This is a genomic window from Pseudomonas sp. HY2-MNA-CIBAN-0224 (assembly GCF_040310285.1).
Classification (GTDB): Bacteria; Pseudomonadota; Gammaproteobacteria; order Pseudomonadales; family Pseudomonadaceae; genus Aquipseudomonas; species Aquipseudomonas helleri.
Genome location: NZ_JBEOPQ010000005.1, coordinates 57,312 through 114,982, shown reverse-complemented (window position 1 = coordinate 114,982; position 57,671 = coordinate 57,312). Strand labels below are relative to the sequence as shown.

47 protein-coding genes, 2 tRNA genes, 1 other RNA gene and 1 pseudogene (2 of these 51 cut by a window edge) are annotated in these 57,671 nt (G+C 57.1%); 22 read left to right on the top strand and 29 right to left on the bottom strand.

What is annotated here, in order from left to right:
• The 8 genes from AAEZ03_RS05165 to AAEZ03_RS05130 form a co-directional block, all read left to right on the top strand.
• A protein-coding gene (locus AAEZ03_RS05165; RefSeq protein WP_048385644.1) for a polynucleotide adenylyltransferase PcnB crosses the window boundary here: on the top strand, positions 1–177 show its end. The gene continues 1,215 nt to the left of window position 1, outside the view; the window shows 177 of its 1,392 coding nt (coding positions 1,216–1,392); the start codon falls outside the window, past its left edge; its stop codon occupies positions 175–177.
• Positions 178–180: 3 nt separating this feature from the next.
• Positions 181–681: a 2-amino-4-hydroxy-6-hydroxymethyldihydropteridine diphosphokinase gene (folK, locus tag AAEZ03_RS05160; protein WP_350576676.1), complete on the top strand. Its 501-nt coding sequence runs from the start codon at positions 181–183 to the stop codon at positions 679–681.
• A gap of 206 nt (positions 682–887) precedes the next feature.
• Positions 888–1,688: a 3-methyl-2-oxobutanoate hydroxymethyltransferase gene (gene panB, locus AAEZ03_RS05155; protein WP_350576673.1), complete on the top strand. Its 801-nt coding sequence runs from the start codon at positions 888–890 to the stop codon at positions 1,686–1,688.
• Positions 1,685–2,545, top strand: a complete 861-nt coding sequence (gene panC / locus AAEZ03_RS05150; RefSeq protein WP_123751741.1) for a pantoate--beta-alanine ligase — start codon at positions 1,685–1,687, stop codon at positions 2,543–2,545. Before panB ends, panC begins: the two co-directional genes overlap by 4 nt.
• A 267-nt stretch (positions 2,546–2,812) precedes the next feature.
• A complete protein-coding gene (gene pgi / locus AAEZ03_RS05145) occupies positions 2,813–4,477 on the top strand; it encodes a glucose-6-phosphate isomerase (protein WP_123751742.1) in 1,665 nt (554 codons plus the stop codon).
• Positions 4,478–4,524: 47 nt separating this feature from the next.
• A complete protein-coding gene (locus AAEZ03_RS05140; RefSeq protein ID WP_278940821.1) occupies positions 4,525–5,394 on the top strand; it encodes an oxygenase MpaB family protein in 870 nt (289 codons plus the stop codon).
• Between the two features lie 74 nt (positions 5,395–5,468).
• On the top strand, positions 5,469–6,482 hold the full coding sequence (locus tag AAEZ03_RS05135; protein WP_153334000.1) for a class I SAM-dependent rRNA methyltransferase: 1,014 nt from the start codon (positions 5,469–5,471) through the stop codon (positions 6,480–6,482).
• A 108-nt stretch (positions 6,483–6,590) separates the two neighbouring features.
• The gene (locus AAEZ03_RS05130) at positions 6,591–9,515 is read left to right on the top strand and encodes a DUF748 domain-containing protein (RefSeq protein ID WP_350576668.1); all 2,925 of its coding nucleotides are present in this window, start codon (positions 6,591–6,593) and stop codon (positions 9,513–9,515) included.
• 417 nt (positions 9,516–9,932) lie between these two features.
• Here AAEZ03_RS05130 and AAEZ03_RS05125 read toward each other — a convergent pair whose 3' ends face one another.
• From AAEZ03_RS05125 to rlmE, 16 genes are all read right to left on the bottom strand, one after another.
• Positions 9,933–10,286 carry a BON domain-containing protein gene (locus AAEZ03_RS05125; protein WP_350576665.1) on the bottom strand — a complete coding sequence of 118 codons (354 nt, stop codon included), beginning with the start codon at positions 10,284–10,286 and terminating at the stop codon, positions 9,933–9,935.
• A gap of 278 nt (positions 10,287–10,564) precedes the next feature.
• Complete coding sequence (pnp, locus tag AAEZ03_RS05120; protein WP_178110033.1) at positions 10,565–12,670, bottom strand: polyribonucleotide nucleotidyltransferase; 2,106 nt, start codon at positions 12,668–12,670, stop codon at positions 10,565–10,567.
• 225 nt (positions 12,671–12,895) lie between these two features.
• Positions 12,896–13,165, bottom strand: coding sequence for a 30S ribosomal protein S15 (gene rpsO / locus AAEZ03_RS05115; RefSeq protein ID WP_048373279.1), 270 nt, complete (start codon positions 13,163–13,165; stop codon positions 12,896–12,898).
• 162 nt (positions 13,166–13,327) lie between these two features.
• The gene (gene truB, locus AAEZ03_RS05110) at positions 13,328–14,245 is read right to left on the bottom strand and encodes a tRNA pseudouridine(55) synthase TruB (RefSeq protein ID WP_048385660.1); all 918 of its coding nucleotides are present in this window, start codon (positions 14,243–14,245) and stop codon (positions 13,328–13,330) included.
• 3 nt (positions 14,246–14,248) lie between these two features.
• On the bottom strand, positions 14,249–14,647 hold the full coding sequence (rbfA, locus tag AAEZ03_RS05105) for a 30S ribosome-binding factor RbfA (RefSeq protein WP_048373275.1): 399 nt from the start codon (positions 14,645–14,647) through the stop codon (positions 14,249–14,251).
• Between the two features lie 158 nt (positions 14,648–14,805).
• Positions 14,806–17,319: a translation initiation factor IF-2 gene (gene infB / locus AAEZ03_RS05100; RefSeq protein ID WP_048385662.1), complete on the bottom strand. Its 2,514-nt coding sequence runs from the start codon at positions 17,317–17,319 to the stop codon at positions 14,806–14,808.
• Between the two features lie 27 nt (positions 17,320–17,346).
• Positions 17,347–18,828: a transcription termination factor NusA gene (gene nusA / locus AAEZ03_RS05095; protein ID WP_153334004.1), complete on the bottom strand. Its 1,482-nt coding sequence runs from the start codon at positions 18,826–18,828 to the stop codon at positions 17,347–17,349.
• Between the two features lie 47 nt (positions 18,829–18,875).
• The gene (gene rimP, locus AAEZ03_RS05090; protein WP_048385666.1) at positions 18,876–19,334 is read right to left on the bottom strand and encodes a ribosome maturation factor RimP; all 459 of its coding nucleotides are present in this window, start codon (positions 19,332–19,334) and stop codon (positions 18,876–18,878) included.
• Between the two features lie 142 nt (positions 19,335–19,476).
• Positions 19,477–19,553 (bottom strand) — tRNA-Met (locus AAEZ03_RS05085).
• Positions 19,554–19,650: 97 nt separating this feature from the next.
• Positions 19,651–19,736: transfer RNA gene (locus AAEZ03_RS05080), tRNA-Leu, on the bottom strand.
• Positions 19,737–19,765: 29 nt separating this feature from the next.
• Positions 19,766–20,149, bottom strand: a complete 384-nt coding sequence (gene secG / locus AAEZ03_RS05075; RefSeq protein WP_048373267.1) for a preprotein translocase subunit SecG — start codon at positions 20,147–20,149, stop codon at positions 19,766–19,768.
• Between the two features lie 4 nt (positions 20,150–20,153).
• Complete coding sequence (tpiA, locus tag AAEZ03_RS05070) at positions 20,154–20,909, bottom strand: triose-phosphate isomerase (RefSeq protein ID WP_350576658.1); 756 nt, start codon at positions 20,907–20,909, stop codon at positions 20,154–20,156.
• Between the two features lie 66 nt (positions 20,910–20,975).
• Positions 20,976–22,313 (bottom strand): phosphoglucosamine mutase, encoded by a 1,338-nt coding sequence (gene glmM / locus AAEZ03_RS05065; RefSeq protein WP_278941710.1) that lies wholly within the window; start codon positions 22,311–22,313, stop codon positions 20,976–20,978.
• A gap of 16 nt (positions 22,314–22,329) precedes the next feature.
• The gene (gene folP / locus AAEZ03_RS05060) at positions 22,330–23,181 is read right to left on the bottom strand and encodes a dihydropteroate synthase (protein ID WP_278941711.1); all 852 of its coding nucleotides are present in this window, start codon (positions 23,179–23,181) and stop codon (positions 22,330–22,332) included.
• Between the two features lie 8 nt (positions 23,182–23,189).
• Positions 23,190–25,103 carry an ATP-dependent zinc metalloprotease FtsH gene (ftsH, locus tag AAEZ03_RS05055; RefSeq protein ID WP_278941714.1) on the bottom strand — a complete coding sequence of 638 codons (1,914 nt, stop codon included), beginning with the start codon at positions 25,101–25,103 and terminating at the stop codon, positions 23,190–23,192.
• Positions 25,104–25,293: 190 nt separating this feature from the next.
• Positions 25,294–25,944: a 23S rRNA (uridine(2552)-2'-O)-methyltransferase RlmE gene (gene rlmE, locus AAEZ03_RS05050; RefSeq protein ID WP_019410404.1), complete on the bottom strand. Its 651-nt coding sequence runs from the start codon at positions 25,942–25,944 to the stop codon at positions 25,294–25,296.
• Positions 25,945–26,050: 106 nt separating this feature from the next.
• Here rlmE and yhbY point away from each other — a divergent pair, with 106 nt between their 5' ends.
• Complete coding sequence (gene yhbY, locus AAEZ03_RS05045; protein ID WP_048373256.1) at positions 26,051–26,359, top strand: ribosome assembly RNA-binding protein YhbY; 309 nt, start codon at positions 26,051–26,053, stop codon at positions 26,357–26,359.
• A 292-nt stretch (positions 26,360–26,651) separates the two neighbouring features.
• On the opposite strand, the gene greA is transcribed toward yhbY, so the two are convergent.
• The 7 genes from greA to grpE form a co-directional block, all read right to left on the bottom strand.
• A complete protein-coding gene (gene greA / locus AAEZ03_RS05040; protein WP_048373254.1) occupies positions 26,652–27,128 on the bottom strand; it encodes a transcription elongation factor GreA in 477 nt (158 codons plus the stop codon).
• The gene (carB, locus tag AAEZ03_RS05035) at positions 27,125–30,346 is read right to left on the bottom strand and encodes a carbamoyl-phosphate synthase large subunit (RefSeq protein ID WP_153433110.1); all 3,222 of its coding nucleotides are present in this window, start codon (positions 30,344–30,346) and stop codon (positions 27,125–27,127) included. Before carB ends, greA begins: the two co-directional genes overlap by 4 nt.
• A gap of 114 nt (positions 30,347–30,460) precedes the next feature.
• Positions 30,461–31,597 carry a glutamine-hydrolyzing carbamoyl-phosphate synthase small subunit gene (carA, locus tag AAEZ03_RS05030; RefSeq protein WP_278940350.1) on the bottom strand — a complete coding sequence of 379 codons (1,137 nt, stop codon included), beginning with the start codon at positions 31,595–31,597 and terminating at the stop codon, positions 30,461–30,463.
• Positions 31,598–31,857: 260 nt separating this feature from the next.
• Complete coding sequence (gene dapB / locus AAEZ03_RS05025) at positions 31,858–32,664, bottom strand: 4-hydroxy-tetrahydrodipicolinate reductase (protein ID WP_048373248.1); 807 nt, start codon at positions 32,662–32,664, stop codon at positions 31,858–31,860.
• Between the two features lie 10 nt (positions 32,665–32,674).
• Positions 32,675–33,799, bottom strand: coding sequence for a molecular chaperone DnaJ (gene dnaJ, locus AAEZ03_RS05020; RefSeq protein ID WP_048373247.1), 1,125 nt, complete (start codon positions 33,797–33,799; stop codon positions 32,675–32,677).
• A 319-nt stretch (positions 33,800–34,118) separates the two neighbouring features.
• Positions 34,119–36,035, bottom strand: a complete 1,917-nt coding sequence (gene dnaK / locus AAEZ03_RS05015) for a molecular chaperone DnaK (protein ID WP_048373245.1) — start codon at positions 36,033–36,035, stop codon at positions 34,119–34,121.
• Between the two features lie 100 nt (positions 36,036–36,135).
• Positions 36,136–36,702 carry a nucleotide exchange factor GrpE gene (grpE, locus tag AAEZ03_RS05010; protein ID WP_048373243.1) on the bottom strand — a complete coding sequence of 189 codons (567 nt, stop codon included), beginning with the start codon at positions 36,700–36,702 and terminating at the stop codon, positions 36,136–36,138.
• 253 nt (positions 36,703–36,955) lie between these two features.
• Here grpE and recN point away from each other — a divergent pair, with 253 nt between their 5' ends.
• The gene (gene recN / locus AAEZ03_RS05005; protein ID WP_350576649.1) at positions 36,956–38,638 is read left to right on the top strand and encodes a DNA repair protein RecN; all 1,683 of its coding nucleotides are present in this window, start codon (positions 36,956–36,958) and stop codon (positions 38,636–38,638) included.
• A gap of 96 nt (positions 38,639–38,734) precedes the next feature.
• Here the strand turns inward: recN and fur are convergent, their stop codons facing one another.
• Entirely contained in the window at positions 38,735–39,148 is a 414-nt protein-coding gene (gene fur, locus AAEZ03_RS05000) for a ferric iron uptake transcriptional regulator (RefSeq protein ID WP_048373240.1), read from the bottom strand.
• Positions 39,149–39,246: 98 nt separating this feature from the next.
• On the opposite strand from fur, the gene AAEZ03_RS04995 reads away from it, so the two are divergent.
• Entirely contained in the window at positions 39,247–39,780 is a 534-nt protein-coding gene (locus AAEZ03_RS04995; RefSeq protein WP_048373239.1) for an outer membrane protein assembly factor BamE, read from the top strand.
• Between the two features lie 59 nt (positions 39,781–39,839).
• Here AAEZ03_RS04995 and AAEZ03_RS04990 read toward each other — a convergent pair whose 3' ends face one another.
• Positions 39,840–40,157: an RnfH family protein gene (locus tag AAEZ03_RS04990; protein ID WP_350576645.1), complete on the bottom strand. Its 318-nt coding sequence runs from the start codon at positions 40,155–40,157 to the stop codon at positions 39,840–39,842.
• On the bottom strand, positions 40,150–40,584 hold the full coding sequence (locus AAEZ03_RS04985; protein WP_048373235.1) for a type II toxin-antitoxin system RatA family toxin: 435 nt from the start codon (positions 40,582–40,584) through the stop codon (positions 40,150–40,152). The genes AAEZ03_RS04990 and AAEZ03_RS04985 overlap by 8 nt, the downstream gene beginning before the upstream one ends.
• A gap of 233 nt (positions 40,585–40,817) precedes the next feature.
• Here AAEZ03_RS04985 and smpB point away from each other — a divergent pair, with 233 nt between their 5' ends.
• Positions 40,818–41,300 (top strand): SsrA-binding protein SmpB, encoded by a 483-nt coding sequence (gene smpB, locus AAEZ03_RS04980; RefSeq protein WP_048373233.1) that lies wholly within the window; start codon positions 40,818–40,820, stop codon positions 41,298–41,300.
• Between the two features lie 123 nt (positions 41,301–41,423).
• Here the strand turns inward: smpB and AAEZ03_RS04975 are convergent, their stop codons facing one another.
• Positions 41,424–42,191 (bottom strand): GntR family transcriptional regulator, encoded by a 768-nt coding sequence (locus tag AAEZ03_RS04975; protein ID WP_048373231.1) that lies wholly within the window; start codon positions 42,189–42,191, stop codon positions 41,424–41,426.
• A 260-nt stretch (positions 42,192–42,451) separates the two neighbouring features.
• Between AAEZ03_RS04975 and AAEZ03_RS04970 the strand changes: the two genes are divergently transcribed.
• The 5 genes from AAEZ03_RS04970 to AAEZ03_RS04950 all read left to right on the top strand — a co-directional run bounded on the left by AAEZ03_RS04970 (position 42,452) and on the right by AAEZ03_RS04950 (position 50,032).
• A complete protein-coding gene (locus AAEZ03_RS04970) occupies positions 42,452–44,146 on the top strand; it encodes a lactate permease LctP family transporter (protein ID WP_048373229.1) in 1,695 nt (564 codons plus the stop codon).
• Positions 44,147–44,290: 144 nt separating this feature from the next.
• Positions 44,291–45,115 carry a (Fe-S)-binding protein gene (locus AAEZ03_RS04965; RefSeq protein WP_350576639.1) on the top strand — a complete coding sequence of 275 codons (825 nt, stop codon included), beginning with the start codon at positions 44,291–44,293 and terminating at the stop codon, positions 45,113–45,115.
• On the top strand, positions 45,112–46,563 hold the full coding sequence (locus AAEZ03_RS04960; RefSeq protein WP_350576636.1) for a LutB/LldF family L-lactate oxidation iron-sulfur protein: 1,452 nt from the start codon (positions 45,112–45,114) through the stop codon (positions 46,561–46,563). Before AAEZ03_RS04965 ends, AAEZ03_RS04960 begins: the two co-directional genes overlap by 4 nt.
• Positions 46,560–47,231, top strand: coding sequence for a LutC/YkgG family protein (locus tag AAEZ03_RS04955; protein ID WP_350576633.1), 672 nt, complete (start codon positions 46,560–46,562; stop codon positions 47,229–47,231). Before AAEZ03_RS04960 ends, AAEZ03_RS04955 begins: the two co-directional genes overlap by 4 nt.
• Positions 47,228–50,032: an FAD-binding and (Fe-S)-binding domain-containing protein gene (locus AAEZ03_RS04950; protein ID WP_350576630.1), complete on the top strand. Its 2,805-nt coding sequence runs from the start codon at positions 47,228–47,230 to the stop codon at positions 50,030–50,032. Before AAEZ03_RS04955 ends, AAEZ03_RS04950 begins: the two co-directional genes overlap by 4 nt.
• Positions 50,033–50,178: 146 nt before the next feature.
• Here AAEZ03_RS04950 and AAEZ03_RS04945 read toward each other — a convergent pair whose 3' ends face one another.
• The gene (locus AAEZ03_RS04945; protein ID WP_048373219.1) at positions 50,179–50,529 is read right to left on the bottom strand and encodes a DUF6124 family protein; all 351 of its coding nucleotides are present in this window, start codon (positions 50,527–50,529) and stop codon (positions 50,179–50,181) included.
• A 483-nt stretch (positions 50,530–51,012) separates the two neighbouring features.
• On the opposite strand from AAEZ03_RS04945, the gene AAEZ03_RS04940 reads away from it, so the two are divergent.
• Both AAEZ03_RS04940 and ssrA read left to right on the top strand, forming a co-directional pair.
• On the top strand, positions 51,013–51,291 hold the full coding sequence (locus AAEZ03_RS04940) for a PA2433 domain-containing protein (protein WP_123751760.1): 279 nt from the start codon (positions 51,013–51,015) through the stop codon (positions 51,289–51,291).
• A 72-nt stretch (positions 51,292–51,363) separates the two neighbouring features.
• Positions 51,364–51,755: a transfer-messenger RNA gene (gene ssrA, locus AAEZ03_RS04935) on the top strand.
• A 78-nt stretch (positions 51,756–51,833) separates the two neighbouring features.
• On the opposite strand, the pseudogene AAEZ03_RS29250 reads toward ssrA, so the two are convergent.
• A pseudogene (locus AAEZ03_RS29250) lies at positions 51,834–51,935 on the bottom strand (helix-turn-helix domain-containing protein); the annotation flags it as partial.
• A 174-nt stretch (positions 51,936–52,109) separates the two neighbouring features.
• On the opposite strand from AAEZ03_RS29250, the gene hsdR reads away from it, so the two are divergent.
• The 3 genes from hsdR to AAEZ03_RS04920 form a co-directional block, all read left to right on the top strand.
• Positions 52,110–54,476, top strand: coding sequence for an EcoAI/FtnUII family type I restriction enzme subunit R (gene hsdR / locus AAEZ03_RS04930; protein WP_350576626.1), 2,367 nt, complete (start codon positions 52,110–52,112; stop codon positions 54,474–54,476).
• An 88-nt stretch (positions 54,477–54,564) separates the two neighbouring features.
• Positions 54,565–56,034, top strand: a complete 1,470-nt coding sequence (locus tag AAEZ03_RS04925; RefSeq protein ID WP_350576624.1) for a type I restriction-modification system subunit M — start codon at positions 54,565–54,567, stop codon at positions 56,032–56,034.
• A protein-coding gene (locus AAEZ03_RS04920; RefSeq protein ID WP_350576621.1) for a restriction endonuclease subunit S crosses the window boundary here: on the top strand, positions 56,031–57,671 show its 5' portion. It continues 732 nt past the right edge of the window; 1,641 of the gene's 2,373 nt are visible here — the first part of the coding sequence; its start codon is at positions 56,031–56,033; its stop codon lies off the right edge, out of view. The genes AAEZ03_RS04925 and AAEZ03_RS04920 overlap by 4 nt, the downstream gene beginning before the upstream one ends.

Below are 57,671 nucleotides of genomic sequence, written 5' to 3'. Positions count from 1 at the left end.
GAACAGACCCACGGCCTGGGCGAGTGGTGGACCGACTACCAGGACGCCAACGACAGCGGTCGCCGCGAGATGATCCGCGAGCTGAGCAATGCCAAGGATGACGGCACCGGCCCTGCCCCGCGCAAACGTCGCCGTACCAGCAGTAGCAAGCGTAAACGTGCAGGCGCAGACGAGTAAGTGATGGAACGTATCTACATCGGCATGGGCAGCAACCTGGCTGAGCCTACAGAGCAATTGCGCAGCGCTGTTCAGGCGCTGGCGCAACTGCCGCAGTCAACTCTGGCCGGTGTTTCGGCGTTCTATCAAAGCGACTCGTTACTGCCCAGCCAGCCGCGCTACACCAATGCCGTGGCGGCCATCGACAGCGCCTTGGCACCGCTGGAACTGCTGGATGCCCTGCAAGCCATCGAGCTTGATCAGGGCCGCGAACGTCACGAACGCTGGGGTCCGCGCACGCTGGATCTGGACATCCTGCTCTTTGGCGATCGCCTGATCGACGAACCTCGCCTTAAAGTTCCGCACTACCATATGCACGCCCGCCCTTTCGTGCTGTACCCGCTGGCCGAACTCGCGCCCGCAGCGCTGGTACTCGCTGACGGCCGCCGTCTTGAGCAATTGCTTGCAGACTGCCCATTCGTCGGCCTTGAGCGCATGGCGCCATTCGCTGAAACGAATCAATAACCGCGGTAACACCCACGCGGTAACACCTCTAATTGACTTCCAGTGTCACCGTCACGACTATAGGCATCCCGCTGCCGTCCATTCGACGGCGCAATGTGAAAAGCAGGCGTTATAAGCACCGTTACTAAAAGGTGTGCCTGCTTCTACGATGAATCACATGCGTGACACGCAGTGGTTATCACACTGCCTGACGAGGATCCTTTTTCATGCCGGCTATCACCCTGACCACCCTGCAAAGCCTTAAGCAAAAAGGTGAAAAAATCACCATACTGACGTGCTATGACGCCACCTTTTCCCACGTCTGTAATCAGGCGGGTGTGGAAGTGTTACTGGTGGGCGACTCCCTGGGCATGGTTCTGCAAGGGCATGACAGCACTCTGCCAGTTACGACCCGCGACATGGCGTACCACGTGGCAAGCGTCAAACGCGGCAACCAGGACGCACTGATCCTCGCCGACCTGCCCTTCATGGCCAACGCGACCACTGAGCAAACCCTGAACAACAGTGCCCAACTGATGCAGGCGGGTGCGCACATGGTCAAAGTGGAAGGCGCCGTGTGGCTTGCCGAGTCGATCCGCTTGCTGGCCGAGCGCGGTATTCCGGTGTGCGCCCACATGGGCCTGACGCCGCAAACCGTCAACGTTCTGGGCGGCTATAAAGTCCAGGGCCGCAACGAAACCCAGGCCCGCCAGATGCGCGCCGATGCCATTGCCTTGGAGCAAGCCGGTGCAGCCATGTTGCTGCTCGAATGCGTCCCCAGTGAATTGGCCAAGGAAATCACCCACGCGGTGAAAATCCCGGTAATCGGTATTGGCGCGGGCAGTGACACCGACGGCCAGGTGCTGGTCCTGCACGACATGCTCGGCTTGTCACTGACCGGGCGCGTTCCCAAGTTCGTGAAGAACTTTATGACGGGTCAACCCGACATCCAGTCCGCAATCAGCGCTTACGTGGCTGAAGTTAAAGCCGTCAGCTTTCCTGGCACCGAACACGGATTCTCTGCATGAACACAGTCAAAACCGTTCGCGAGTTGCGCGCAGCCGTCGCACGCGCTCGCAGCGAAGGCAAACAAATCGGCCTGGTGCCCACCATGGGCAACCTGCACAGCGGCCATGCGGCTTTGGTCACCACCGCTGCTCAGCAAGCCGATTTCGTGGTGGCGAGCATTTTCGTCAACCCGCTGCAGTTCGGTGCCAATGAAGACCTCGACACCTACCCGCGTACGCTTGCGGCCGACCAGGAAACCCTCCTGCAAGCGGGCTGCAACCTGCTGTTCGCGCCGACTGTAGAAGAAATGTACCCCAACGGCATGACGGGCCTGACCCGCGTGACCGCCGCGCAACTGAGCAATGAACTGTGCGGCAGCCGCCGTCCGGGGCATTTCGACGGCGTCACCACTGTCGTCAGCAAGCTGTTCAATATGGTTCAGCCCGACTTGGCCATCTTTGGCCAAAAGGACTTCCAGCAACTGGCCGTTATCCGCGCCATGGTCCTTGACCTGAACATCCCGGTGCAGATTATTGGCGAGCCGACTGTACGTGCTGAAGACGGCCTGGCGTTGTCTTCGCGCAATGGCTATTTGACCGAAGAACAGCGCCAGATCGCGCCAGCGTTGTATCGCCATCTGAACGAAATCGCCCAGGCCATCAAGGCCGGTGAGCGTGATTACCCCGGGCTGGTTCGCCACCACCTGGCGCTGATCGAAGCCAAAGGGTTTCGCCCCGACTACCTGGAGATCCGCCAGGCACAAACTCTGCTGCCAGCCACCGCCGATGATCGCGATCTGGTGATTCTGGTTGCGGCGTTCCTGGGGGCAACACGCCTGATCGACAACATTCACCTGAACCTTGAAGGTTCTTTTTAACAAGCAGACTGCACGGAACAGCAGATCCGCCGCCTAACCCTTCACCTATCACTGAAAACTGTGTAGTACCCGAGTAACATGCTCGTGACAAAAGTTACGCAGCAGTGTCAGACAAAGCCGAGACAGAAGCAGGCGCGAGGTTTACTGTAATCGCCCTGCTTCTGAATGAAGCGCAGAATCAGACCAGCCGAAATCTTGACCTCAGATCGAAGGTTTCGGTGTTTTCAGTGTCCAAAAGGCAGTTCAAGCAAAAGGATATTCGCAGCGATGGCGTACTACCGCACTCCTCACGACGTTACCGCTCTGCCCGCCTGGCAAGCGCTCAAACTTCACCGCGCCGACATGCAACATTTCAGCATGCGCGATGCGTTCAACAGCAACCCCAAGCGCTTTGAGGATTTCACCCTCAGCAGCTGCGGGTTGTTTCTGGATTACTCGAAAAACCTGATCACCGACCAGACCCGCAGCTTGCTGGTCAATCTGGCCAACGAAGCCGATCTTAAAAACGCGATCAAGTCGCTGTTTGAAGGCGACATCGTCAACGCCTCCGAGGGTCGCCCGGCCCTGCACACGGCACTGCGTCGCCCTGTGGCCGACAAACTGTCGGTGAACGGCGTCAACATCATGCCGCAGGTGCACAAAGTCCTGAACCAAATGACCGAGCTGGTCGGGCGGATTCACGACGGCCTGTGGCGTGGTTACACCGAGAAACCGATCACTGATGTGGTCAACATCGGCATCGGCGGCTCGTTCCTCGGTCCTGAGCTGGTGTCTGAAGCACTGCTGTCCTACGCGCAAAAAGGCGTTCGCTGCCACTACCTGGCGAACATCGACGGCAGTGAATTCCATGAACTGACCGCAAAACTGCGCGCCGAAACCACGCTGTTTATCGTCTCGTCGAAATCCTTCAACACCCTCGAAACCCTCAAAAACGCTCAAGCAGCGCGGGCCTGGTACTTGGCTCAGGGCGGCTCGGAAGCTGAACTGCATCGCCACTTTATCGCCGTGTCGAGCAACAACGCGGCTGCCGTGGCGTTCGGTATTCGTGAAGAAAACATCTTCCCGATGTGGGACTGGGTAGGCGGTCGTTACTCGCTGTGGTCGGCCATCGGTTTGCCGATTGCACTGGCCATCGGCATGTCCAACTTCAAAGAACTGCTGTCCGGTGCTTACAGCATGGACCAGCACTTCCAGAACGCCCCGTTCGAACAGAACATGCCGGTGCTGATGGCCGCGCTGGGTGTGTGGTACGGCAACTTCTGGGGCGCGCAAAGCCACGCGATCCTGCCGTACGACCACTACCTGCGTAACATCACCAAGCACTTGCAACAGTTGGACATGGAATCCAACGGCAAGAGCGTGCGCCAGGACGGCACACCGGTTTCGACCGACACCGGCCCGGTTATCTGGGGCGGCGTAGGCTGCAACGGTCAGCACGCTTATCACCAGTTGCTGCATCAAGGCACCCAGTTAATTCCGGCCGACTTTATCGTGCCGATTGTCAGCTTCAACCCGGTGTCCGATCACCATCAGTGGTTGTACGCCAACTGCTTGTCGCAGAGCCAGGCGCTGATGCTGGGTAAAACCCGTGCAGAAGCCGAAGCCGAGTTGCGCGACAAGGGCATGAGCGAAGACGAAGTGCAAAAACTCGCGCCGCACAAGGTCATCCCGGGCAACCGTCCGAGCAATACTTTGGTGGTTGAACGCATCAGCCCGCGCCGTCTGGGTGCGCTGGTGGCGCTGTACGAGCACAAGGTCTTCGTACAAAGCGTTATCTGGGGCATCAACGCGTTCGACCAGTGGGGCGTTGAGCTGGGCAAAGAACTCGGCAAAGGCGTTTACAACCGCCTGACCGGCAACCTCGAAGAGCCAGCAGAAGACGCATCGACCCAAGGTCTGATCAACTACTTCCGCGGCCGTCATCGCGGTTGATTGATAGCCAGCCAGTCTTCCCGACTGGCTGGCTCAACCGAGGCCCCATGGAACTTATCCGCCGCCCCATCGAACGCCAAATCATGAGCCTCACCGGGCTATCGCTCGGGCGTCTCGACCTCGAAAACCCTAAAGGCGACCCTGGCCTGTTTGGCCCGGACTCGATCAGTTGGCGTGTGCACGGTGACTTCACCAGCATGCTGATTGGCGGCATCAGCGCCTTGATGCTGCAAGCCTTGCACCCACTGGCCTTGGCCGGGGTGTGGGACCACTCCAATTTCCGCCAGGACATGCTGGGCCGGTTGCGTCGCACCGGGCAGTTTATTTCCGGCACCACCTTTGGCTCCACCGCGGACGCCAACTGGTTGATCGACAAAGTACGCACCATTCACTTGCAAGTGACCGGTACCGGGCTTGATGGTCGGCCTTATGCCGCCAGCGACCCTGAACTGCTCACCTGGGTGCATGTGGCCGAAGTCAGCAACTTTCTTGCGGCCCATCTTCGCTACCGTAATCCGCATTTGTCTGGCGAAGATCAAGACCGTTACTACGACGAAATAGCCTTGGTCGCTGAACGCTTGGGCGCTACGCAGGTGCCGCGCTCACGCCAGCAAATCGCCGAGTACCTCGACCGTGTTCGCCCGCAGTTGCTGTGCGATGAACGCAGCCAAGAAGTGATTCGCCTGCTGCTCAATGCGCCCGCCCCCAGCTTGCTGGCCAAACCGTTTGGGGCATTGATGATGCAGGCCGGGATTGATTTGCTGCCCGATTGGGCCAGCGATCAACTTGAGCTTGAACAACGCCCTGTCACTCGCCAGCTTGTGCGCACGTGCGTGAACAGCACCGCGCCGATCTTGCGCTGGGCCGTGCGCAATGGCTCGGTGCAACGCGCACGGCGGCGCATGGGGCTTGAATGACGGGTGCCAGGCAGCGCTGACAGCGTCTGTTCTGTTAAACTGCCGCGCCTTATCTGTCCCCCAAGGCGCAACGCATGTCTTCCTTGAATCAGGCGCTGCGCGCCGCCCTCGATAATCGTCACGATCTGCTGGCCGAGCTGCACAGCCAGGGCACTGATTGCTATCGCCTGTTCCACGGCAGTCAGGAAGGCGCTGGCGGTTTGACCATCGACCGCTACGGCCCGCAGTTGCTGGTGCAAAGCTTCCATCAGCGTCTTGAGCGCGATGATCTGCTGCAACTGCATGACGCCATCAATCAGCATCTGGGCCTCGAATTGCTGCTGGTCTACAACGACCGCTCCCAAGGCAACTCGCGCATCGATCGCGAAGACACGGTGTACCGCGCTGAAGACGCTGCGCTGGCTGACATGGTCGGTCACGAATGGGGGCTCAACTACCGCGTACGCGGGCGCCATGCTGGCCAAGACCCGCTGTTGTTTCTCGACCTGCGCAATGCACGCGGCTGGGTCAAACAACACAGCGCCGGTAAAAGCGTCCTCAACCTCTTTGCTTATACCTGCGGTGTGGGGCTAAGCGCGGCCGCGGGCGGCGCCAGTGAAGTCTGCAACCTGGACTTTGCCGAAGGCAACCTGGCGGTAGGCCGTGAAAATGGCCTGCTGAACCCGGAACTGAAAAAAATGAAGTTTGTGCAGTCCGACTACTTCGCTGCGATCCGCCAACTGGCAGGGCTGCCCATCGTACAACGCCGTCACAAACTGCCGGCCTACCCGCGCCTCGATCAGCGTGAATACGACCTGGTGCTGCTCGACCCGCCTGCCTGGGCCAAAAGTGCGTTCGGCACCGTCGACCTGCTGCGCGACTATCAAAGCCTGCTCAAGCCTGCGGTTCTGACAACCGCCAAGGACGGGGTGCTGATCTGCTGTAACAACCTGGCAAAAGTCAGCATGGACGACTGGCGTGAGCAAGTCTTGCGCTGCGCCGAGAAGGCTGGCCGCCCCGTGCGCGACTGGCAAGTCCTGACACCCGCTGCAGACTTCCCGTCCATGGATAACCAGCCGCCGCTGAAAACGCTGATTTTGCAGTTCTAAAACGCGGCACCAAAGGGAAAAGTCCTACCCGAAATAAGGCGCTCATATCGGAACCGGAAACGCGTGCCATACTCAAAGGCACTCCTGAACGTAAAGACGACGCCTCACATGCTCAAAGGATTGTTACGCGCCATTGGCGCAGTGTTAACGGCTATCGCGATTTATAGCGTGCTGGGCTTCTTTATCGTGCCCGGCGTCGGCTTGCGCATCATCAATCAGCAGCTAGCCAATTACGCTACTGTCCCGGCCAAACTCGACCGGCTGGAGTTCAACCCCTTCAGCCTCGAGCTGACGCTGTGGGGCTTTAGAGTGGGCGAACCCGGCAAGGAACAAGTCGGGTTCGACCGTCTTTACACCAACCTGCAAGTCGACAGCCTGTGGACCAAAGCCCTGCACCTGACCGACGTGCAACTGGACAAGCCCAAGACCGAGCTACTGTTCAACAAGGACGGCACGTTCAATCTGGCCCAACTGTTCAAGTTGCCGGCCAGCAAGCCAACGCCTGACAACCCCGACAGCAAACCTTTCCCGGTTCGCATCGACACCATCAAGCTCGCGGACGGCTACCTGCATTTTATTGATCAGCGGCCCAGCGAGCCGATCGAGTTTCTGTATGACTCGATGAACCTTGAGCTGAAAAACCTCAGCACCCTGCCCGAAGACAACGCCAACATGACCCTGGTAGCGAACGGTCCAGCGGGTGGGCGCATCGACTGGACCGGCACACTGAGCCTGGTGCCGATTGCCTCCAGCGGCAAGCTCAGCGTCACCGACAGCCAAATGAAAGCCTGGTGGCCGTATGTGCGCGATGCGCTGCCCTTGGTGCTTGAAAACGGCGTACTGAACTTCAGCACGGACTACACGCTGAACCTGGCAAAAGACACCGAACTGATCCTGAACAACCTCACGGCCAGCATTGCGCCGTTCAAGGTCAATGCCCCGGATGGCCGCCCGCTGGCGCGCCTGGAGCGTTTGACGGTCAGCGACACTACTGTCGATTTGGCCAAACAGCAGGTGGTGGTCGGCAAAATCCAAAGTAACAACCTGGAGACCTGGGCCGCCCGCGAAAAAGATGGTCAGCTCGACTGGCAAAAGCTGTTTGCCAGCCAACCGGCCAAACCGGCACCCAAAACCGATGACGTCGTCACCGTTGAAGCTCCCAAACCGGCTCCGGTAGCCCCCAGCAAACCTTGGCAAGTGCTGCTCAAGGATGTTGAGCTGCGCGACTACCGTGTGCACCTGGCCGATAATGAGCCCAAAACACCCGTCGCGCTGGATGTTGGCCCGCTCAACCTCAACCTGAAGAATTTTGACAGCCTTAACCGCTCGCCCTTCACGGTCGCACTCGACACCGGAGTGGGCAAACAAGGCCAGCTGACGGCCAGCGGCGATGTCAACCTGAGCCCGATCAGCGCGAAACTCAAAGTCACCACCAAAGACATCGACCTGCGAGTCGCTCAAGCCTACATCGACCCGTTTCTGCGCCTGGAACTGCGCAGCGGCATGCTTGGCAGTGATCTGACGGTGGACCTCAAAGGCACCGAACCGCTGGCCTTTACCGTAGAAGGCCGTGCCCAGGTCGATCAGTTGCACACGCTGGACACGATGAAAAACCGTGATTTCCTGAAGTGGCAGCGCCTGGTATTCGAAAACCTCAAGTACCAGCACGACGACAGCCTGTCGATTGCCAAGGTCAACCTGACACAGCCCTACGTGCGCTTCATGATCAATGATGACCGCACCACCAACATTGACGACTTGTTAATCCCGCAAGCCCCGAATAAGGACGCGAAAAGCGCGACCAAACCGGCAGCAAGCGCGAGCAAGCCTTTGGCCATTCATGTGGGCGGCATTGCGATCAATGACGGCTCGGCCAACTTTGCCGACTTCACCCTGACACCGTTTTTTGCCACGGCCATTCAACAGCTCAACGGTGAGATTGGCACCATTGACAGCCGTCAGGCCAAACCGGCCAGTGTGAATGTGGCGGGCAAGGTTGACCGCTACGCGCCGGTCACGATCAAGGGTAACGTCAATCCTTTTGACCCGATGGCCAGCCTCGATATCGCCACCAGCTTCAAACGCGTCGAACTGACCACGCTGACGCCCTATTCGGGCAAATTCGCCGGTTATCGCATTCGCAAGGGCCGACTGAGCCTGGACCTTCACTACCTGATTACCAAAGGCCAGCTTAAGGCTGAGAACAAGGTGGTGATTGAGCAGTTGCAACTGGGTGAGAAGGTCGACAGCCCCGACGCCGTCAACCTGCCGCTGAAACTGGCGGTGGCCTTGCTCAAAGATACCGACGGGACGATTTCGATCGAATTGCCGGTAACAGGCGACCTGAACAACCCGCAGTTCAGTGTGATGCCGATTGTTTGGCAAACCCTGCGCAACCTGGTCCTGCGTGCCGTCCAAGCGCCATTCAAGTTTATTGGCGGGCTGATCACCGGCGGTGGCTCTGAAGACCTTGGCACTGTGTCATTCGCGCCAGGCTCCAGCGAGCTGAGCCCTGAGGCGCAAAAAGCCCTGAACACACTGGCGCAAGCCTTGAAACAACGCCCGGCACTGCGTCTGGAGATTGAAGGCACGGCTGCCCGTAGCAGCGACGGCCCGCTAATTGCCCAAGAGCGTCTGGAGCGTGAGTACCAGTACAACTACTACAAGATCCTCCAGCGCCGTGGCGACAAAGTGCCTGCTCAGGCATCGTTGCTGAAGGTGCCGGAGGATGAAAAAGGCCCTCTGCTGGAAGGCATCTACCGGACACGCCTCAAGCAGCAACCACCTGCTGAGTGGGCCAAGCTGAGTCGCGATGAACGCGCCGCCAAGATGAGTGCCGCGTTGATCGACTTCTGGAGCAAAAGCGACGTGCTGCTGCGCCAACTGGGCCAGGAGCGGGCAAGCAGCATCAAAGACTACCTCGTCGACAAAGGCGGTTTGGCTGATGAGCGCGTGTATTTCATCGACGCCACCCTGGGCGAAGCCGAAAGCGATGGCCGGGTGATTTCACCGCTGCATTTGGACAGCGAGTAAAGGCCAGAAACCTTCGTACCTCGACAGTCATCACACAAAAAATAAGCGATAGATCCTGAGCGCTCTGTAGGAGCGAGCTTGTCTCGCGATCTTTTGATCTGGCTTTTGATCTAAAAGCCCCCTCACCCTAGCCCTCTCCCGCAGGAGAGGGAACCGATTGGGGGATGCTGAAGATACTCGGTGGCCTGGGCACCGAAGACGGGCGGCACCGTGCGGCTATCCACCCGGCCCGGAGCTGCCGAAGGCTGCGATCTTTTGATCTTGGCCCTACAAAAATAGAACAGCCCCCGGAGCAGTACGCCGAGGGCTGTAATGACCACATCCGTGTGGCCGTCGCATGAACCTATTCTGAAAGCTGCAGGCGTAACGCTTAAATCACCTGCTCCTGCTTTCCCCCGGCTCTACGAATTAGCGGGATTACTCTGCTTTTAGGCCGTCAGCCGAAACAGCTTGAACGCCTTTGATTTTCTTGGTGATGTCGACAGCAATCTTTTTCTGGGCTTCGGTGATCGCGACTGTCGAGGACAGGGACACCACACCTTTGTTGGTTTCAACTTTGATGTCCGAACCTGGAATGCCCTTTTCGGTCAGCAGGTCAGATTTAACTTTGGTCGTGATCCAAGTATCAGAAGTAGCTTCCTTGGCTTTGGTGACTTCACCCGCGGCAACAACCATCGGCGCTTGAGTCGTTGCTTGAGCTGCGAACGCAGCGTTGGCCAGAGTCATGGTCAGAGCGGTGGCAGTTGCGGCAGCAATAGCGAACTTCTTCATACAAGTAACTCCTGTCTTCTTAAAAATCTGCGCCGTCTCACAGCAGCAGGGTTACCAGTACTATTGCAGGGCCTGTGCCAACTTTTTAAAACAATAAAATCCTTTATTTTCAATGACTTACGCAGCAGTCAGTTTTAGCCTGTCGTGCAGATTGCATGACGCCTTTCAAATCAGCATGCAAGTTGCGGCTTTTCAATCATGGCCTTTTGCACTGTTTTTTGTGCAGGCATAAAAAAAGGATCCCGAAGGATCCTTTTCAAAGCAGGCGTTCGCAGCGATTAAGCTTGCGACGCCTTTGCAGCAGCTACGTCTTTGATCGACAGCTTGATACGGCCGCGGTTGTCCACGTCCAGTACCAGTACTTCCACTTCCTGACCTTCTTTCAGAATGTCAGTCACTTTCTCAACACGAGCATCGCTCAGCATCGAGATGTGAACCAGGCCGTCTTTGCCTGGCAGGATGTTAACGAATGCGCCGAAGTCGACGATGCGCTCAACCTTACCGATGTAGATTTTGCCGATTTCAGCTTCAGCGGTGATGCTCAGAACGCGCTGACGAGCCGCTTCTGCTGCTTCTTTGGACTCACCGAAGATCTTGATCGAACCGTCGTCTTCGATGTCGATCGAAGCCTTGGTTTCTTCACAGATTGCACGGATAGTCGCGCCGCCTTTACCGATAACATCACGGATTTTGTCGGTGTCGATTTTCATCGCGATCATGGTCGGCGCGTTAGCCGACAGTTCGTTACGCGACTGACCGATGATCTGGTTCATCTGGCCCAAGATGTTCAGGCGAGCTTCCAGGGCTTGGCCCAGGGCGATCTCCATGATTTCTTCGGTGATGCCTTTGATCTTGATGTCCATCTGCAGCGCGGTAACACCTTTGGAGGTACCGGCTACTTTGAAGTCCATGTCGCCCAGGTGGTCTTCGTCACCCAGGATGTCGGTCAGAACTGCGAACTTCTCGCCTTCCTTAACCAGGCCCATGGCGATACCGGCAACCGGTGCCTTCATCGGAACACCCGCGTCCATCAGTGCCAGGGATGCACCACAGACCGAAGCCATGGAGCTGGAACCGTTGGATTCAGTGATTTCCGATACCACACGGATGGTGTACGGGAACACGTCAGCAGCAGGCAGCATGGCCTGAACCGAACGGCGCGCCAGACGGCCGTGACCGATTTCGCGACGACCTGCACCACCCATACGACCACACTCGCCTACCGAGAACGGAGGGAAGTTGTAGTGCAGCATGAACGGGTCTTTTTTCTCGCCTTCCAGGGTATCCAGCAGTTGTGCATCACGGGCAGTACCCAGCGTTGCAACCACCAGCGCCTGAGTTTCACCACGGGTGAACAGTGCCGAACCGTGAGTTTTTGGCAGAACGCCAACTTCGATGTTCAGAGGACGAACAGTCTTGGTGTCACGGCCATCGATACGCGGTTTGCCGTTTACGATGTTTTCGCGAACGGTGCGGTATTCGATTTCGCCGAAGGCCGCTTTAACTTCGCTGGCAGAAGGCTGGCCTTCTTCACCGGACAGCTTGGCAACCACTTGGTCTTTCAGTTCGCCCAGACGCGCGTAACGGTCGGCCTTGATGGTGATGGTGTAAGCCTGGGAGATCGCCTCGCCGAACTCGGCACGGATCGCGCCCAGCAGTGCGGTGGCTTCTGGGGCAGCAGCCCAGTCCCACGTTGGCTTGGCAGCTTCAGCAGCCAGCTCTTTAACGGCCTGGATAACAACCTGGAACTCGTCGTGAGCGAACAGTACCGCGCCCAGCATCTGGTCTTCGGTCAGCTCTTTGGCTTCAGATTCAACCATCAACACGGCTTCCGACGTACCGGCAACAACCATGTCCAGGCTCGAAGCGGCCAGTTGCTCGTAAGTCGGGTTCAGCAGGTAGCCGGTGCTTTCGTGGTAAGCAACGCGGGCAGCGCCGATTGGACCATCAAAAGGAATACCGGAAATGGCCAGGGCAGCCGAGGTACCGATCATCGCAGCGACGTCCGGATCGGTCTTCTTGCTGGTGGACAGAACGGTGCAGACAACCTGCACTTCGTTCATGAAGCCTTCCGGGAACAGCGGGCGGATCGGACGGTCGATCAGACGCGAGGTCAGGGTTTCTTTCTCGGAAGGGCGACCTTCACGCTTGAAGAAACCGCCCGGGATTTTACCCGCGGCGTAGGTTTTTTCTTGGTAGTGAACAGACAGAGGGAAGAAGCCCTTGCCTGCATCAGCTTGTTTGGCACCGACAACGGTCACCAACACGCTGACGTCGTCGTCAACGGTGACCAATACTGCGCCGGAAGCCTGACGGGCGATACGGCCAGTCTCGAGGGTGACGGTCGACTGACCGAACTGGAATTTTTTGATAACCGGGTTCACGGTGTCCTACCTTCTCTTTGTGACTCTTGGGGAACGGGTTTCTTGCGAAAAACGTGTGCACCGCCGGGGCGTGCCCGACTCAAGATGCTTACGAAAGCAGCCGCTAGGGTGAGCTTTCGTAAGAATCCGTCTGGTCCAGATAAAACTTGAGGCTGGAAGCCTGCCGCACGCCCGTGGGAACCCCACAGGCGCGCAACAAACAACCAGCCTCTAGCAACATCGCTATTAGCGACGCAGACCCAGGCGAGCGATCAGCGCAGCGTAACGGCTGATGTCCTTGCCTTTCAGGTAGTCCAGCAGCTTACGACGCTGGTTTACCATGCGGATCAGACCACGACGGGAGTGGTGATCTTTACCGTTGGCCTTGAAGTGACCTTGCAGCGTGTTGATGTTAAAGGTCAGCAGTGCAACTTGCACTTCTGGAGAACCAGTATCACCTGGAGCTTGCTGGTAGTCTTTTACGATTTCTGCTTTGTGTTCAACTGTCAGTGCCATGAGGCATTTCCTTTCTTTAGGGCTCTGCTTGCAAGCAAGACAGATCCAATAGGCCGAGGACAAATCCTCGTATTAAAAAAGTGAGATGTGACCGTGCCTAATAACAGCCACCCTCTTTCAGTTCGGCCCGCGACCGTTAAGCCTCGAACCGAGCTGCTCCGGTCATTCTGACCGAATCAGTCGACGCGGCGCGATACGCCCGTCTTCGCTCACTTCACCGATACCGATAAAGCGACCGTTGTGATCTTGTACCCGCACCATACCGAACTTGGGTGCATCGGGAGCACGTACCGGCTGGCCATTGAGCCAATAGAACGCGCTGGCCTCCGAAAAGTGCAGCAGCGGCCAGTCGAGCAAGCCACTGTCCGATGGCATCAGGAAGCGATCAACCGCTTCGTTACCGCCCTCGGCGTGTACGGCTTCCAGCTCTTCCAGCGTCACGGTCTGCGCGAGGCTGAAAGGTCCGGCTTGTGTGCGTCGCAACTCTGCAACATATGCACCACAGCCCAGTTCTTCACCGATATCTTCCACGAGGGTACGGATATAGGTGCCTTTGGTGCAGTCAACCGACAAGCGCGCGGTGTCGCCTTCGCTGGCCAGTAATTCGAGGCGGGTAATAGTAACAGAACGCGGTTCACGCTCCACCACTTCACCCGCACGCGCCAACTTGTAAAGTGGCTGGCCATCGCGCTTAAGCGCCGAGTACATCGGCGGTATCTGACTGATTTGCCCACGAAATTTAGGCAAAACCGCTTCGATATCGGCGCGACCAACGGTCACTGGGCGCGTTTGCAAAACTTCACCTTCCGCATCGGCGGTGGTGGTGGTCTTGCCCAATTGCATCAGGGTTTCATAACCCTTGTCCGAATCGAGCAAGTATTGCGAAAACTTGGTGGCTTCGCCAAAGCACAACGGCAATACGCCGCTGGCCAATGGATCGAGGCTACCGGTGTGCCCTGCCTTCTCGGCATTGAGCAGCCAGCGAACTTTCTGCAGGGCCGCGTTGGAGGTGAATCCAAGCGGCTTGTCGAGCAGGATGATGCCGCTGACGTTACGACGGATACGCTTGACCTGAGCCACTGCTTACTCCTTGGTGTCTTCAGGAGCAGAGGCGTCGTGCTGGTTGTCCTCAGCCACTGCGCGCTCGATCAAAGCGGACAGGTGAGCACCACGTGCAACGCTTTCGTCGTAGTGGAAGTGCAATTGAGGAACGCTGCGCAGCTTCATTTCACGTGCCAGTTGCATACGCAGGAAGCCCGCAGCAGCGTTCAGCACCTTGATGGTCTGAGCGATGTCTTGCGAGTTGTCCTGGCCCATCACGGTGATGAAGATTTTGGCGTGACCGACGTCACGGCTCACTTCCACCGCCGTAATGGTGACCAGACCTACGCGCGGGTCTTTGACTTCGCGACGGATCAGCTGGGCCAGCTCGCGCTGCATCTGATCGCCGATACGTTGGGTACGGCTGTATTCTTTTGCCATGTCTTGTTACCTGTTACTCACCCATGGGAAACCCATGCGTTCTGAAAGCGGCAAACGCCCGGCCAGACAGAAGCCGGACCGGGCGTTGCGTTTAGAGTCCGGACCGAGCACAGCGCATGGGCATGCGATGGCTCGTCCTTGCTCTTGAAGCTCGCGATTTAGAGGCTGCGAGCAACCTGGACCTTCTCGAACACTTCGATCTTGTCACCGACTTTGACGTCATTGTAGCTCTTGACGCCGATACCGCATTCCATGCCGGCACGTACTTCAGACGCGTCATCCTTGAAGCGGCGCAGGGATTCCAGCTCGCCTTCGAAGATAACGATGTCGTCGCGCAGTACACGGATTGGACGGTTACGGTGAACAACACCTTCCACAACCATACAACCGGCGATTGCACCGAACTTAGGCGAGCGGAACACGTCGCGGACTTCAGCAATACCCAGGATGTTCTCCCGAACGTCGCTGCCAAGCATGCCGGTAAGGGCTTTCTTGACGTCTTCGATGATGTCGTAGATGACGTTGTAGTAACGCATGTCCAGGCCTTCTTGCTCGACGATCTTGCGAGCGCCGGCATCGGCACGCACGTTGAAGCCGAACAATACAGCATTGGAGGCCAGTGCCAGGTTAGCGTCGCTCTCGGTGATACCACCGACACCGCCGCCCACTACGCGCACTTGCACTTCATCGTTACCCAGACCGCTCAGAGCGCCCTGCAGAGCTTCCAACGAACCACGGACGTCAGATTTGAGGACGATGTTAAGCGTCTTCTTCTCTTCCTGGCCCATGTTCTCGAAGATGTTTTCCAGCTTGCCTGCGTGAGCACGCGCCAGTTTCACTTCGCGGAACTTGCCTTGACGGAACAGGGCAACTTCACGTGCCTTCTTCTCGTCAGTCATTACGCTCATCTCGTCGCCAGCGTCTGGCGTACCGTCCAGGCCGAGGATCTCGACAGGGATGGATGGACCGGCTTCCTTGATGGCCTTGCCGTTCTCATCGAGCATGGCGCGGATGCGGCCGTAGTTGGAACCGACCAGTACCATGTCGCCTTGGCGCAGGGTACCGTCTTGAACCAGAACAGTCGCAACAGGACCACGGCCTTTGTCCAGACGGGACTCAACCACTACGCCACGGCCAGGAGCCGATGGAGTGGCCTTGAGTTCCAGAACTTCAGCTTGCAGCAAGACAGCTTCGAGCAACTCGTCAACGCCGGTACCCATTTTCGCCGAGACCGGAACAAACGGAGTGTCACCACCCCACTCTTCCGAGGTCACGCCATGAACGGACAGTTCGCTACGGATGCGATCGAGGTCAGAACCTGGCTTGTCGATTTTGTTCACTGCAACCACCAGCGGCACGCCAGCCGCTTTCGCGTGCTGAACAGCTTCGATGGTTTGCGGCATCACGCCGTCGTCTGCAGCCACAACCAGAATCACGATGTCAGTGGCCTTGGCACCACGTGCACGCATTGCGGTAAACGCGGCGTGACCCGGGGTGTCGAGGAACGTGACCATGCCGCGTTCGGTTTCAACGTGGTATGCACCGATGTGCTGAGTAATACCACCGGCTTCGCCAGCAGCAACCTTGGCACGACGGATGTAGTCGAGCAGGGACGTTTTACCGTGGTCAACGTGACCCATTACGGTCACAACCGGTGCACGGGAGAACGACTCACCTTCAAACTTCAGGGACTCGGCCAGGGAGTCTTCCAGAGCGTTGTCGCTGACCAGCGTGACTTTGTGGCCCAGTTCTTCAGCAACCAGTTGGGCAGTTTCCTGATCCAGTACCTGGTTGATGGTGGCTGGAGTACCCAGCTTGAACATGAACTTGATCACTTCGGCAGCTTTGACCGACATCTGTGCAGCCAAATCGCCGACAGTGATGGTTTCGCCAATCTGTACGTCACGAACCACAGGGCCGGTTGGGCTCTGGAAACCGTGAGCGTTGCGTTTCTTCAGCTTGCTCTTGCCACGACCACCGCGACGGAAGCCATCGCTTTCTTCTTCGGAAGTGCGAGGAGCAACGCGTGGAGTAGGCGCTTTTTCTTTAACAGAAGCACGATGCGGAGCGTTTTTGCGCTCGCCATCACCGCCGCCACCGCGACGATTGTTATCGTCAGCACGTGGTTTATCCGGACGGCGCTGTTCATCACGCTTGCGTGCATCGGCTGCAGGAGCTGGCGCAGGCGCTGCTGCCGGTGCAGCTTGCACAGGTGCAGGGGCGGCAGCAGGAGCAGGTGCAGGAGCCGAAACAGCCGCAGGCTGACGACGCGCTTCTTCTTCGGCGCGACGCTTGGACTCTTCTTCAGCCTTTTGACGTGCAGCATTTTCTACTGCGCGGCGTTCATCCAGCTCGCGCTTGCGCTCGGCTTCGATTTCTTCCGGGCTTTGCTGTACGAAGACTTTCTTCTTACGTACTTCAACGCTGATGCTTTTGCTTCCAGCAACACGCAGGGTACTGGTGGTTTTACGCTGCAAAGTGATTTTGCGCGGTTCTTCCACTTTCGCCTTGTGGCTGCTTTTCAGGTGAGTCAGCAGAGCTTGCTTCTCACTGTCGGTCACATTCTGCTCGGCGGCGGTGTGCGGCAGACCTGCCTCACGCATCTGCTGCAACAGGCGCTCAACCGGTGTTTTGACCTCATCGGCCAGTTGTTTCACCGTGACTTGCGTCATGCATTTCTCTCCTCAGGCCGCGCCTAATTACTCGAACCAATGGGCTCGGGCGGCCATGATCAACTTGCCGGCACGATCATCGTCAATGCCGTCGATGTCGAGCAGGTCGTCAATAGACTGCTCGGCCAGGTCTTCGCGGGTAATTACGCCGCGCACCGCCAGTTCCATCGCCAAATCCTTGTCCATACCCTCAAGCGAGAGCAGGTCTTCGGCCGGATGGGCGTCTGCCAGCTTTTCCTCAGTAGCGATGGCTTTAGTCAACAAACGATCCTTGGCCCGAGCGCGAAGCTCGTTGACGATATCTTCGTCAAAGCCGTCGATGTTGAGCATTTCTTCCACCGGTACGTAGGCAATCTCTTCCAGGCTGGTAAAGCCTTCATCAACCAGCACCTGCGCCAACTCTTCATCAACTTCCAACTCTTCGATGAAGTTGCGCAGGATGTCGCCGGTTTCTGCTTGCTGCTTAGCCTGGATGTCCGATTCGGTCATCACGTTCAAGGTCCAGCCAGTCAACTGGCTAGCCAAACGTACGTTCTGACCGCCGCGACCAATCGCCTGGGCCAGATTGTCTGCGCCAACGGCGATGTCCATTGCATGGGCATCTTCGTCGACAATAATTGCCGCTACTTCTGCTGGCGACATTGCGTTGATCACGAACTGCGCCGGGTTGTCATCCCACAGGACGATATCCACTCGCTCTCCGCCCAACTCGCCGGACACTGCCTGAACACGTGAACCACGCATGCCAATGCAGGCACCTTGCGGATCGATGCGTTTGTCTTTGGAGCGAACCGCAATTTTAGCGCGTGATCCAGGATCGCGGGAGGCCGCCATCACTTCGATCAGGCCCTCGGAGATCTCTGGAACTTCGATACGGAACAGCTCGATCAACATCTCTGGCGCAGTACGCGACAGAATCAGTTGAGGACCGCGGTTCTCGGTGCGAATTTCTTTCAGCAATGCGCGAAGGCGTACGCCAACACGGAAAGTTTCACGCGAGATGATGTCTTCACGGGCCAGCAACGCTTCAGCGTTGTTACCCAGATCGACGATCACGTTGTCACGTGTCACTTTTTTAACGGTGCCAGAAATGATCTCGCCCAAACGCTCGCGATAAGCATCGACTACTTGAGCACGCTCAGCTTCGCGGACCTTCTGCACAATGACCTGTTTGGCCGTTTGTGCAGCAATCCGACCGAATTCGATGGAATCGATTTTCTCTTCGATAACATCGCCGGCTACAGCGCCTGGCCGTTTTGCCTGGGCCTGGTCTACCGCCAACTCGATTGCTGGATCATCCAGATCTTCGTCTTCGACCACAGTCCAGCGACGGAAAGTCTCATAGTTACCGGTGTGGCGGTTGATTTCCACACGCAGATCGACTTCGTCCTCAAAACGCTTTTTGGTAGCGGTGGCCAGAGCCAGCTCCAGCGCTTCAAAAATTACGTTTGCCGGTACGCCCTTTTCATTGGACACCGACTCAACAACCAGCAGTACTTCTTTGCTCATCGTACGCCTCGCCTTTCGCAAGCCATTGGATCCGCGGGATCCGCGTCTCAGTCAAAACTGGGAATAATGTTGGCCTTGTCGATCATATCGATCGGCAACAAGAACTCGTGGTCATCCACTTGCACCACAACGTCCTGTTCCTCTACGCCGCGTAGAAGGCCCTGAAAGTTGCGTCGCCCTTCAAAGGGTGAGCGCAGCTTGATCTTTACTTGCTCACCGACAAACTGGGCAAACTGTTCAAGTGTGAACAGAGGGCGTTCCATGCCAGGAGAGGAAACTTCAAGGGTGTATTCAACAGCGATAGGATCTTCGACATCCAGAACGCCACTGATTTGACGACTGACAATTGCGCAGTCATCCACCAATACGCCGCCTTCTTTGTCGATATACACACGCAACATTGAATGGCGGCCCTGAGCCGAAAATTCAATACCCCAGCATTCATAGCCAAGGGCCACGACCACCGGGGCCAACAAGGCCTGCAACTCTTCTAGCTTGCTCGACACCTGAACCCCCTAGTGCATGTTTGTGCATGCTGTGCAAAATAAAAAAATGGGCGAATCGCCCATCTCTGAAACGTCGCTGAATATCGACGCTATAAAGTGTCCAGTTAACAAAAAGCCCCTGAAAAAGGGGCTCCGCTAAAACTGGTTGCGGGAGCCGGATTTGAACCGACGACCTTCGGGTTATGAGCCCGACGAGCTACCAGACTGCTCCATCCCGCGACAAAGCTGGAGCGGAAGTATACGGCTGATCCTTTGCAGGGTCAATTCCAGCCTTCCACATACAAGAAAGCCCGCAACTGCGGGCATTCTTGATAATTGGTACCGAGAAGGGGACTCGAACCCCTACACCCTATGGGCACAACCACCTCAAGGTTGCGTGTCTACCAATTCCACCACCTCGGCAATACTACAGTTACATCATGAAACCCGTTTTACTTTTGCTCTTGAGCTGGAGGTACGTCAGTCGCTGGAGTAGCCGACTTTTGCTCATTAAGCACCGGCACATCATCTGAAGCCGGTTTTTGCTTTGGTGCTTCCAACACTGCTGGGTCTGGCAAACCTACTTGAGTCAGCTCATGAGCTTTCTCTTTAGCAAAGTAACCTAACCCCAAGCTGGTTATGAAAAAACCTGCGGCAAGTATAGCAGTAAACTTACTAAGAAAGGTAGAGGAACCTTGGCTTCCGAACACAGTATTTGATGCACCTGCTCCGAAAGATGCTCCAGCATCCGCACCTTTACCCTGTTGCAGCAATACCAGGGTAATTACACCCAATGCAGCCAACAGATGAAAAACCACTACGACTGTTTCCAGCATTTTCTCAGTTTCCCGCGGCGCGACAAATCGCACCGAACTCATCTGCATTCAGGGAAGCCCCACCAATGAGCCCCCCATCGATATCCGGCATGCTGAACAGTTCGACCGCATTGGCCGCCTTCACGCTGCCGCCGTATAGAAGCCGCACACTTTGTGCCACCTCAGGATTCTTCTGCGCCAGCTGTGCGCGAATGGCCGCATGCACATCTTGCGCTTGCTGCGGTGTTGCAGTCAGCCCGGTACCAATAGCCCAGACCGGCTCGTATGCAATCACTGCGCTTGCAAAGACATCAATACCGAACTCATCAATGACAGCGTTCAGTTGACGCTCTACAACATCAAGCGTTTGCCCCGCTTCTCGTTGCTCCAGGGTTTCCCCTATGCACAACACCGGCGTTAAGCCAGAAGCTTGAGCAGCTGCAAACTTGCGATTCAGCGTCTCGTCCGACTCACCTAAAATCAGGCGTCGCTCAGAGTGCCCTATCAACACCAGCTCACAACCCGCATCCACCAACTGGCTTGGAGATATCTCCCCAGTCAGCGCACCTTGCTTGGAGTCTATCGCAGCATCCTGAGCACCAACCGAGATTGGCGTGTCTTCCAAGCCATTGATTACACGATCAATAAACAAGTCAGACGGGAATACCGCGATTTCAACATCACTCGGCAAGTCCAGATTACGCAGACCATCGATCAGCTCAGCGACGCTGGCGCGGGTACCGTGCATCTTCCAGTTACCAGCTACCATAGTGCGACGCATGCTTTACCTCGTCGGTCAAAGTGGGCGCAGATGTTACCCAACCAAATCAACGCTTGCAAGCCGAAATCAGGCACAAACTTCACTTACTAGCTTTGTCAGCTCTTCTGCGTAGCCGCGAACCATGTTTTCGTCGTCACCTTCGACCATCACACGCACCAAAGGCTCAGTGCCGGACTTGCGCAGCAACACGCGGCCACGGCCTTTCATTTCATTGGTAACACGTGCACACGCTTCTTTTACAGCCGGGTGCTCAACAGGATTCACGCCCCCGCTAAAACGTACGTTCAACAGCACTTGCGGACACTTGCGCAGCGCTTGACGCGCTTGAGCGAGGCTTTCACCACGACGACGCAGCGCCAACAACACTTGCAGCGCAGCAATAATCGCATCGCCGGTTGTGGTGTGCTGGAAGCAAACGATATGCCCGGAGTTTTCACCGCCGATCTGCCAGTCACGCTCTTGCAGTGCAGCAATCACATAACGGTCACCGACACCGGCACGCACAAATGGAATACCCAGGTCAGCCAAGGCCAGCTCAAGCCCCAGGTTGCTCATCAGCGTGCCAACCACACCACCCTGCAGTTTGCCGCGCTCATGCAGGTCTCGCGCAATGATGAACAGCAACTCGTCACCATCAACAATGGCGCCCGTGTGATCCACCATCAGCACGCGGTCACCGTCGCCGTCGAAGGCGATACCCAGGTCTGCTTTTTCAGCCAGCACAGCCGCCTGCAACGACTCCATATGCGTCGAGCCGCAGTTGTCATTGATGTTCAAACCATTGGGCTGGGCCGACAACACCGTAACGTTGGCGCCCAGCTCTTTGAACACGCTAGGGGCAACCTTATAGGTCGCGCCGTGCGCGCAGTCGAGAACCACTTTCAGGCCGCTGAAGTTGGTACTGGTCGGCACGCTGCTTTTGCAGAATTCGATATAACGACCGGACGCATCATTGATACGCGACACTTTGCCAAGCTTGTCCGAATCCACAACCGTCATCTGCGCGTCGAGCAACTCTTCGATCATCAGCTCAACTTCATCGGGGAGCTTGGTACCCTCACCCGAGAAGAACTTGATGCCGTTGTCATCATGAGGGTTGTGCGACGCACTGATCACGATGCCAGCTTCTGCATGAAAAGTTCGCGTGAGGTAAGCAATGGCCGGTGTAGGCATTGGCCCCAGAAGCATGACATCTGCCCCCGCAGCCGACAGGCCCGCTTCCAGCGCCGATTCAAACATGTAACCAGAAATACGCGTGTCCTTGCCCACCAGAATCCGGCAAGCACCCATGCTACGAAACGCCATACCCGCTGCCCAACCCAACTTGAGCATGAAGTCCGGGGTAATCGGATAAACGCCGACGCGACCGCGAATACCGTCGGTGCCAAAATACTTCTTCGTCATAAGTGCTCCATCATTCTTAGTCGGCGGACTCTACCGCTGCGATCATCCGTACCACATCAACCGTTTCGGCCACATCATGGACACGCAAAATACGCGCGCCCTTGGTCACGGCAAGTGCCGCCAGCGCAAGGCTGCCGGACAAGCGCTCAGTGACAGGCCGATTCAACGCCTGACCAATCATACTTTTACGCGACACACCCACCAGCAAAGGCCGCCCCAACGCATGCAGGGCCTCCATATGCTTGAACAAGCTGAGGTTATGTTGCAGTGTTTTTGCAAAGCCAAACCCTGGGTCCAGCACAATACGCTCTGGCGCAATACCGGCCGCAACGCATTGCCGGGTACGCTCCAGCAGAAACGCCGAGACCTCACCCACCAGATCCGTGTAATGCGGATTATCCTGCATATCGCCCGGCTCGCCCAACATGTGCATCAAGCACACCGGCAAACCTGTAGCTGCAGCAGCCTGCAAGGCACCTTCACGACGTAACGAGCGAACATCATTGATAAGCCCCGCACCGAGGCGCGCAACTTCCGTCATGACGATTGGCGTGGAGGTATCGACCGAGATAATCACATCCAGTTCACGACTGATGCGCTCAACCACAGGGGCTACCCGATCAAGCTCTTCCTGTGCCAGGACTACACGGGCACCCGGACGCGTCGACTCCCCTCCTACATCAATCAGGGTTGCGCCCGCCAGCACCATCGACTCTGCATGGCGCACAGCCGAATCCGCCGGCGCAAAGCGACCACCGTCAGAAAAGGAATCAGGGGTAACGTTGAGAATACCCATAACATGCGTACGGGCTAAATCAAGAACCCGGTTGCCGCAAGGCAACCGGGTCAGGGACTGAACAGAAGTCATTTCAAGCCTTAGTGATCAGCTGCAGGACCGCCGATAGGCGCTTCTGGACGATCGGTCTTGTCCAGCGTCGGCGGCGGAGTCGGAGTGCCCTTACCGCTGTCATCCCAATCACGCGGCTCGCGCGGAGTACGTCCCGCCATGATGTCGTCGATCTGATCAGCATCAATCGTCTCGTACTTCATCAGTGCATCAGCCATGGCTTCAAGCTTGTCACGGTTGTCCGTGAGGATCTGCTTGGCCGTGCCATAGCACTCATCAATGATGCTGCGCACTTCAGAGTCAATCAGCTTGGCGGTCTCGCCCGAAACGCTCGCACCCTGACCACCACCGCCACGCCCCAGGTATGACTCGTCATCCTCGGCGTACATCAACGGACCCAGCTTCTCGGACAAGCCCCACTTGGTCACCATGTTCCGCGCAATCTGGCTCGCACGCATGATGTCGTTGGAGGCGCCGGTGGTAACACCGTCAAAGCCCAAGGTCATTTCTTCAGCAATACGACCGCCGTAGAGCGAGCAGATCTGGCTGATCAAAGCACGCTTGGAGAGGCTGTAACGATCCTCTTCCGGCAAGAACATTGTCACGCCCAACGCACGACCACGCGGAATGATCGACACTTTGTAAACCGGGTCATGCTCTGGCACCACACGACCGACGATAGCGTGGCCCGCTTCGTGATACGCCGTGTTGCGCTTCTCTTTATCCGACATCACCATCGATTTGCGCTCGGCGCCCATCATGATTTTGTCTTTGGCCAGCTCGAACTCTTTCATTTCAACAATGCGTTTACCGGTACGCGCAGCGAACAAGGAAGCCTCGTTCACCAAGTTCGCGAGGTCTGCACCCGAGAACCCTGGCGTACCCCGTGCAATCACACCCGGCTGAACGTCATCACCCACCGGCACTTTACGCATGTGCACTTTAAGGATCTGCTCACGACCACGGATGTCCGGCAAGCCCACCACCACCTGACGGTCAAAACGGCCTGGACGCAGCAGCGCAGGGTCGAGTACATCAGGGCGGTTGGTTGCAGCAATCACAATGATGCCGTCATTCATTTCAAAGCCGTCCATCTCAACCAGCAACTGGTTGAGGGTCTGCTCACGCTCATCATGACCGCCGCCCATACCGGCGCCACGGTGACGACCGACAGCGTCGATTTCGTCGATGAAGATGATGCAAGGTGCATGCTTTTTAGCTTGTTCAAACATGTCGCGAACGCGGCTTGCACCGACACCCACGAACATTTCAACGAAGTCAGAACCAGAAATCGTGAAGAACGGTACTTTGGCTTCGCCAGCAATCGCCTTGGCGAGCAAGGTTTTACCGGTACCTGGCGGGCCAACCATCAGCACGCCGCGAGGAATTTTGCCACCCAGGCGCTGGAACTTGCCCGGATCACGGAGGAACTCAACCAGCTCGCCCACTTCTTCTTTCGCTTCGTCGCAACCTGCTACGTCAGCCAGAGTCGTTTTGACCTGGTCTTCAGATAACAGACGCGCCTTACTCTTGCCAAAGCTCATCGGGCCGCCTTTACCGCCGGCACCGCCCTGCATTTGACGCATGAAGAACATGAAGACCGCGATGATCACCAGAATCGGGAAGCTCGCTACCAGCAATTGAGTCCAGATGCTTTGCTGCTCAGGCAGTTTGCCTTCTACGGTCACATGGTTATCAACCAGATCACCGATCAAACCGTTGTCCTGAATGGCAGGACGAATGGTTTTGAAGGTATCGCCATCACTGCGTTTGCCGGTGATCACGTAGCCATCCACGGCAACGCGCTCGACTTTGCCATCCTTAACTTGCTGGATGAAGTCGGAATAGTTGAGGGTTTGTGGCTCGTTTGGACTGGAGAAGTTGTTCATCACCGTCACCAGGACAGCTGCGATGATCAACCACAGGATCAGATTCTTTGCCATATCGTTCAATTAGCTACCCTCTGAAGCAAGCCCCGCTATTGAAGCGTGCTTCGCATGATATTCACCGGCATAACTTACTACATTGCCTACAACCCTTGCAGGCTCCGTCTGTAACCCTTTGTGAAACTTGCCTACACAATATTCGTTATGTCAGTTCTGTAAAGCGATACAAAAAAAGCTATCACTTCAGTTAGAGACGCTCATCGCTGGCCGAACCTTCGATGCCGCGGAAGCCGCGCCCCAATAAATACTGCTCGCGAGACCGGTCTCGTGACGACGTCGGCTTGCGCATCTGCACTTTATCAAAAAGTTTGCGGATGTCTTTGTGGTATTGGTCGAAGCCCTCACCCTGGAAGACCTTGATCAAGAAATCACCACCTGGACGCAGTACACGCCCGGCAAGATCCAGTGCCAATTCGCAAAGGAACATTGCACGCGGCATATCTACGGCGGCCAATCCACTCATATTGGGGGCCATATCTGAAATCACAAGGTCTACCTGTGTATTTCCGACGGCTTCGAGAATCTGGGCCAGGACGGCGTCCTCAGTAAAGTCACCTTTAATGAAGGTCACGTCCGGGATGCTGTCCATGTCCAGAATGTCGGAAGCGATCAAACGCCCTTGGCCACCAATCAGACGACTGGTCACCTGCGACCAGCCACCCGGGGCCGCGCCCAGGTCAATTACGGTCATGCCCGGACGGATCAAACGGTCACGCTCCTGGATCTCCAGCAGCTTGTAACTTGCACGCGAGCGGTACCCATCCTTTTGCGCCATTTTGACGTATGGGTCGTTGAAATGCTCTTTCAGCCAGTTAAGGCTAGTCTTGGAACGGGCCACGGGGCACCTCAAAAATATAAACGGGTCGTGATTAACTGGGCGGTCCCGGACTCGCTCGGGTAAACTGGCCGCCGCTTTTTACAAGATCAGACACAGGGGTCAGATTATGCCGCTCACTCAAGAGCAGAAGAAACAGTACAAATCCATTGGCCACCATCTGAAACCAGTATTGACTGTGGCTGATAATGGTTTGACTGAAGGTGTTTTAGCCGAACTCGAACGCGCATTGGGCGATCACGAGTTGATTAAAATCAAAGTCAACATCCTGGACCGCGAGTCTCGCCTGGAAGCCATTGCAGAACTCTGCAAGGCCGGCAAAGCGGAACTGGTACAGATTATCGGCAAAATGGCGCTTCTGTACCGCAAGAACGTCAATGTTAACAAGAACCTGTCGAACATCCATCGCTTCAAGTGATGCCGACAGGAGTCAAGGGTGCGCCTGGCGCGCCCTGACACTCTTGCTTGCCAATAGCAAAACTGCCCGCGCAATGCATCAGGCAATCAGATCCGCCCAACGCAACATTTCCCGCCGACAGCCACCCTCAAAACGCTATAACGCGTACTGACGAGCGCCTTGTGCATCAGCGATGCCAATCGGTTGTGACCAGCATCGTACAAATTCGTTGTACTGCACCTGCCAGCTGCCAACCCGCAACATCCGGGCTGACGGCCAAAGCAGAACGCCCGCACGAAGCGGGCGCTGTTACTTAGATATGACGCACTTCGACAATCTCGTACTCAATGACGCCACTCGGTGTTTTCACCGCGACTACGTCACCCTCTTCCTTGGCAATCAAGGCGCGAGCAATGGGCGAACCCACAGAGATTTTTCCGAGCTTAATGTCAGCCTCATCCTCGCCCACGATCTGATACGTCACGGATTCGTCAGTTTCAACGTTCGCGATCTCAACCGTGGTGCCGAAAATCACTTTGCCGGTGTGAGGAATAGTCGTGACATCAATGATGACCGCGTTCTGCATGCGGCCTTCGATATCACGAATACGCGCCTCAACCATACCCTGCTGCTCACGAGCAGCATGGTATTCAGCGTTTTCCTTGAGGTCACCCAGCTCACGCGCCGTGCCGATATCCTGGCTCAGCTTGGGCCGAACAACCTTGGTCAGATGAGTGTGCTCTTCTTCCAGGGCTTTCGCGCCCTGGACCGTCATTGGGTATTTGATCATGCCTTCAATCCTGCGTGTAGATCCTGCAAGCGACGTACGGTTTTTTCAGGACCGAATTTAAGCGCTTCACAGATCGCCGCGCCAGCAGCAATAGTCGTGGTGCAGTAAATCTTGTGCTGCAGAGCGTTGCGGCGGATGGAGTAAGAGTCAGCAATCGACTGACGACCTTCAGTGGTGTTGATGATCAACGTCACTTCGTCGTTTTTGATCATGTCGACAACGTGAGGGCGGCCTTCAGTCACCTTGTTCACGCGACGCACTTTCAAGCCGGCGGCTTCGATGAACTTGGCAGTACCCACCGTCGACACGATTTCAAAGCCGAGGTCGATCAGATCACGTGCAACAGCAGCCACCAGTGGCTTGTCGTCGTCACGCACGCTGATAAACGCAGTACCGCCAGTCGGCAGCACTTCGCTCGCGCCCATTTGCGCCTTGGCAAAGGCCTCACCGAAGGTGTCGCCCACGCCCATCACTTCACCGGTGGACTTCATCTCTGGGCCGAGGATCGGGTCAACCCCAGGGAACTTGGCGAACGGGAAGACCGCCTCTTTCACACTGTAGAAGTCAGGAATGATTTCTTTAGTGAAGCCGATTTCTTTCAGGGTCTTACCGGCCATCACGCGTGCAGCGATCATTGCCAGGGAGACACCGATGCACTTGGACACGAAAGGAACGGTACGCGATGCACGCGGGTTCACTTCGATCACGTAGATGTCTTCGCCTTGCAGGGCCAATTGCACGTTCATCAGGCCAACTACGCCCAGCTCCAGCGCCATTTTCTTGACCTGCTCACGCATCTCGTCCTGGATGTGCAGCGGCAGCGAGTACGGCGGCAGCGAGCAAGCAGAGTCACCGGAGTGAACGCCAGCCTGTTCGATGTGCTGCATGATCGCGCCGATCACAACGTCAGTGCCGTCGCAGACCGCATCAACGTCCATTTCGATTGCGCAGTTGAGGAAGTGGTCCAGCAGCACCGGGCTGTCGTTGGACACTTTCACCGCATCGCGCAGGTAACGCTTGAGCTCTTCTTCTTCGTAAACGATTTCCATCGCACGACCGCCCAACACGTAGGACGGACGAACAACCAGCGGGTAACCGATCTTGCCGGCAGCACGAATCGCTTCGTCTTCGCTGCGCACAGTGGCGTTTGGCGGCTGACGCAGGTTCAGGCGCTCAACCATTTGCTGGAAGCGCTCACGGTCTTCTGCACGGTCGATGGCGTCAGGGCTGGTACCGATGATCGGCACGCCGGCTTCTTCCAGCGCACGTGCCAGTTTCAGCGGAGTTTGGCCGCCGTACTGAACGATCACGCCCTTAGGCTTCTCGACACGCACGATTTCCAGCACGTCTTCGAGGGTCACGGATTCGAAGTACAGACGATCCGAGGTGTCGTAGTCGGTCGAAACTGTTTCCGGGTTGCAGTTAACCATGATGGTTTCGTAACCATCGGCACGCAACGCCAGCGCCGCGTGAACGCAGCAGTAGTCGAACTCGATACCCTGACCAATACGGTTAGGACCGCCACCCAGGATCATGATCTTGTCACGGTCCGACGGGTTGGCTTCGCACTCTTCCTCATAGGTCGAATACATGTAAGCGGTGTCAGTGGCGAACTCGGCCGCGCAGGTGTCAACACGCTTGTAAACCGGGAACACTTCCAGCTTGTGACGGTGACGACGCAGGTTCTTCTCGGTCACACCCAGCAATACAGCCAGACGTGCATCGGAGAAGCCTTTGCGCTTGAGGCGGTACATGGTGTCGCGATCGATCGCAGACAGACCCATGGTCTTGATCTTTTCTTCGTCCTTGATCAGATCTTCGATCTGCACCAGGAACCAAGGGTCGATCATGTTCATGCCGAAAATGTCTTCGACCGTCATGCCCGCACGGAACGCGTCAGCAACGTACCAGATACGCTCGGCGCCCGGCACCGTCAGCTCGCGCTTGAGCACAGCCATGCTTTCCGGGTTGCTCAAGTCCAGCTTTGGATCAAGACCGCTAACGCCCACTTCCAGACCGCGAAGGGCTTTTTGCAACGACTCCTGGAAAGTACGGCCGATGGCCATCACTTCACCCACGGACTTCATTTGCGTGGTCAGGCGCGCATCGGCTTTAGAGAACTTCTCGAAAGCAAAGCGTGGCAGCTTGGTCACAACGTAGTCGATGGACGGCTCGAAGGACGCCGGGGTTGCGCCGCCGGTGATTTCGTTTTGCAGTTCGTCCAGGGTGTAGCCGATCGCCAGCTTGGCGGCGATACGCGCAATCGGGAAGCCAGTGGCTTTGGAAGCCAGCGCCGAAGAGCGGGATACACGCGGGTTCATCTCGATCACGACCATACGGCCAGTGTTCGGGCAAATACCGAACTGAACGTTGGAACCGCCGGTTTCAACGCCGATCTCACGCAGTACCGCCAACGAGGCGTTACGCATGATTTGGTATTCTTTGTCGGTCAGGGTTTGTGCCGGAGCCACGGTGATCGAGTCACCGGTGTGCACGCCCATCGGGTCAAAGTTTTCGATCGAGCACACGATGATGCAGTTGTCCTTCTTATCGCGGACAACCTCCATTTCGTACTCTTTCCAGCCGATCAGCGATTCGTCGATCAGCAGCTCTTTGGTTGGCGACAGGTCCAGACCGCGAGAGCAGATCTCTTCGAACTCTTCACGGTTGTAAGCGATACCGCCACCGGTGCCGCCCATGGTGAAGGACGGACGAATAATGCACGGGAAGCCCAGCTTTTCGAGAACCGCGTTGGCCTCTTCCATGCTGTGAGCGATGCCGGAACGCGGGCAATCCAGACCGATGGACTTCATGGCCTTGTCGAAACGCGAACGGTCTTCAGCCTTGTCGATGGTGTCAGCGTTGGCACCGATCATTTCTACGCCGAACTTCTCCAGAACGCCTTCGCGCTCCAGGTCCAGTGCGCAGTTCAGAGCAGTTTGGCCGCCCATGGTGGGCAGCAGAGCGTCTGGACGCTCTTTTTCGATGATCTTGGCAACCGTTTGCCACTTGATCGGCTCGATATAGGTAGCATCGGCCATGTCCGGGTCGGTCATGATGGTGGCCGGGTTAGAGTTCACCAGGATGACGCGGTAGCCCTCCTCACGTAGAGCCTTACAGGCCTGGGCGCCGGAGTAGTCGAATTCGCACGCCTGGCCGATAACAATCGGGCCAGCGCCGAGAATCAGGATGCTTTTAATGTCTGTACGTTTTGGCATGGGTTTGTCACTCAAATCCGCAGGTCAGTCGGCAAGCCGTCAATCAGGTTCCTGAGCCGCACAAGGGGCCGCCGATTTCGGGGCCGCCTTGGGCTACTCATTACAAAGGACTGATCAGCGGCGCTTGGCCATCTCATTGATGAAGCGATCGAACAGCGGCGCAACGTCGTTCGGGCCAGGGCTTGCTTCAGGGTGACCCTGGAAGCTGAAAGCGCTCTTGTCGGTACGCTCGATACCTTGCAGGGTACCGTCGAACAGCGACTTGTGGATGGCACGCACGTTGGCAGGCAGGGTCGCCTCATCAACCGCAAAACCGTGGTTTTGGCTGGTGATCATTACAACACCGGTGTCCAGGTCTTGAACCGGGTGGTTCGCGCCGTGGTGGCCATGGCCCATTTTCACGGTCTTGGCGCCGGAAGCCAGTGCCAGCAGCTGGTGGCCCAAGCAGATACCGAACACTGGAATCTCTGTCTTCAGCACGTCTTGAATAGCCGTGATTGCGTAGTCGCAAGGCTCAGGGTCACCCGGGCCGTTGGACAGGAACACGCCATCCGGGTTGAGCGCCAACACATCGCTGGCAGGCGTTTGCGCCGGTACAACAGTGACGCGGCAGCCACGCTCAACCAGCATGCGCAGGATGTTCCACTTTACGCCGTAGTCATAAGCCACTACGTGGTAAGGCAGATCGCTGGCTTCGATAGTCGGGTGACTGTCAGTTGCCAGGTTCCAGACGCTCGAACGCCATTCGTAGGTTTTGTCGGTGCTGACAACTTTCGCCAGGTCCATGCCTTTCAGGCCAGGGAAACCGCGCGCCGCTGCAATCGCAGCTTCGTCAGAAATGTTGTCACCGGCCATGATGCAGCCGTTTTGCGCGCCTTTCTCACGCAAAATACGGGTCAGACGGCGCGTGTCGATACCGGCGATTGCCACAACATTGTTGGCTTTCAGGTAATCAGACAGCGACATTGTGTTACGCCAGTTGCTTGCAACCAGCGGCAGATCACGGATTACCAAACCTGCGGACCAAACACGATCAGACTCGGCATCTTCCGGTGTAGTGCCGGTATTGCCAACATGCGGGTAAGTCAGGGTCACGATTTGCTGAGCGTAGGAAGGATCCGTCAGGATCTCCTGGTAGCCAGTCATTGCGGTGTTAAACACCACCTCACCAACGGTCTGACCGTCGGCCCCAATGGCTTCGCCGCGAAAAATGCTGCCATCAGCGAGGGCGAGTATGGCTTGCTTAGTCAAGAAGACCTCCCGTAAATAAAGCCTGAAAGGGCGATCGCAGGTTGTAAAAAAGCGGAGTGACGTATGGACACGTCACCCCGCTTCTTCATCGAATTATCTGCGCGCTTTTAGTGGACACACTAAAGCTGTAGCTTACAGAAAAAGGCTTTTTTGGTCTACCGCTAAAAGAGCCCAAAAGGCAGAGGAATGCGACAGATCATCGCTTAGCGGTTAAAAATCGGGCTGTTGCGGCTGCAACAGCCCGATTTTACAAAGATGACTCAACGCAGGTCGAGTACATCCTGCATGTCGTACAGGCCGGGCTCGCGCCCGTCGAGCCACTGAGCAGCGCGAACGGCGCCCTTGGCGAAGGTCATACGGCTGGATGCCTTGTGGGTGATTTCCAAACGCTCACCCTCGGCCGCAAACAGCACCGTATGGTCACCCACCACATCACCGCCACGAACGGTCGCAAAACCGATCGTCTCGTGCTCACGCGCACCGGTATGGCCCTCACGACCATAAACAGCAACCTTCTGCAGATCACGCCCCAGCGCATCGGCAATCACTTCACCCATGCGCATGGCCGTGCCCGACGGCGCGTCGACTTTGTGACGGTGGTGCGCTTCGATGATCTCAATGTCCGCATCATCCCCCATCACCCGCGCTGCGATATCCAGCAGCTTGAACGACAAATTAACGCCGACACTGAAATTCGAAGCAAAGACCACCGGGATGTCTTTGGCAGCGTCAACCAGCAACTGCTTTTGCGCAGCATTCAAGCCCGTGGTGCCAATGACCATGGCCTTGCCCGCCTGACGGCAGAACGCCAGATTGCCGAGCATCACCTCAGGCAGGGTGAAATCGATCAACACATCGAACTCATCTGCCACGTCTTCAAGGCTTGCAGACAACGGCACGCCAATCCGCCCGAGCGACACCAACTCACCTGCATCAGCACCCACCAGCGAACTGCCCGGACGAACAACCGCCGCCGTCAGCCCGCACACCGGCGAGCGCTGTTGAACCGCGTCAATCAGGGTTTTGCCCATGCGCCCGGCAGCGCCCATCACAGCTATACGTCGCATGCCCCGCTCCTTATAAGTCGCCGAAGAAGCGCTTCACGCCTTCGAACCAACCGGTCGCGTTTGGCGAATGGCAGCTGTCGCCTTCCAGTGTCGAGCGGAACTCTTCCATCAGCTCGCGCTGACGACGGCTCAACTTCACCGGGGTCTCGACCACGACGCGGCACATCAAGTCGCCAACGCCACCACCACGCACCGGGGATACACCCTTGCCGCGTAGACGGAATTGCTTACCGGTTTGTGTCCCTTCAGGCACTTTGAGCTTGACCCGACCATCCAGCGTCGGCACTTCCAGCTCTGCACCCAGCGCCGCATCAGCAAAGCTGATAGGCACTTCGCAGAACAGATGCTTACCATCGCGCTGGAAAATCGCGTGCTCACGCACCTCGATCACCACATACAGGTCACCCGCCGGGCCACCCTGCACACCCGCCTCGCCTTCACCCGACAGACGGATACGGTCACCCGTATCAACACCCGCAGGCACTTTCACGGACAGGGTTTTGTATTCCTCTACGCGACCGTCGCCATTGCAGCTTTCGCACGGGTCGGAAATGATCTTGCCCTGACCATGGCAACGCGGGCAGGTCTGCTGCACAGAGAAGAAACCCTGCTGCATGCGCACCTGGCCAATACCGCCACAGGTCGTACAGGTCACAGGCGATGAACCCTTCTTCGCGCCCGAACCGTCACATGGCTTGCAGTTGACCAGCGTCGGCACACGAATATTGACCGTAGTCCCGCGCACCGCTTCTTCCAGGTTCAGCTCCAGCGTATAGCGCAAATCGCTACCACGCTGCGCGCCGCCCCGGGAGCCGCCACGGCCACCGCCAAAGAAATCACTGAACACATCGCCGAAAATATCGGAGAAGTTCTGACCGCCAAACCCTGCACCGCCGCCACCCATTTGCGGATCAACACCCGCATGACCGTATTGGTCATAAGCAGCACGCTTGCTGGTATCGGACAGCACTTCATACGCTTCGTTAGCCTCTTTAAACAGCTCTTCAGAGGCCTTGTCACCCGGGTTACGGTCCGGGTGGTGTTTCATTGCGAGACGACGATAAGCTTTTTTCAGCTCGACCACAGTGGTGGTCCGTTCGACACCCAATACTTCGTAATAGTCGCGCTTTGCCATAATTCTTTGCACTCTCAAGGACGTTTGGAAGAACCCTCCCGAGCCTCACCAAACCCGCTGAGCCTGAACGTACAAGGCTCAACTCACGTCTTTTCAACGATATTGGTTTCTGATTAACAGCCAATGCATTGGCCGACAGGAGCGGTTACCTCGGGCAGAAACACAAAGAAGTCCCTGCCTCAACCGCCAGCATCCGAGCTTGTCGCATGCTGTAAAAATTCCCTTGCTCCAGACACGCCAACGCGGGAGCAAGCTCCCGCGCGGCGACATCCTACCAGTCACCGCTTATGCACGGTTAACCGGCCGACCAACAAGCTTATTACTTGTTGTCTTTAACTTCTTCGAACTCAGCGTCGACAACGTCGTCCGCTTTTTCAGCCGAATCAGCTGGCTTGGCCGCTGCGTCTGCCGGGTTCGCTTGCTCAGCGTACATTTTCTGTGCGACTGGAGCAGACACCTTGGACAGCTCTTCAACCTTGGCTTCGATAGCGGCTTTGTCGTCGCCTTTAACAGCGGCTTCCAATGCGACTACTGCAGCTTCGATTGCAGTTTTCTCTTCCTCGGTCACTTTATCGCCAGCATCGACGATCATTTTACGAGTCGAGTGAACCAGTGCGTCGCCCTGGTTACGTGCAGCTGCCAGCTCTTCGAACTTACGGTCTTCTTCAGCGTTGACTTCAGCGTCACGGACCATCTGAGCAATTTCGTCCTCGGACAGACCCGAGTTCGCCTTGATCACGATGGACTGGGACTTGCCAGTCGCCTTGTCTTTCGCGCTCACGTTCAAGATACCGTTAGCGTCGATGTCGAAGGTCACTTCGATCTGAGGCACGCCACGTGGAGCGGGTGGAATGTCAGCCAGGTCGAACTTGCCCAACGACTTGTTCTGAGCCGCTTGTTTACGCTCACCTTGCAGCACGTGAATGGTCACAGCGCCCTGGTTGTCGTCAGCCGTCGAGAACACTTGCGATTTCTTGGTAGGAATCGTGGTGTTTTTCTCGATCAGAGCAGTCATCACGCCACCCATGGTTTCGATACCCAGCGTCAGCGGGCTTACGTCCAGCAGCAGAACGTCTTTAACGTCACCGGCCAATACCGCACCCTGGATAGCAGCACCCATGGCAACAGCTTCGTCCGGGTTCACGTCTTTACGTGCTTCTTTACCGAAGAACTCAGTTACCAGCTTCTGAACCAGTGGCATACGGGTCTGACCACCGACCAGGATCACGTCGTTGATCGCGCCAACGTCGATACCAGCGTCTTTCAGAGCAATGCGGCAAGGTTCGATGGTGCGTTGAACCAGGTCTTCAACCAGCGATTCCAGCTTGGCGCGCGAAATTTTCACGTTCAAGTGCTTAGGACCGGTCGCGTCTGCAGTGATGTACGGCAGGTTCACGTCAGTCGACTGGCTCGAAGACAGCTCGATTTTTGCTTTTTCTGCAGCTTCTTTCAGACGCTGCATCGCCAGCGGGTCACCTTTAAGGTTCATGCCGGTTTCTTTCTTGAACTCGTCAACCAAGTAGTCGATCAGACGAATGTCAAAGTCTTCACCACCCAGGAACGTGTCACCGTTGGTCGCCAACACTTCAAACTGGTGCTCGCCATCAACTTCAGCAATTTCGATCACCGACACGTCAAAAGTACCGCCACCCAAGTCATAAACGATGACAGTGTGGTCGCCTTTCGCTTTGTCCATACCGTAAGCCAGAGCAGCTGCGGTTGGTTCGTTGATGATACGTTTTACGTCCAGACCCGCGATACGGCCGGCGTCTTTAGTAGCCTGGCGCTGGCTGTCGTTGAAGTAAGCAGGCACGGTAATAACCGCTTCAGTCACTGCTTCGCCGAGGTAGTCTTCGGCGGTTTTCTTCATTTTCTTCAGAATTTCAGCCGAGATTTGTGGCGGAGCCATTTTCTGGCCGTTCACTTCAACCCACGCATCGCCATTGTCAGCCTTGACGATTTTGTAAGGGACCATCTGAATGTCTTTCTGTACAACTTCTTCGTCAAAACGACGACCGATCAGACGCTTCACCGCGTACAGGGTGTTATGCGGATTGGTCACTGCCTGACGCTTTGCCGACTGGCCAACCAGAATTTCGCCATCGTTGGCGTACGCAATGATCGACGGCGTAGTACGCGCGCCTTCAGCGTTTTCGATAACTTTTGCTTTACCGTTTTCCAGAACCGACACGCACGAGTTGGTGGTCCCGAGGTCGATACCAATAATTTTGCCCATCTTCACTCTCCCTAAATTTGAATTTTTTTGCCGTAGCAGTAATGACCAACTACGGCATTTCTAAACGCATGACATCTAAATGGGGGCCTTGCGGCCGATTTCAAGCCTGCTCGTCAATCGATGGCGAAACCGGCGCTGGCGCCTTGCTGACTACGACCATAGCCGGGCGCAGTAAGCGACCATTGAGCTGATACCCTTTTTGAAACACCTTGAGCACACTGTTTGGCTCCAGGTCAGCGCTTTCCTGCATGGCCATTGCCTGATGGTGCTCGGCATTGAAGGGTTCGCCGTGCGGATCGATCGCCTCCAGGTGATAACGCTTCAGGGTGTCCTGGAACATTTTCAGCGTCAGCTCGATCCCTTCACGCATCGGGCGAATGCTTTCGTCATCCGGACTGGACAGCTCAAGGCCGCGTTCCAGACTGTCGATCACCGGCAACAGGTCGCCAGCAAACTTTTCCAATGCAAATTTGTGTGCTTTTTCAACGTCCTGTTCGGCACGACGGCGAACGTTCTGCACATCAGCAGCCACTCGCAAAGCTTGATCGTTAGCTGCCGCCAGTTGCTCTTCGAGCTCCTGCACACGTGCCACCAGATCTACGCCTGCAACATCAGCAGCCTGATTAGCGTCTTGGTTCTGCGTATCCATAGTCTGTTCGTCTGCCATAGATTTCTCCTTTCAAACTTCGTCCGCGAGCTCGACTCGCGCTTCTGCCTCGGTATATGGGGTCGCAATTTTCAGGTTCAAGAGCCAAAAAGCACTAACAATTGCCTTTTAACGCCTCGGCGCACCCCACCCGCCCATACAAAACAGCCTAAAAAAGCCTCAATGCCAAGCAAATAGAACTAAGCACAGCCATTGTCAGCACGAAACAAAACACTGTATAAATAACCAGACATTACGTTTTGGAGCCGCTCCCATGCTGGTGCACCTGTCCGTACATAACTACGCCATCGTTGAACATCTCGATCTAGAGCTGGATCGCGGTATGAGTGTAATCACTGGTGAGACCGGCGCAGGTAAATCGATCATGCTCGATGCACTGGGCCTGACATTAGGTGACCGCGCAGACAACGGGGTGGTTCGCCCCGGCGCTGAAAAAGCCGACATTCTGGCCACCTTCGACCTGCAGGACATTCCCGAAGCACGTGCCTGGCTGGCCGAGCGCGACCTTGAGTGTGATGGCCCGTGCATCTTGCGCCGCGTCATCACCGCCGAAGGTCGCTCGCGCGGCTACATCAATGGCACGCCATGCCCCCAAGGCGACCTCAAGGCTCTGGGCGAGCTGCTGATCGACATCCACAGCCAGCATGAACACCAGTCGCTGCTCAAGCCCGACACCCACCGCCGCCTGCTCGACGAATACGCAGGCGCCACCGACCTCGCCCGTCAGGTGCAACTTGCCGCACAACGCTGGCGCCAGACCCGCCAGGAGCTGGAACACCTGTCCAACTCGGGTGATGAACAGCGCGCACGCCATCAACTACTGAGCTACCAGATCGAGGAACTCGAAACCTTGTCGCTCGGTGAACACGAGCTGGAAGAACTGGAGCAGGAACACAAAAACCTGACCAACGCCGAAACCTTGCTGACCATTTGCCGGCAGGTTGTTGAGCAGTGCAGCGAAAACGACTCCGGCAACGTGCTCAACGCCCTGACCGTCAGCCTGAACCGTCTGGCGAGCATTCATAACAATACCGGCTCATTGAACGAAGCCACCGACCTGCTGGCCAGCGCGCAAATCCAGGTCGAAGAAGCCGTAGGCGAACTCAACCGCTTCATCGACCACTTTGATGCCGACCCCGGTCGCCTGCAGTACCTCGAAGAACGGCTCGACACCATTTACACGCTGGCGCGCAAACACCGCGTGCAGCCAACCGAGGTCGCCGCTCTGCAGCAACGCCTGCTCGATGAACTCGAAACCCTGAACGCCAACGATGAAAACATCGAGCGCTTGACCCATGAGCTAGCGTCTTACGCACGCCACTATCAAGAGTGCGCACGTGAACTGAGCGACCTGCGAAGCCATGCCGCCACCCGCTTGGGCAGCGCGGTAGAAGAAGAAATCCAGCGCTTGGGTATGCCGGGCGGGCGCTTTGTGATCGAACTGCGCCCAATGAGCAGCAGCGACCCCATGCCTCACGGCCTTGAACACGTAGAGCTACTGGTCAGCGCCAACCCGGGGCAACCCCTCAAGGCGCTGGCCAAAGTGGCGTCGGGCGGCGAACTGTCGCGTATCAGCCTGGCCATCCAGGTCATCACCGCACAGACCTCACGCGTCCCCACCTTGGTATTCGACGAAGTGGACGTGGGCATCGGCGGCCCGACCGCCGAGATCGTGGGCCAGCTATTGCGCCGCTTGGGCGAGCGCGGCCAAGTGCTGACAGTCACCCACCTGCCGCAAGTGGCAGCGCAGTGCCATCAACATCTATTTGTGCACAAAGTGCGCGAATGCGAGACAACCCGTACCGCCGTCTCCAAATTGAGCAAAAAAGAGCGCGTAGAAGAAGTGGCGCGCATGCTCGGCGGCATCGACCTGACCAAAGAATCGTTGGCTCATGCCAAGAAAATGGTCGTCACTGCGAAGAATTTGGCCGCTTAGCGACGAACGGTCACAAAAAATTACATTTCAGACAGCACGAAGGCGACTCAGAGGTCGCCTTCGATCGTTTCGCGAACCGAAATTCGCGCGACATGCTTATTTACCTGACTTGCGTACGTACAGCACCAGGTTGTGATCCACCAACTCAAAGCCATGTTTAGTGGCAATGGCGTGCTGCAGCTTTTCGATCTCTTCGTCGAAAAACTCAATCACTTCACTGGTGTCCACGTTGACCATATGGTCGTGGTGGCCACCGTCGGCATCAGCCAGTTCAAAGACCGCATGACCACCATCAAAATTGTGGCGGATCACCAGCCCTGCTGACTCAAACTGGGTCAACACACGGTAAACCGTGGCCAGACCGACGTCCTCGCCCGCGTTCATCAGTGCCTTGTAAACATCCTCGGCGCTCATGTGACGCTGATCAGCAGAGTCCAGCATTTGTAGAATTTTGACTCGCGGCAGAGTCACCTTAAGTCCGGCCTTACGTAGTTCGCTATTTTCAACCATGGTTAGCTTTCTCGCGGAAGCGGCTTCGCAGCTTCTCTTAATACGGGTATGATCGGCGTTTACGTTGTCCCAGCCAAGATAGTGGAAGTCGCCCACCGATGCAAAACACCAAGCTCTTGCTAACCAGTTTCACCTTTGTGGGACTGCTCGCACTCGCCGGTTGTTCATTCCCCGGGGTTTACAAAATCGACATCCAACAGGGCAATGTCGTCACGCAGGACATGATAAACCAGTTGCGCCCGGGAATGACCCGTCGGCAAGTGAAGTTTATTATGGGTAACGCCCTGCTGACCGATACATTCCACCCTGATCGCTGGGATTATTTATATAGCCTGCAGCCCGGCGGCGGTGAACGCCAACAAGAACGCATCAGTGTGTTCTTCAACCAGAACGATCAGCTCGTCAGCCTGTCAGGCGATTTCAAGCCGGGCGTGAGCCGCGACGAAGCGATTCTGGGCAAAGAAGGGTCGACCGAGGTGATCTCACCGACGGATCCGGCACCAGAACCTGCCGAGAAGAGCGAAGTGCCGGCCAAACCGGGCTCGTTGCTTGATCAAATCCAGAAAGACGTCGACGGCGTTAAAACTGTACCCGTCCCGACGCCTACACCGCTGGACACCCGCGACCAATAATCGCGCGTTGCAAAAAAGCCCGGCATGCCGGGCTTTTTGTTGCCTGCTAAAAAATCGACTTACAGCCCGCTCAATCGCTTGGCCTCGGCCGCTTTGGCAGCACGCTGACGGCGGATCTCTTTGGGGTCAGCCAACAGCGGTCGGTAAATCTCGATCCGCTCACCGGCCTGCACCACGCGCACCTTCGGGTCCATGACCTGCTTGCCAAAGATCCCCACAGGGCAATGCTCCAGGTCCAGCTCAGGAAACGCCCGGCCAATCCCTGACGCCAGCACCGCCGCGCGCAACGTTGTGCCCTCGGGCACCGTCAACGCCAACAATTGCTGACGCTCTACCGCCGCGTAAACCACTTCAATCGCTATCACAGACTCAGCCATACAACTGCTTGGCGCGCTGGCAAAACGCATCGACCAAGGTATTGGCCGCCTGATTAAACAGGGGCCCCAAGGTCGCCTTAACGATTGCGCCGGCGTAATCAAAGGTCATGTCCAGGCTGATTTTGCAGGCCTTCTCGCCCAACGGTTTGAACACCCAGAGACCGTGCAGCTTGGTGAACGGGCCTTCTTCCAGGTTCATCTCAATCGACTGCCCCGGCGTCAACGTGTTGCGCGTTACAAAGTGCTGGCTCAAGCCGCCTTTGGCCACGCCCAGACTGGCGCGCATCAGCGACTCGGTGCTTTCGATAATCTCGGCCGATGAACACCACGGCAAAAACTCCGGATAACGCGCCACGTCGTTAACCAGGTCATACAAAGCCTGCGCCGGATACGGCAGCAAGGCGGAACGTTGGATATGGGTAGTCATGTCAGCGTTAATTCCACAGCTGGGCGGCAAACACCCTCAGGGTGCCAAGTGGCGCCGCATAAGCGCATCAAGAAAACAATCAGGACGAACAAGGGCAGCATGATACGCGAGGTAAGAAAATTACGCCCAAGCACTCAAAAATGAGCGTGTATTGTCCGGGAATCAAACTACGTGCTCAAGCACACAGGTTGACCGTAGCCGACTTGCTCGCAACTGCCTATAATGCCGCCCCTATGGCTAAACAGAAGAAGCACCCCACAGGGACCATCGCGCAGAATAAAAAAGCGCGACACGATTACTTCATCGAACATCGGTTCGAGGCTGGTCTGGTCCTGGCCGGCTGGGAAGTAAAAAGTCTGCGTGCAGGCAAGGCACAGCTGGTCGACAGCTACGTGCTCCTCAAAGACGGTGAAGCCTGGTTGCTCGGCAGCCACATCTCGCCGCTGACGACCGCCAGCACGCACGTTATCGCCGACCCGGTGCGCAGCCGCAAACTGCTGCTTAACAAGCGCGAGCTTGAAAAGCTGGCCGCTGCTGTGCAGCAAAAGGGTTACGCGTGCGTCTGCCTCTCGCTTTACTGGAGCAAGCACTTGATCAAGTGCGAAATTGCCCTGGGTAAAGGCAAGAAGGAATACGACAAGCGCCATACCGAGCGTGAGCGCGACTCTGATCGCGAGCTGCAACGCGCGGTGCGCAACAAGGGCAAGGACGACTAAGTCCTGTTGCTGGCTGTTGGCGTACATTCTGTGGGAGCGGGCTTGCTCGCGATTCAGACAACGCGGTGTCTCTAGCACACCGCATTGATCCTATCGCGAGCAAGCCCGCTCCCACAGAGCAGTTCACAACCCATTACGTCGCTCTGCCCGCGCCACGCGCTGAACTTCCTGACGTACTTCCTCCAACACTTCCTGCACGTACATGAGATGGCGGCTCGCAACGCCCCGCGCATCCTCAGCCCGACCCTCCACAATCGCCAGATACAACTCGCGGTGCTGATCAATCAGCATGTCGCGCGTTTCGCTGCGCTGCTTGTACATGCCGCCAATGTTGGTCACCACATTGCGTTTGAGCAAATCGAATAACCCGCGAATCGTGTGCAACAACACCGCGTTGTGGCTCGCCTCGGCAATCGCCAGGTGGAAGTTGGCATCGGCCTCCCCTTCCTCGGCCCGGCTCACCTCATCCACCCGCGTATAGCAATCTTGCAACCGCTCAAAAGCAAACCGCAGTCGCTCACGGTCCATCTCGGTCGCACGCAATGCCGCGTAATACGCGCAAGACGCCTCCAGGGTATGGCGAAACTCCAGCAAATCGCGCTGCGCCTCCGGGTTGCTTTCGAGCAATTGCAGCAACGGGTCACTGAAGGTCGAGCCCAGCGACGTCGCCACATAGTTGCCACCGCCCTGGCGGCTGATCAGCAAGCCTTTGGCCACCAACTTTTGAATCGCTTCACGCAACGACGGGCGCGACACCCCAAACTGCTCCGCCAGCGCACGCTCGGCCGGTAAGCGCTCACCGGCCTTCAACGTGCCCTCAAGGATCATGCCCTCAAGCTGCTCGACAATATCGTCCGACAAACGGCGCTGACGGATTTGACCAAACCCCATAACTGCTCTCCACGCACCCGACCACGCGCCGGGCCCTCTATTCTCGCCGATTGGCGCTCGCCAAACACCTATCAGAAAAACCGCCTTTTACCCCATCAGTTGCCCTGACTACGAACAGCGCGACTAAAGATTAAGTAGCGGCAAATTGACACACGCCATACAAGGCTTTTAACCTAGCCCACAGCGATTGTAAATTGGTATTACCAATTACCCAAATGCAGTCAGCAGCATCGACCAATAACAATTAGGGGCCACCCCATATGCAAACCTGGCAACAGCTTTACAGCCCGCTCGGCAGCCTCGGCTTGTCCGCACTCGCGGCCGTTATCCCGATTGTGTTTTTCTTCCTGGCCTTGGCTGTGTTCCGTCTCAAAGGGCACGTGGCTGGCAGCATTACTCTTGCCTTGTCGATTCTGGTGGCGATCTTCGCCTTCCAGATGCCGGTCGACATGGCGATTGCCGCCGCAGGTTATGGATTTGCTTATGGCCTCTGGCCGATTGCCTGGATCATCGTTGCCGCGGTGTTCCTCTACAAACTGACCGTTAAAAGCGGCCAGTTCGAAATCATCCGCAGCTCCGTCCTGTCGATTACCGATGACCAGCGTCTGCAAGTGCTGCTGATCGGCTTCTGCTTCGGTGCGTTCCTGGAAGGCGCAGCCGGTTTCGGTGCTCCGGTAGCGATTACCGCCGCCCTGCTCGTAGGCCTGGGCTTCAACCCACTGTACGCCGCTGGCCTGTGCCTGATCGCCAACACCGCCCCGGTGGCCTTCGGCGCCCTCGGCATTCCGATTATCGTGGCAGGCCAGGTAACGGGCATCGACGCGTTCAAGATCGGCGCCATGGCCGGTCGCCAACTGCCGCTGCTGTCGCTGTTCGTACCGTTCTGGCTGGTCTTCATGATGGACGGCCTGCGCGGCGTGCGTGAAACCTGGCCGGCAGCACTGGTGGCCGGCTTGAGCTTCGCCGTCACCCAGTACTTCACCTCCAACTACATTGGCCCAGAACTGCCGGACATCACCTCGGCACTGGCCAGCCTGATCAGCCTTACCCTGTTCCTGAAAATCTGGCAGCCAAAACGCACCGCCGGCGCGCAGATTCCGGGCGTGAGCTCTGACGTTGTTGTTACCGCCAGCGCAGGCGGCTTCGGCAAACCAAACAACCTGATGGTTTCGCCTTACAGCCTGATGCAAATTCTCAAGGCCTGGTCGCCGTTCCTGATCCTGACTGTGCTGGTCACCATCTGGACCCTAAAACCCTTCAAGGCCCTGTTCTCGCCGGGCGGTTCGATGTACGGCTGGGTGTTCAACTTTGCGATCCCGCACCTTGATCAACTGGTGATCAAAACCGCGCCGATCGTCAACGCGCCAACCGCCATTGCCGCCGTGTTCAAACTGGACCCGATTTCAGCCACCGGCACCGCGATTTTCTTCTCGGCGCTGATCTCGATGCTGATCCTGAAAATCGACATCAAAACCGGTCTGACCACTTTCAAAGAGACCCTCTACGAGCTGCGCTGGCCGATCCTGTCCATCGGCATGGTGCTGGCCTTTGCCTTCGTGACCAACTACTCGGGCATGTCCTCCACCATGGCCCTGGTATTGGCCGGTACGGGCGCCGCGTTCCCGTTCTTCTCGCCGTTCCTCGGCTGGCTGGGCGTGTTCCTGACCGGCTCCGACACCTCGTCGAACGCCCTGTTCAGCTCGTTGCAAGCCACCACCGCGCACCAGATCGGCGTCAGCGACACCCTCATGGTGGCCGCCAACACCAGCGGTGGCGTGACCGGCAAAATGATCTCACCACAATCCATCGCCGTCGCCTGTGCGGCAACCGGCCTGGTGGGCAAAGAGTCCGACCTGTTCCGCTTCACCCTCAAGCACAGCCTGTTCTTCGCCACCATCGTTGGCCTGATCACGCTCGCCCAGGCGTATTGGTTCACCGGCATGCTGGTGCATTAAGCAACAGGGCTATGGTTACACCACGTTAAAAGCGCCGGGGCACGTCCCCGGCGCTCACACTTTATTACCCGGTCTGCCTCGCGGCTGAAGAGGGTTTTCAGCCGCTACTGTGGATCTATAACCGGGACCACCCGGAGACGCCTGATGAGCGAGCTTTTTTACAACGCCGTGCCCAACGCGACCCGTGTCGCCCCACCCCTTCCGACCCCGCGCCATTACCCTGCGCACAAACCCCGCAAGGTCTACCTGTTCGGCACCTGCGTCGTCGACCTGTTCTTCCCCGAAGCCGGGATGGACGCGATCCACCTGATCGAACGCGAAGGCATCGAAGTGGACTACCCGCAAGGCCAAAGCTGCTGCGGGCAACCGGCCTACACCTCGGGTTACACCGACCAGGCCCGCGAAGTGGCCCGTGCACAATTGGCGCTGTTTGCCGAAGATTACCCCGTGGTCGTGCCCTCCGGCTCCTGCGCCGGCATGCTGCGCGAACACTACGAAGACCTGTTCAAAGACGAGCCAGACACCTTGAAAAAGGTCCACGCCCTGGCCGAACGCACCTTTGAACTCACCGAGTTCTTGCTGTTTGTGTGCAAAGTGCAGTTCAAGGACAGCGGCGCCCCGATCAAAGTCGCGCTGCACACCTCCTGCTCTGCCCAGCGCGAAATGAACACCCACCTGCACGGCCGCGAAATGCTCGCGCAACTGGGCAACGTTGAGCGCATCGACCACAGCCATGAAAGCGAATGCTGCGGCTTTGGTGGGACATTCAGCGTACGCCTGCCTGATATTTCCGGGGCCATGGTCGCCGACAAGACCCGCGCCCTGATTGAAACCGGTGCACATCAAGTGTTGACCGCCGACTGCGGCTGCCTGATGAACATCAACGGTTCCCTCGAAAAACAGCAAAAAGCCCTGCGCGGTCAGCATCTGGCCAGCTTCCTGTGGCAACGCACCGGAGGTGCACAATGAGTGCGTTGATCCCTGCTGTCGTCATAGAAGACTTCCGCGAGCGCGCCCACGAGGCATTGGCCGACAAACAATTGCGAAATAACTTTCGCAACGCCATGGACTCGCTGATGACCAAACGCGCGGTGTCCTTCAGCGATGCCCACGAACGCGAGCATTTGCGTGCGCTGGGCAATGCCGTACGGGCCCGCGCCCTGTCCAAACTGCCTGACCTGCTGGAACGCCTCGAAGCCAACCTGACCCGCAACGGTGTGCAGGTGCACTGGGCCGAAACCGTCGAGCAGGCCAATGACATCGTGCTCTCAATTGCCCGCCGCCGTGCCGCCAAGCAAGTGATCAAAGGCAAGTCGATGGTCAGCGAAGAGATGGAAATGAACCACGTGCTCGGCGCACAAGGCATCGAATGCCTTGAGTCCGACATGGGCGAGTACATTGTTCAGCTCGACAACGAGAAACCGTCCCACATCATCATGCCCGCGATCCACAAGAACGCCGGGCAAGTGGCCGACCTGTTCCACAATAAGCTCGGCGTTGAATACACCAAAGACGTCGATCAACTGATCCAGATCGGTCGCCGCGTGCTGCGCCAAAAGTTTTTTGAAGCCGACATTGGCGTGTCCGGCGTCAACTTCGCCGTGGCCGAAACCGGCACCTTGCTGCTGGTCGAAAACGAAGGCAACGGGCGCATGTCGACCACCGCGCCACCGGTGCACATCGCCGTCACCGGCATCGAGAAAGTGGTCGAAAACCTGCGTGACGTTGTACCGCTGGTGTCATTGCTGACCCGCTCGGCCCTCGGCCAACCGATCACCACCTACGTCAACATGATCTCCGGCCCACGCAAACCCGGCGAACTCGACGGCCCCGAAGAAGTCCACCTGGTGCTGCTCGACAACGGTCGCAGCCAGGCGTTTGCTGACAGCGAACTGCGCCAAACCCTCAACTGCATTCGCTGCGGTGCCTGCATGAACCACTGCCCGGTGTACACCCGCATCGGCGGTCATGCCTACGGTGAGGTGTACCCCGGCCCCATTGGCGCAATCATCACCCCGCACATGGTCGGCCTGGGCAAAGTCCCGGATCACCCCAGCGCTTCGTCGTTGTGCGGCTCCTGTGGCGAAGTGTGCCCGGTAAAAATTCCGATCCCGGCATTGCTGCGTCGGCTACGCGAAGAGAACGTTAAATCGCCCGATGCCGTACCACGCATCATGCGCGGCCAAGGCAGCAAGTACTCACGCAAAGAGCGCCTCATGTGGAACCTGTGGGCCAAGCTCAACAGCTCGCCCACGCTCTACCGCGTGTTCGTCAAAGCTGCCACCCGCCTGCGCGGGCTAACGCCAAACAACGTAGGCCCGTGGACCCAAAACCACAGCGCCCCTAAACCCGCCGCCCGCTCGCTGCACGACATGGCCCGCGAACACATGGCGAAAAAGTCGGGAGCCTCGCGATGAGCGCCAAGCAAAACATCCTCAACAAACTGCGTAAAAGCCTCACAGGCGCCACACCCGTGCCTGACAACTTCGACGAAACATTGGTGACAGAACCGTGGACCTACACCCCGGAGCAGCGCATCCCGCAACTGCGTAAGTTGATGGAAGCCGTGCACACCGAAATCCACCTCACCACCGAAGCAGACTGGCCCACCCTGCTGGCGCAATTAGTCTGCGACCGCCAATTGCCGAGCCTGTTAATCGCCCCAACCACCGCGCACGGGCAGAAAGTGACGGCACATTGGGCACAAAATCCTGCGCTGCCCCCACTCAAAGCCTACGACCGCCCCGTGGAAGAATGGAAAGCCGAGCTGTTCAACGACACCCCGGCCAGCTTCACCACCACCTTGGGCGCGATTGCCGCCACCGGCAGCTTGATCCTCTGGCCAACACCGGAAGAACCGCGCCTGATGAGCCTGGTACCGCCGGTGCATTTTGCGCTGCTCAAGGCCAGCCAAATCCGCGACAACTTTTATTCAGTGCAGCGTGAAATGAACTGGACCGCGGGCATGCCGACTAACGCATTGTTGGTGTCTGGCCCGTCAAAAACCGCTGACATCGAACAAGTACTGGCCTACGGCGCCCACGGCCCGAAAGACCTGGTGGTATTAATTCTGGAGGACGCATGAGCCTGCCTTCGACGTTTACCCGTGATGCCGAGCGGTTGATCCCCGACGACCGCCGCTTCACCGACCCGCTTTCCACCCTGGCTTTCGGCACCGACGCGAGCTTTTACCGGCTGATCCCGCAACTGGTGATCCGCGTCGAATCTGAAGACGAAGTGGTCGAACTGCTCAACCTTGCCCGTCGCGACCAGGTGCCCGTCACCTTCCGCGCCGCGGGCACCAGCCTGTCGGGCCAGGCCATCAGCGATTCGGTACTGATCGTGCTCGGCGATAACTGGAACGGCAAAGTCATTCGCGATCAAGGCGCGCAAATCCGCCTGCAACCGGGGGTTATCGGCGCGCAAGCCAACGCCTGGCTGGCCCCGTTCGGGCGCAAGATCGGCCCCGATCCGGCCTCGATCAACGCCTGCAAAATCGGCGGCATCGTCGCCAACAACGCCAGCGGCATGTGCTGCGGCACTGCGCAAAACACCTACCACACCCTGGCCGGTATCCGCGTGGTACTGGCAGACGGCACCCGGGTAGACACCGAAGACGCGGCCAACATCGCCGCCTTTCGTCAAAGCCACGGCGCCCTGCTCGACCAATTGGCGACATTGGCCCGCGAGACCCGCGCCAATACTGAATTGGCTGCAAAAATCCGCCACAAATACCGTCTGAAAAACACCACGGGCCTGTCACTCAACGCCCTGGTCGACTTCGATGACCCGCTGGATATCCTCAGCCACTTGCTGGTCGGCAGCGAAGGCACCTTGGGCTTTATCAGCTCGGTGACCTACGACACGGTCATCGACCACCCCAACAAAGCCTCGGCGCTGATCGTCTTCCCCGACGTAGAAACCTGCTGCAACGCGGTCACCGTGCTGAAAAGCCAGCCCGTGTCAGCCGTCGAACTGCTCGACCGCCGCAGCCTGCGCTCGGTGCAAGACAAACCCGGCATGCCCGCGTTCGTTAAAGAACTGTCGGCCAATGCCTGCGCTCTGCTGATCGAGTCCCGCGCGGCCAGCCAAACCTTGCTGCACGAACAACTGGCGCAGATCATGGCGTCGCTGGCCGACTTTGCGGTCGAGAAACAAGTCGACTTCACGGAAAACCCCGGCGAAAACGCCAAACTCTGGGCGATTCGCAAAGACACCTTCCCGGCCGTCGGCGCGGTGCGCAAAACCGGCACCACAGTGATCATCGAAGACGTGACCTTCCCGGTCGAGCAACTGGCCATCGGCGTCAACCGCCTCATCGAGCTGTTCGACAAACACCACTACGAAGAAGCGATCCTGTTCGGCCACGCCCTGGAAGGCAACCTGCACTTTGTGTTCACCCAAGGCTTTAACAACCCCGAAGAAGTCGCCCGCTACCAAGCGTTTATGGACGACGTGGCGCAACTGATCGCTGTGGAGTTCGGCGGCTCGCTCAAGGCCGAACATGGCACCGGGCGCAACATGGCGCCGTTTGTTGAGCTGGAATGGGGCAGCGACGCCTACCAATTAATGTGGGCACTCAAGCGTTTGCTCGACCCGCAAGGCATCCTCAACCCCGACGTGGTGCTCAGCGAAGACCCACACATCCACCTCAAAAACCTCAAGCCGATGCCAGCCGCCGACGAGATTGTGGATAAGTGCATCGAGTGCGGTTTTTGTGAGCCGGTGTGTCCCTCTAAAGGCCTGACTCTCAGCCCACGGCAACGGATTGTGATCTGGCGTGATATTCAGGCCAGAAAGCGCGCCGGGGTCGACACCCGCGAGCTGGAAAAAGCCTACGCCTACCAAGGCATCGACACCTGCGCCGCCACCGGTTTGTGCGCCCAGCGTTGCCCGGTGGGCATCAACACCGGCGAACTGGTGAAAAAACTGCGCGCGCGCAGCGCCAACCACCTCAAAGCCGCCGACCTGCTGGGCAATCACTTTGCAACCACGCTACAGGGCGCGCGCTTCACCCTGCACGTGGCCAATGGCGCACGCATCCTGCTGGGTGCGCCGCGCCTGGGCAAAATCTCGGCAGCGCTGACCAAAGCCAGCAAAGGCCGCGTGCCGCTGTGGACCAACGCCATGCCGCAACCCGAGCGGGCGGTACGCTTCAGCCCGCCGGTTAAAGATGCCCGCCCGCGGGTGGTGTATTTGGCGGCCTGCGTGTCCCGCGTCATGGGCCCGGCGGCGGGCGACAAAGAGCAAACCTCGTTGCTCGACAAAACCCGCAGCCTGCTGGAAAAAGCCGGTTACCAAGTGGTCTTCCCCGAGAACATGGACAGCCTGTGCTGCGGCCAGCCGTTTGCCTCCAAGGGCTACAATGAACAGGCCGAACACAAACGCCAGGAACTCATCGGTGCCTTGCTGCACGCCAGCCGTGGCGGGGTAGACCCCATTTACTGCGACACCAGCCCCTGCACCCTGCGCCTGGTCCAGGACCTGGGCGAAACACGCCTCGACCTCTACGACCCGGTGCGCTTCATCCGCACCCACCTTGTGGATAAGTTAAACTTCACCCCACAAACCGCCCCCATCGCCGTGCATGTCACCTGCAGCACCCAGCACCTGGGCGAAAGCCAGGCGCTGATCGACATCGCACGGCTATGCAGCACCGACGTGGTGATACCGGAGGGGATACATTGCTGCGGCTTTGCCGGCGACAAAGGCTTTACCACCCCCGAGCTGAACGCCCACTCACTGCGCACCTTAAAAGACGCCGTGCAGCATTGCAGCGAAGGAATATCGACCAGCCGCACGTGTGAAATCGGCCTGAGCCAACATGGCGGCATCGACTACCACGGCCTTGTCTACCTGGTAGATCGCGTCAGCACCGCTCGTTGAGCGGTGAACAATGTGGGAGCGGGCTTGCTCGCGATACAAACGACGCGGTGGTTCTGAAGACCGCGCCGACACTATCGCGAGCAAGCCCGCTCCCACAGAAATGAGGTCAATAGGACGCGCCTGCTTGCACTCAGGCGCGTGCTGCTCTAGTGCGTCGTCAACCCATCCAGCGACTTATCCACATACGCTTTGGCCAACTCCACCAAATGCATGCTCGACAACACCAAACTGCGCGCATGCCCGCTCAAACCATTCCCCGCCTCACACGCCGAAGCACCCGCGCAGCGCAACAAGTCTGACGCTTGGGCCAAAGCCGCTTCTACATTAACGTTGTCGGGTATGGCATACGTGGCCTGATCCACGTGCCGTGGAGGCTTATGGTCGTGCAGGTAGTAATTGAGGGCGCGCTCGGTGGCCGCGCGGTCTAACGACAGTGCATCGCACTGAACAGCCTCTTGCGAGGGTAAGGCAGGTGGATCGGGGACAATCTTTTTCATAGCGCTCTCCAAGTTTAGGGAGCTGCCTTAAATCGCGACTAACGATGGGGAGGCAGCCGTACGCAGGTTAGTCGACCGGTAAACTTGGAAACCGGCGCACTCGAAAGTGCCCTGCGCACGGCCACCATAAAACGCAGGCCCTAGAAAAGGGCCTCGTAGAGGTAGCGCCTTGCGCCAAGTTTACAAGCCGGGCGACTAAACCCGACCGCTGATGTGCAGCGATGGGCCGAGACTATGCCCCGAACTGGGCAGGCGCAAGCGAACGAGAGTGTCTAGGAAGTTTCATAAGAAGGAAAGGGATCGGGCCTACGAACTGCCTGAAAACGCCCCCTTTTTGGGCACAAAAAAATTCATCAAATACTGGCCAAACGCAGGCAGAACTCCAGAGCGTGGCTATAGTCAATTGGCTTGAGCCCTAACGATTGGGGCATATAACCGAGCCCGGAGCCACCGGGCCTAACTGTGCACAAGGAGCTTGACCCTATGAAACGTACCGCATTGGCTGGTCTGTTTGTATCCGCTGCAATGTTGGCCTCTCCGGTGTTTGCGGCAGATGACCTCTGCCAGATCAACCTGATAAAAATCGCCGATGCCCAAGCCACCCTTATTGCCACCAGCGAAAACACCAAAGGCGACATCGACGCCCTGGTCGAAAAAGCCAAAGGTGAACAAGCGGCGGGTAAAACAGAAGATTGCATCGCGACCACTACCCAAGCCCTGCAGAAACTGCAAAACCTCACCAAAGGCGGCGACGATAAGTAAGCCCTTGAGGTTGGCCTTCTGCGCCGAATTGGCGTAGACTGCGCAGCTTGCTGGTTACGGCCAGCAAGCATCGGGGCCGTTTAGGATTCGACGCCGGTTGCGAAACTCTAGGTGCATGCCGAGTTGGTAACAGAACTCGTAAATCCACTGTTGCAACTACTTATAGTTGCCAATGACGAAACCTACGAGGGTCAAGCTCTCGCAGCGTAAGCTGCCTTAGCCATCCTCCTGGTACCTTCGGGTCCAGCAATCACTAGGGGATGCCTGTAAACCTGAAGTGATTGTCATATAGAACAGGATCGCCGTGCAGTACGTTGTGGACGAAGCGGCTAAAACTTACACAACTCGCCCAAAGCACCCTGCCCTTCGGGTCGCTGAGGGTTAACTTAATAGAAACGGCTAAGCATGTAGTACCGACAGCGGAGTACTGGCGGACGGGGGTTCAAATCCCCCCGGCTCCACCAAATCCGAAAAAAGACGCCCAAGGGCGTCTTTTTTTTGTGCCTGGGATTCACTGAATTAAAGGCTTTCACACTTCAGCATCAGATGGCCTGCAGGTCTCGCAGCGCTTCTGGATGCTGACTTGCAACCCTTAGCAGCGTCTGGGCCGCACCCGCAGGCCTGCGACGACCTTGCTCCCAATCAACGTACGCTAGGGACTGCGCATGATATTGCAGCAGGCATAAGCAAGCATGCGTAACAAAACCAAATCTTCCGGGGGCGCAAAGCTGGCTGTCAACCAAGCATGTCAATACTGGCAGCATGCCTTCAGACCAATCTGGTAAAGTCCATCGAACGCCATAGGGACATAGCCAGTCATGGACAAGAAATCGCTTTCCGAGCGGGATATGTGCAGCAAGTACATTGCCCCAGCCGTTCAACAAGCTGGATGGGACATGCACAAGCAGGTGCGCGAGGAAGTCAGCTTTACCAAAGGCCGCATTATCGTCCGGGGCAAACTGCACAGCCGTGGTGAAGCACGCCGCGCAGACTTCATCCTCTACCACCAAGCCAACCTGCCTATCGCAGTGATCGAGGCGAAGGACAACAAGCACTCCGTTGGCTCCGGCATGCAGCAAGCCCTGGGATATGCAGAGGCGCTGGACGTACCGTTCGTGTTCTCCAGCAATGGCGATGGCTTCCTGTTTCACGACCGCAGCGGCACAGGCGGCCAGGTAGAAACCGAACTTACCCTTGATCAATTCCCCAGCCCTGCCGAACTTTGGCACCGCTACTGTCAGTGGAAGGGGCTGGATGCAACAGCCCAACACAAGATCGAAGCGCCCTACTACGACGACGGCTCCGGGCGCATGCCTCGCTATTACCAGATGAATGCCATCAACCGCACCGTCGAGGCTGTGGCGCGCGGCCAAGACCGTATCCTGCTGGTGATGGCTACGGGCACCGGCAAGACCTACACCGCCTTCCAAATCATCTGGCGGCTGTGGAAATCGAAACAGAAGAAACGCATCCTGTTTCTGGCCGACCGCAACATCTTGGTCGACCAGACCAAAAACAACGACTTCAAGCCCTTCGGCCAGGCGATGACCAAAATCGCCAAACGCCAGATCGATACCTCCTACGAAATCTACCTGTCGCTCTATCAGGCCGTCACCGGTACTGATGAAGAGATGAACATCTACAAGCAGTTCTCCCGCGACTTCTTCGACCTGATCGTGATCGACGAATGTCACCGTGGCAGCGCCTCCGAGGATTCCGCCTGGCGTGAAATACTCGATTACTTCTCCAGCGCCACCCATGTCGGCCTTACCGCCACACCGAAGGAGACCAAAGAGGTATCCAGCATCACCTACTTCGGTGAACCGATTTACAGCTACACCTTGAAGCAAGGCATCGAAGACGGCTTTCTCGCCCCCTACAAAGTGGTGCGCATCGACTTCGACAAAGACCTGCAAGGCTGGCGGCCCCCCAAAGGCATGCTCGATAAAAATGGCGAGCTGATCGAAGACCGCATCTACAACCTCAAAGACATGGACCGCACCCTGGTTATCGAGGCGCGCACCCAACTGGTGGCGCAGAAAGTTGCCGAACTCCTCAAGGCCACTGATCCGTTTCAGAAAACCATCGTCTTCTGCGACGACATCAACCACGCCGAGCGCATGCGCCAGGCCCTGGTCAACCTCAACCCCGAGCGTGTGGCCGAGAATCGCAAATACGTCATGCGTATCACCGGCGATGACCAGGAAGGCAAGGCCGAGCTGGATAACTTCATCAACCCGGAGGCGCGCTATCCAGTCATTGCCACCACCAGCAAGCTGATGACCACCGGCGTCGATGCTCAGACCTGCAAGCTGATCGTGCTCGACCAGCACATCAAATCGATGACCGAGTTCAAGCAAATCATCGGTCGCGGCACTCGCATTAACGAAGACTACGGCAAGTACTGGTTCACCATCATGGACTTTAAAAAGGCCACCGAGCTGTTTACCGACCCTGCCTTCGACGGCGACCCGGTGGTGATCTACGCCCCAGAAGGTGATGACTCCCCCGTACCACCGGATGACCCGCTTGCCGACGAAGATGGCATCAGCGCAGGCAACGATAACGAGGGCGATGATCTGGATTTTACCGGCGAAGATGAGGGCAAAAAACGCATCAAGTACGTCATCGACAATGTCAAGATTTATGTCATCGCCGAGCGTGTGCAGTATTACGGCCCGGATGGCCGACTGATCACCGAGTCACTTCACGACTACACCCGCACCTGCGTGCAAAAGCAGTTCGCCTCGCTGGATGACTTCCTCCGGCGCTGGAGTGATGCCGAGCAAAAGAAAGTCATCATCGAGGAGATGGCCGTCCAGGGAGTGATGTGGGAGGCCTTGGCGGAGGAAGTGGAAAAAAAACAGGGCAAGCCCCTCGATCCGTTCGACCTGATCTGCCACGTCGCCTTCGATCAACCTGCCCTATCACGCCGCGAACGTGCTGAGCAGGTAAAAAAGCGCAACTATTTCGCCAAGTATTCTGGCGCAGCCCGCCAGGTACTGGAGGCTTTACTAGATAAATACGCCGATACCGGCATCGAGCATATTGAGGATATCAAAATCCTGCAGCTTGACCCTTTCAGCCAGTTCGGTGCGCCCATCGAGCTGGTCAAAGCCTTTGGCGGCAAGGCTGGCTACAACAAAGCTATCCACGAACTGGAAGACGAACTTTACGCAAGCTAACGGCCAACTGCCGACGACCTGCCAAAGCAGCCGTCCACACTATCCTGTAGAATTTCGCCCCCCTTGCGGTACGCGTTGAGAGAACTTCATGTCCATTAGCTCCACCATCAAGTCCATCCAGGACATCATGCGCAAAGACGTTGGCGTAGACGGCGACGCCCAGCGTATCGGCCAGCTGGTTTGGCTGCTGTTCCTGAAGATCTTCGATGACCGCGAGCTGGAATGGGAGCTAATGGATGACAACTACCGTTCGCCCATTCCCGACAGTTGCCGCTGGCGTACCTGGGCCGCCGATCCGGAAGGCATGACCGGCGAGGCGCTCAAGGACTTTATCGACAACAACCTATTCCCCCAGTTGCAGAACCTGAATGAGTACAGCAACACGCCTTCGGCCTATGTGGTGCGCAGCGTATTTGAAGACGCTTACAACTACATGAAGTCCGGGCAGTTGTTGCGTCAGGTGATCAATAAGATTCAGGAAGGCGTGGACTTCAACAAAGCCCAAGAGCGCCACGAGTTCGGCAACCTCTATGAGCAACTGCTGCGCGACCTGCAGAACGCGGGCAACGCTGGCGAGTTCTACACCCCGCGCCCGGTCACCGAATTTATGGTGCGCATGGTCGACCCCAAGCTGGACGAAAAGGTTATGGACCCGGCCTGCGGCACGGGCGGCTTTCTCACCTGCGCCATCGAACACAAGCGCAGCCGCTATGTAAAAACAGCCGAAGACGAACGCACCCTGCAGGCCAGCATCTTTGGTGTGGAGAAAAAGCCGCTGCCGCACTTGCTTGCCATCACCAATATGATCCTGCACGGCATCGAGGTGCCCAACCAGATTCGCCACGACAACACTCTGAGCCGCCCTCTGATCAGTTGGGGCCCGGCGGAGCGGGTCGATTGCATTGTCGCCAACCCGCCGTTCGGTGGTATGGAAGAGGACGGCATTGAAACCAACTTCCCCGCCGCGTTCCGCACCCGCGAAACCGCCGACCTGTTTCTGGTGCTGATCATGCAGCTACTCAAAGACGGTGGCCGAGCTGCTGTGGTGCTGCCCGATGGGTTCCTGTTTAGCGAGGGCATCAAAAGCCGCATCAAGGAAAAACTGCTGACCGAGTGCAACCTGCACACCATCGTTCGCCTGCCGAACGGCGTGTTCAACCCCTACACCGGCATCAAGACGAACCTGCTGTTCTTCACCAAGGGCACTCCGACAAAAGAAGTGTGGTTCTACGAACACCAGTACCCGGCTGGGGTCAAGAACTACTCCAAGACCCGCCCCATGCGCATCGAAGAATTCGCCGCGGAGGAAGCCTGGTGGGGCAGTGAGGCCGACGGCTTTGCCGCAAGGGTGGAGAACGAGTTCGCCTGGAAAGTCAGTGTCAAAGACCTGCAAGCGCGCAACTGGAACCTGGACTGCAAAAACCCACATATCAGCGAGCAGATCAGCCATGACCCGAACGAACTGCTGCGCAACTACACCAGCCTGCAAGGCGAAATCAAAGATCTGCGCGACCAGCTTAAGGTAGTTTTAGCTGAAGCCCTGGAGCGCGATGTATGACTGCGCTACTGACCGATAACCTGCCACTACTGACCGGTGCGCCCAACGGCATCAAAAAGCTGCGTGAACTGATTATTGAGCTGGCGGTGCGTGGCAAGTTGGTGCCGCAAGATCCCAGAGACGAACCGGCCGGCGAGTTGCTGAAGCGGATTGCTGAGGAAAAGGCTCGGTTGGTAGATGAGGGCAAGATCAGGAAACAAAAGCCGCTGGCGGAAATTGGCGAAGAAGAAAAACCTTTTGAGCTCCCAGCAAACTGGAGGTGGGGACGGCTGGGTAGTCAGGTGATCGAAAGTGGCGCAGGTTGGAGCCCTAGTTGCGATCCAAGACCAAGGACAGCAAACGAGTGGGGTGTCCTCAAGGTCAGTGCTGTTTCGTGGGGCGTTTACCAGCCCGAGGAGAACAAAGCGCTTCCTGCAAGCTTGGAGGCCCGTCCCGAGCACGAAGTCGCCGAAGGCGACTTTCTGGTCTCTCGTGCAAATACGGCGGAGCTTGTGGCCCGAAGTGTTGTAGTCGAGACAACACCGGCTCACTTGATGCTTAGCGACAAAATCGTTCGACTAAAACTGACCTCGCTATGTGAACGACGCTATGTGAACTTGGCAAACAGCGCACCATTGGCCCGCGACTATTACAGCCGGGTAGCAGGCGGCACCAGTAGCTCAATGAAAAATGTCTCGCGAGAACAGATTCTCAACTTGCCGCTTGCGCTACCGCCACTCGCCGAACAACACCGCATTGTCGTCAAAGTCGATGAGCTGATGGCCCTGTGCAATCGTCTGGAAGCCCAGCAGGCCGACACCGAAAGCGCCCACGCCCAACTGGTGCAGGCACTACTCGACAGCCTGACCCAAGTCAGCGACGCAACCGACTTCACCACCAACTGGCAACGCTTTGCCGAACACTTCCACACCCTGTTCACCACCGAAGCCAGCATAGAAGCCCTCAAGCAAACTTTGCTGCAACTGGCGGTGATGGGAAAACTAGTGCCGCAAGACCCCAATGATGAGCCGGCCAGCGAGTTGCTCAAACGCATTGCGGAGGAAAAAGCACGGTTGGTTATGAGTAAAACTATCAAGACCTCACCTCCACTTGATGCTGTTACTGAGTGCGAAAAATTATTTGATATCCCCACCGGTTGGGAGTGGGTCCGCATAGGTGAAATTTGTCGCCCGGTGTCCTCAGGGTCAACTCCTTCATCGGAGTTGTTCCGATACGAAGATGGCGTTCCATTTCTGAAGGTTTACAACATCCGAAATCAAGAAATTGACTTTGACTATAAAAGACAATTTGTAAGCCCTGAATATCACTCATCGAAAATGAAACGCTCAACTTTGACTCCTGGCGATGTTGTAATGAACATCGTAGGGCCTCCACTAGGAAAGGTTGCGATCATCCCGAACACATTTCCTGAATGGAACTGCAACCAAGCAATCGTTTTTTTCGGACTAATAGGACCAATGCTTCCGCAGTATGTGTTTACTTTTATTAAGGAAGGTTCATTTCTGCGCAACATCGCACTAATTGGCACCGCTGGACAAGACAATATATCGGTAACTAAATCTAAAAATATCGCCATACCGATTCCACCCATCGCAGAACAACACCGCATCGTCGCCAAAATAGATCAACTGATAGCC

Excerpts from the sequence above, each read along its gene's own strand:
- dnaJ (WP_048373247.1), bottom strand. The coding sequence starts at position 33,799 with ATGGCAAAGCGCGACTATTACGAAGTATTGGGTGTCGAACGGACCACC.
- AAEZ03_RS04945 (WP_048373219.1), bottom strand. The coding sequence starts at position 50,529 with ATGAAAAAGATTGTCCCCGATCCACCTGCCTTACCCTCGCAAGAGGCT.
- greA (WP_048373254.1), bottom strand. The coding sequence starts at position 27,128 with ATGATCAAATACCCAATGACGGTCCAGGGCGCGAAAGCCCTGGAAGAA.
- AAEZ03_RS04975 (WP_048373231.1), bottom strand. The coding sequence starts at position 42,191 with ATGGGGTTTGGTCAAATCCGTCAGCGCCGTTTGTCGGACGATATTGTC.
- panC (WP_123751741.1), top strand. The coding sequence starts at position 1,685 with ATGAACACAGTCAAAACCGTTCGCGAGTTGCGCGCAGCCGTCGCACGC.
- nusA (WP_153334004.1), bottom strand. The coding sequence starts at position 18,828 with ATGAGCAAAGAAGTACTGCTGGTTGTTGAGTCGGTGTCCAATGAAAAG.
- AAEZ03_RS04950 (WP_350576630.1), top strand. The coding sequence starts at position 47,228 with ATGAGCCTGCCTTCGACGTTTACCCGTGATGCCGAGCGGTTGATCCCC.
- AAEZ03_RS05130 (WP_350576668.1), top strand. The coding sequence starts at position 6,591 with ATGCTCAAAGGATTGTTACGCGCCATTGGCGCAGTGTTAACGGCTATC.
- AAEZ03_RS04970 (WP_048373229.1), top strand. The coding sequence starts at position 42,452 with ATGCAAACCTGGCAACAGCTTTACAGCCCGCTCGGCAGCCTCGGCTTG.
- AAEZ03_RS04960 (WP_350576636.1), top strand. The coding sequence starts at position 45,112 with ATGAGTGCGTTGATCCCTGCTGTCGTCATAGAAGACTTCCGCGAGCGC.
- AAEZ03_RS05140 (WP_278940821.1), top strand. The coding sequence starts at position 4,525 with ATGGAACTTATCCGCCGCCCCATCGAACGCCAAATCATGAGCCTCACC.
- AAEZ03_RS04925 (WP_350576624.1), top strand. The coding sequence starts at position 54,565 with ATGTCCATTAGCTCCACCATCAAGTCCATCCAGGACATCATGCGCAAA.
- folK (WP_350576676.1), top strand. The coding sequence starts at position 181 with ATGGAACGTATCTACATCGGCATGGGCAGCAACCTGGCTGAGCCTACA.
- secG (WP_048373267.1), bottom strand. The coding sequence starts at position 20,149 with ATGCTGGAAACAGTCGTAGTGGTTTTTCATCTGTTGGCTGCATTGGGT.
- hsdR (WP_350576626.1), top strand. The coding sequence starts at position 52,110 with ATGGACAAGAAATCGCTTTCCGAGCGGGATATGTGCAGCAAGTACATT.
- rpsO (WP_048373279.1), bottom strand. The coding sequence starts at position 13,165 with ATGGCACTGACAGTTGAACACAAAGCAGAAATCGTAAAAGACTACCAG.
- panB (WP_350576673.1), top strand. The coding sequence starts at position 888 with ATGCCGGCTATCACCCTGACCACCCTGCAAAGCCTTAAGCAAAAAGGT.
- AAEZ03_RS04965 (WP_350576639.1), top strand. The coding sequence starts at position 44,291 with ATGAGCGAGCTTTTTTACAACGCCGTGCCCAACGCGACCCGTGTCGCC.
- pgi (WP_123751742.1), top strand. The coding sequence starts at position 2,813 with ATGGCGTACTACCGCACTCCTCACGACGTTACCGCTCTGCCCGCCTGG.
- yhbY (WP_048373256.1), top strand. The coding sequence starts at position 26,051 with ATGCCGCTCACTCAAGAGCAGAAGAAACAGTACAAATCCATTGGCCAC.
- fur (WP_048373240.1), bottom strand. The coding sequence starts at position 39,148 with ATGGTTGAAAATAGCGAACTACGTAAGGCCGGACTTAAGGTGACTCTG.
- AAEZ03_RS04990 (WP_350576645.1), bottom strand. The coding sequence starts at position 40,157 with ATGGCTGAGTCTGTGATAGCGATTGAAGTGGTTTACGCGGCGGTAGAG.
- dnaK (WP_048373245.1), bottom strand. The coding sequence starts at position 36,035 with ATGGGCAAAATTATTGGTATCGACCTCGGGACCACCAACTCGTGCGTG.
- folP (WP_278941711.1), bottom strand. The coding sequence starts at position 23,181 with ATGACTTCTGTTCAGTCCCTGACCCGGTTGCCTTGCGGCAACCGGGTT.
- glmM (WP_278941710.1), bottom strand. The coding sequence starts at position 22,313 with ATGACGAAGAAGTATTTTGGCACCGACGGTATTCGCGGTCGCGTCGGC.
- AAEZ03_RS04955 (WP_350576633.1), top strand. The coding sequence starts at position 46,560 with ATGAGCGCCAAGCAAAACATCCTCAACAAACTGCGTAAAAGCCTCACA.
- AAEZ03_RS05135 (WP_153334000.1), top strand. The coding sequence starts at position 5,469 with ATGTCTTCCTTGAATCAGGCGCTGCGCGCCGCCCTCGATAATCGTCAC.
- rbfA (WP_048373275.1), bottom strand. The coding sequence starts at position 14,647 with ATGGCAAAAGAATACAGCCGTACCCAACGTATCGGCGATCAGATGCAG.
- infB (WP_048385662.1), bottom strand. The coding sequence starts at position 17,319 with ATGACGCAAGTCACGGTGAAACAACTGGCCGATGAGGTCAAAACACCG.
- dapB (WP_048373248.1), bottom strand. The coding sequence starts at position 32,664 with ATGCGACGTATAGCTGTGATGGGCGCTGCCGGGCGCATGGGCAAAACC.
- smpB (WP_048373233.1), top strand. The coding sequence starts at position 40,818 with ATGGCTAAACAGAAGAAGCACCCCACAGGGACCATCGCGCAGAATAAA.
- grpE (WP_048373243.1), bottom strand. The coding sequence starts at position 36,702 with ATGGCAGACGAACAGACTATGGATACGCAGAACCAAGACGCTAATCAG.
- carB (WP_153433110.1), bottom strand. The coding sequence starts at position 30,346 with ATGCCAAAACGTACAGACATTAAAAGCATCCTGATTCTCGGCGCTGGC.
- AAEZ03_RS04995 (WP_048373239.1), top strand. The coding sequence starts at position 39,247 with ATGCAAAACACCAAGCTCTTGCTAACCAGTTTCACCTTTGTGGGACTG.
- AAEZ03_RS04940 (WP_123751760.1), top strand. The coding sequence starts at position 51,013 with ATGAAACGTACCGCATTGGCTGGTCTGTTTGTATCCGCTGCAATGTTG.
- tpiA (WP_350576658.1), bottom strand. The coding sequence starts at position 20,909 with ATGCGTCGCACTATGGTAGCTGGTAACTGGAAGATGCACGGTACCCGC.
- recN (WP_350576649.1), top strand. The coding sequence starts at position 36,956 with ATGCTGGTGCACCTGTCCGTACATAACTACGCCATCGTTGAACATCTC.
- AAEZ03_RS05125 (WP_350576665.1), bottom strand. The coding sequence starts at position 10,286 with ATGAAGAAGTTCGCTATTGCTGCCGCAACTGCCACCGCTCTGACCATG.
- AAEZ03_RS04985 (WP_048373235.1), bottom strand. The coding sequence starts at position 40,584 with ATGACTACCCATATCCAACGTTCCGCCTTGCTGCCGTATCCGGCGCAG.
- ftsH (WP_278941714.1), bottom strand. The coding sequence starts at position 25,103 with ATGGCAAAGAATCTGATCCTGTGGTTGATCATCGCAGCTGTCCTGGTG.